Source organism: Pseudomonas sp. HMSC08G10 (assembly GCF_001808425.1).
Taxonomy (GTDB): domain Bacteria; phylum Pseudomonadota; class Gammaproteobacteria; order Pseudomonadales; family Pseudomonadaceae; genus Aquipseudomonas; species Aquipseudomonas guariconensis.
In genome coordinates this window covers 16318-71518 of the sequence record NZ_KV793328.1, presented here as the reverse complement: position 1 = coordinate 71518, position 55201 = coordinate 16318, and the positions used below count along the sequence as shown (strand labels likewise).

Below are 55201 nucleotides of genomic sequence, written 5' to 3'. Positions count from 1 at the left end.
CCCTCCAGGCCGGCATCCTTGGCTTGCCGGGCCATCAGGTCGCGCAAGCGCTGGGGCACCCCTTGCAGGCGCGCCTCATCCTCGATCTGAATGCTCGATCGTTCACTCGTTTCATCGAGCGTCTGATAGAAGCCCCCGATCTGTTCGTTAATGTCATCTTCCAGCTGCGCCAACGTGGCGTTTTGCTGCGCATCCAGATGTACACCGGCCAAGCGGTACTCCAGAAGGATCCGGCGCAGCGTGGCCTTTTCATAGACATCCAGGCTGGACTCATCCGTGGCCAGGCGTTGATAGAGGGCGTGCAGGGGCTTGTTTCTGCGGTTTTCCATGAACAGGCGCTGCGCTCGACGATAGCCTTCGCCAAACGCCGCATGCCAGGCCTCACCTTTGTTGGCCAGGGGCAAGGTCGCAAAGACGGTCGCCTGCAGATCGGCTATGACGTTGTCCATCGCCAACACCAACCCATACCAGCTGGGCTGTTTTTGCTGACCTTCCAGCACTTGCGACAGACCGTTTTCATAGGCTCCGGCCACGGTGTCGAGGGCCGACTTAACGTGCTCGAGCGTCACACTGTCGTAATCGATGGGCGCACGATTGTCGTTCAGTAGGGGATTGCGGGCTTGCATGGGAGGTTCCTGCTCGGTTGATGATCAACGCGAGCATGGAACGCAAGTCCCTGCGCAGGTGGCTGCATAACTACCACCTGTGGACAGGCACGCACCACCGGGCCTTGGCCCAGTGGTGCGACGGCCTCATTCGGCCGGTTTCTTCAGCTTAGGATTGGGGAAGAACTGCACGGTCTGCACCTTGGCCGGCGCGGCCTTGGGCGCCAAGTGGTTGACCCGGGTGCCCAGCTCGGTCGGCACCGACAGGCCCTGTTCGTTCAGGGTGTCGGTGAAACCGCAGGCCACGCACTCGCGGTGCGGCACACCGTCTTCATTCCACATCATCAGCTTGTCGGGTTCGCTGCACGCCGGGCAGACCGCCCCGGCGATGAAGCGCTTCTTGGTTTTGCTCACAGGAACCTCGCTCATGCCGCCGCATCCTCGGTCAGGCCACTATGGCGCAGCAGCGCATCGATGGAGGGCTCGCGGCCACGGAAGTCGACGAACAGCACCATCGGCTCGCGGGAGCCGCCACGGGCCAGGATTGCTTCACGGAAGGCACGGCCGGTCTCGGCATTGAACACGCCTTCTTCCTCGAAGCGCGAGAATGCGTCGGCCGAGAGCACTTCTGCCCACTTGTAGCTGTAGTAACCGGCCGCGTAACCACCCGCGAAGATGTGGGCGAAGCTGTTCGGGAAGCGGTTGTACGCCGGCGGGCGCATCACCGACACCTCGTCGCGCACACCTTCGAGCACCTGCAGCACGCTGCGCCCATCGCCATGGTTGGCGTGCAGTTCGAAGTCGAACAGCGAAAACTCCAGCTGACGCACCATCATCATGCCCGACTGGAAGTTTTTGGCCGCCAGCATCTTGTCCAGCAGGTCCTGAGGCAGGGGCTCGCCGGTCTCGTAGTGGCCGGAGATCAGCGCCAGGCCTTCAGGCTCCCAGCACCAGTTCTCCATGAACTGGCTCGGCAGCTCCACGGCATCCCAGGCCACACCATTGATGCCGGAGACGCCCGCATGCTCGATGCGGGTGAGCAGGTGGTGCAGGCCATGGCCGAACTCATGGAACAGGGTGGTGACTTCGTCGTGGGTCAACAGCGCAGGCTTGCCGGGCGCGGCCGGGGTGAAGTTGCACACCAGGTTCGCCACCGGGCTCTGCAGGCTGCCGGCGGCAGTACGGCGACGGTCGCGAGCGCCGTCCATCCAGGCACCGCCACGCTTGTTGGCGCGGGCGTACAGGTCGAAGAAGAAGCGGCCCACGTGCTGGCCGTTTTCCTTGATCTCGAACAGGCGTACGTCCGGATGCCAGGTGTCGAAGCCCTTGAGCTCGGCAATCTCGATGCCGTACAGGCGCTGCACGATGGTGAACAGGCCCGAAAGCACCCTGTCGATCGGGAAGTAGGCGCGCAGGGCCTCCTGGGAGACACTGTAGCGCTGCTCGCGCAGCTTCTCGCCGTAATAGCCGGCGTCCCAGCTCGAAAGCTCCGGACAGCCCTGCTCGGCGGCATAGGCCTTGAGCTGCTCCAGGTCCTGAGCGGCGAACGGTTTGCTGCGTTTGGCCAGATCGCGCAGGAAGCTCAGCACCTGGTCGCTGGACTCGGCCATCTTGGTGGCCAGGCTCAGCTCGGCGTAGTTCTTGTAGCCCAGAAGCTCAGCGAGCTCCTGGCGCAGGTCGAGGATTTCGCTCATCACCGGGCCATTGTCGAACTGGCCGGCGTTCGGGCCTTGATCGGAGGCGCGGGTGCAGTAGGCGGCGTAGAGTTCTTCGCGCAAGGCGCGGTCATTGGCGTAGGTCATCACCGCGTAGTAGCTGGGGAACTCCAGGGTGATCAACCAACCGTCCAGGCCCTTGGCCTGGGCAGCGGCGGCCATCTGCGCCTTGGCCGAGTCGGTCAGGCCGGCGAGCTGCGCTTCGTCGGTGACGTGTTTGGTCCAGGCCTGGGTGGCGTCCAGCAATTGGTTGGAGAAGCGGCTGCCCAGCTCGCTCAGGCGGCTTTGCACCTCGGCGTAGCGCTGCTGCTTGTCGGCCGGCAGGTCGATACCCGACAGACGGAAGTCCCGCAGGGCGTGGTCGATGATGGTCTTCTGCGCCACATCAAAGCCCGCGGCTTCGGGGCTCTTGGCCAGGGCTTCATAGGCTTCGAACAGGGCGCGGTTCTGCCCCAGCTCGGTGGAATAGGCGCTCAGCGCAGGCAAGCAGGACTCGTAGGCCTCACGCAGTTCCTTGCTGTTGCACACCGCATTGAGGTGGCTGACCGGGCTCCAGGCGGCGCCCAGGCGGTCGTTGAGCTCGTCCATCGCCAGCACCAGGCCAGCCCAGGTCGGGTTCTGGCCTTGCTGTTCAAGGATCTGGGCAATGGCTTTTCGGTTATCGGCCAGGATCTGCTCGATCGCCGGCAGCACGTGTTCGGCACGGATCGCCGAGAAGGGCGGCAGATCGTAGGACTGCAGAAGCGGGTTGTTCGCACTCACGGTTTAGATACCTTGGCAGGAGGAAACACGGGACCATCTTAATTACAATCGACGCCGACCGCAGCAGGCAGCCCGCCTATCGGCATTCAAGAGGGGCGCTATCATGGCCATCCGACGCTTTGCACAACACACTCCGAAAGTTGGACCCAGGGTTTTCATCGATCGTTCGGCGGTGGTGCTGGGCGACGTGGAGATCGGCGAGGACAGCTCGGTCTGGCCGCTGACCGTCATTCGCGGCGACATGCACCGCATCCGCATCGGCGCACGCACCAGCGTGCAGGACGCCAGCGTGCTGCACATTACCCACGCCGGCCCCTTCAACCCTGACGGTTTTCCACTGCTGATCGGCGACGATGTGACGATCGGTCACAAAGTGATGCTGCATGGCTGTACCCTTGGCAACCGCATCCTGGTCGGCATGGGCTGCACGATCATGGATGGCGCGGTGGTAGAGGACGAAGTGATCATCGGTGCTGGCAGCCTGGTCCCCCCCGGCAAACGCCTGGAGAGCGGCTACCTGTACGTCGGCAGCCCGGCCAAGCAAGCCCGCCCGCTGACCGACAAGGAACGCGCGTTCTTTACCTACAGCGCCGCCAATTACGTCAAGCTCAAGGACCAGCACCTGGCCGAAGGCTACGACCGGCCCGAATGACCGTCTTCGCGACTAACCGCGCCACAAGCCCTGCGATTCAAGTGGAACCCTTTGTACATGCACCAGCAGAACATTCTCTTCGACCTCGACGGCACCCTGACCGACCCACGCCTGGGCATCACCCGTTCGATCCAGTACGCCCTGGCCAAGCTGGGCATCGACGAGCCGGACCTGACCCGCCTCGAACACTTCATCGGCCCACCTTTACTGCAAGCCTTCATGCAGTTCTATGGCTTCGACGAAGCCAAGGCCTGGGAGGCGGTGAACTTCTATCGTGAGCGCTTCCGTGTCACGGGCCTGTACGAGAACCTGGTGTTCGACGGCGTGCCAGAACTGCTCGAAACCCTCAACAGCCAAGGCCGCACGCTGTACATCGCCACCTCCAAACCCTGGGAGTTCGCCCGGGAGATCGCCCGGCACTTTGCCTTCGACCACCACTTCAAGGTGATCTACGGCAGCGAACTGGATGGCACCCGCACCAACAAGGTCGAGCTGATTCGCCACCTGCTGGAAGAAGAAGGGCTGGACCCGGCCCAGACGCTGATGATCGGGGACCGCAAGCACGACCTGATCGGTGCGCGCAGCAACGGCTTGCAGGCGGTGGCGGTGGGGTATGGCTTCGGCAGCCGTGAAGAGCTCACAGCCGAAGCGCCGGCATTTCATTTCGAGACCCTGGCGCAGATGCACCAGGCATTCGTCGGTCATTAAGTGCAGGGGGCTGCTGTTGCAGCCCGTTCGTAGGCTCCCACAGGGCAGCGGTGCCCCCTGTAGAAGCCTGCGAACGGCGCAAGCCGGCCCCACTTACCGACCTGCAGCCAATCGCGCCAACCGCGTCTTGCGCTCTTCGAGCGGCAACCGCCCCAGCGCCTCGACCTGCCGGTAGAACCGGCTCCAGTCTCCGCCCGCTTGCCTAAACAACGCCGCAAACGCCGGCACCCACTGGTCATACAGCCCGAACGGCAACAGCTTGGCGTTGTTCATCGGCCCATACATCCAGGCGTCATAGCGTTTGTCCCCTTGCCACTGCTCATCGCGCATCTGCCGATAGGCCTGGCGCAGCCGTGCGAACTCCGCCTGCTTGGCCGCGCGCTTGGCTGGCTCGTTGCGTGGGCTTGCGTAGATCGCCTCGAGCCGCGCTCGACTGTCCAGCACCAGTTGGATGAACTGCTCGCGCTGGCGCAGCGAATCCTCCCGAATCGCTGCAAGCCCACGGGCTGCGCGCCATTGCCGCGATCCTTCCTGCTCGACGAACGAGGCAAAAGACTCGTTGAACTCTGTGTCGTCCTGCACATAGAAACGCTGGTGCGCCAGCTCGTGGAAGATCACCGCGGCCAGACGCTCGTCGCCCCAGCCGACCATCGAGGAGAGAATCGGATCGTCGAACCAGCCCAGGGTCGAATACGCTTCGACGCCCCCCACATAGGTGTCCAGTCCTTGCTGGCGCATCAGTGCCGCCGCGCCCCGGGCCGCGCCTTGTCGGTAGTAGCCGCGGTAGGCGACACAACCGGCAATCGGGAAGCAATGGGTCACCGGCTGCAACGAAAGCTCCGGCGTGGCGAACACGTTCCAGACCACATAGGGTCGGCCCAGATCGGCGTAGACGCGGTAACTGCGGTTGTCCGGCAGTTTCAGGTGCTCGATGGCGAACGACCGGGCCAGCTCGGCCTGCGCCAGTCGCTGGCGCAAGGGAGCAGGAGTGGTGGGGTCATCAAGCAGGCGCTGCACCGGCTGGCGTGCGCGCAGCAACTGCCATTGCCCTTCGGCCAGTTGTCCGTAATAGCCAAGGCTGCTGCAACCGTTCAGCAGGAGGGCTGCAAGGACGGGAACCAAACGGGTGAAAACGCGGTCGAGAGGCCCAGGGCTTGAGCGCTGCAAAAGAAAAAGTCGGAACATCAAGGCTGTCTATCTCGCTCACGGCCAGTGCGGTCCAAGACTATCTCGCCAGGGGGGCGTTTCGCCATGCGTTCAATGATTGTCATCGCCGGCACGCTCGTGCTGCTGTCCGGGTGCTCCACGTTGCCGGCGCCAGACCCTAATCAGGCCTGGGTCGATCTCGCGCCCTTCGACAACACGTCACTGCACGCAGTGCAGGTGGACGAACGCGACTGGGCCGACACCCGTTATTTCGAAGTCCAGCCTGGCAACCATGAGCTCACTGTGCGCTACCAGTTCGCCGTGGAACCGAGCAACATCGGCCCGGTCGACGAACCCTTGTGGCGTGACTGTCAGCTCAATCTGACCTTCAAGGATTTCAGCGCCGGCCAACGTTACCAACTGCAAGCCGGCAGCATCGGTTTCCGCCCCTGGATCAAGCTGTACGACCAGCAGCGAAAACTCGTCAGCCAAGGCTTGCCAGCAGGCTGCCAGCGCACCTGAAAGACCACGACTTTCGCGACAGTGCGGGCCTGTCGGCGCTATGCTTATAGCTTGTGAATCGCAAGCGGGAGTTTCGCCATGCGCCAGCCCATGATGCTGATCGCCCTCAGTGCGCTGGGGGCCTGCGCCAGCCCCTTGCCGCCCGTCGACCCCAAACAGGCGTGGGTCGATCTCTACACCATCACCCCCGGCAGGACCATCATGGCCGACCGCCTGGACGGCAAACGGCTCGATGATGGCCGCTACTTCCAGGTCACACCTGGCAAGCACGAGCTGGTGGTGCGCTTCGACTATGAGGTGTACGCAGGCGGCTTCTCGACCGACCCGACCGAACGCACCTGCTACCTGACCGTGCGCTACGACGACTTCAAGGCCGGTGAACGCTATCGCCTGGAAGCCCGGGCGCCGGTGATGCAGCCGCAGGTGCTGCTGTACGATGCCCAACGCACGGTAGTGGTGGACGAGCCCAGCAACGTTTTCTGCATTCCGTGACCCGCAAGCGCGGGTCCTTTCTACCGATCGTTTTTCTGGTAGATGATTTTCTTGGTCCCGCCATCACAGCTGCCGACGATCATGTTCTGGTCGCGGACCTCGCTATTGGGCACGATTTCCAAAGTGTAGGACGTCACGCCCGCGGCCTGGATCTTCGCTTCGATTTCGGCCTTGAGTTCTTCGCACGGCTTGGGTGCGGCCAGGGCGGTCGTGGCCAGCAGGGAAACCAGCACGGCGGTTGCAACGCGGATCATGGGACGGCTCCTGAAGAGGCAGACCAGCTGCCAACGCTGGTTAGACTACAGGAAACCGCCCCTGTTGCGCCTAGGCAACCAACCTCGCGTCCAGGCTGATCGTGGCGTTCAGTACCTTCGATACCGGGCAGCCGGCCTTGGCCTTGTTGGCGATTTCCTGAAACTGCGCCTCGCTGGCGCCAGGAACCTTGGCCTTGAGGATCAGGTGCACGGCGGTGATGGCGAAACCGTCCGGCTGCTTGTCCAGGCTCACTTCGGCAATGGTGTCGATGCGCTCTGCGGTCAAGCCCGCCTCGCCCAGCATCATCGACAGGGCCATCGAGAAACACCCCGCATGCGCCGCACCAATCAGCTCCTCCGGGTTGGTCCCGGGCGAGCCTTCGAAGCGGGTGTTGAAGCCATAGGGATTCTGCTTGAGCGCCCCACTCTCGGTGGACAGCGAGCCCTTGCCGTCCTTGAGCCCGCCTTGCCAGATCGCCGATGCTGTCTTTTTCATGCTGCCTCCTGGTCATAGGATGAGTACCTATGGGTTCTGAGGACGGCACCCAATGCAAGTTCAGAACAATCCGACGCTCAACATTGAAACCCCGGAAACTGCCCATACAGAGTCTTCAAGGCCCCTTGGCCAAATTTCTGCGGAGGCTCCAATGACGCACCTGCGTGACCTGAAGATTTCTACCCTCGACCTGGTACCGGTGCGCGCCGACGGCGGCCCGGCCCAGTCCCTGCGCAACTCGCTGGATCTAGCGCAGCACGTCGAACGCTGGGGCTACAACCGCTTCTGGGTGGCCGAACACCACAACATGGATGGCATCGCCAGCTCCGCCACGGCGGTGCTGATCGGCTACTTGGCCGGCGGTACCTCGAGCATCCGCATCGGCTCTGGCGGCGTGATGCTGCCCAACCACGCGCCACTGGTCATCGCCGAGCAGTTCGGCACCTTGGCCAGCCTGTACCCCGGCCGTATCGACCTGGGCCTTGGCCGTGCGCCAGGCTCCGACCAGATGACCGCCCGCGCACTGCGCCGCGAACGCTCCGGCAGCGCCGATGATTTCCCGGATGATGTCGAAGAGCTCTCGCGCTATCTGGGCCCTCGCACGCCGGACCAGAAGGTCATCGCCGTGCCCGGCCATGACACCGACGTGCCGATCTGGCTGTTGGGCTCCAGCCTGTTCAGCGCCCAGCTGGCCGGCATGCGCGGGCTGCCCTACGCCTTCGCCTCGCACTTCGCCCCACGCTACATGCATGAGGCGATCCGCATCTATCGCGACCACTTCAAGCCCTCGACCGTGCTCGACAAGCCCTACGTGATGCTGGGCGTGCCGATGGTCGTGGCCGACACCGATGAACAGGCCGAGTATCTGGCCACCTCCGTGTACCAGCGCATCCTCGCGCTGATCCGTGGCCAAAGCCTGATGCAGCGACCACCGGTGCCGAGCATGGACGGCTTGTGGCTGCCCCACGAACGCGATGCGGTGGGCAGTTTCCTGGGCTTGGCGATGATCGGCAGCCCGCAGAAGGTGCGGGCCAAGGTGGAAGTGCTGTTGGAGCAGACCGGTGCCGATGAGCTGATCTTCACCTGCGACCTGTATGAGCATGCGGATCGGTTGCGCTCTTACGAGCTGCTGGCCCAGGCGCTCAAGACCGAGTAGAGCTTTTCGCGGGTGAACCCGCTTCCACAGGCCTCAACGCGGAGCACGTGGGAGCGGGTTCACCCGCGAAGCGTTCATTCACTCAACCCCGTCGATAGACGATTTCCTTGGTACCGCCTTCGCAGGTACCGACCACTTTGCCCGCCGGCTCGCCCTTGTCCACGATCTCCAGCGTGTAGTCTTTCACGCCCTTGGCGTCCAGCTTCGCCGCAATCTCGGCCTTGAGCTCTTCGCACGGCTTCCCAGCCGCAAATGCCCCGCCTGCCAGCGCCATCAAACCCACCGCCAGAATCAGTTTCTTCATCGATCGCTTTCCTTGTTCAGATCAAAAAAGGACAGGGTGCCATTATCGAAATGGCACCCTGCAACCTTTACCCCATCTGGCAGGGCGAAGCCAGCCTGGGCCTGTTTCAGCTGTTGGCGATGCGGAAACCGACCTTCAGCGTGACCTGGAAGTGCGCGACCTGGTTATCGCGGATATGGCCACGGGTATCGACGACCTCGAACCACTCCAGATGCTTGATGCTCTTGCCGGCCTCAGCCAGGGCATTGTTGATCGCGTCCTCGATGCTGGTGGGCGAGGACCCGACCAGCTCGATCTTCTTGTAGGTGCGATGATCGGACATGAGCGCTCTCCTTGGTTGGCGTGTGAGATTTGAGCCTAGCAGCGCAGGCCCGCTTTACCTGCGAACTTGCATGGCAAACGAAAGTTCGATCGCACTTTCGCTTCGCTGCACAGTCGCAACCCTTACAACCCAACCCACGCGAAGGAGAGTCATCATGGCCTACAACTCGCTGCGTAAAGCGTCGCTGGAAAGCATGGAGGCGGAGATCGAAAGCCTGCTCAAGACCCTCGAACACCTCAAGCACGATGCCTCGGAAGAGTCGCAGAAATCCATGAAAGCGATCCGCAGCAATGCCGAGAACGCGCTCAGGCAGTCGCGAACCCTGATGGGCGAAGCCTACGAAGAAGTCAAAGCCCGCACCCGCCAGACCGGCATCGCCACCCGCGATTACGCCCAGGAACATCCCTGGACCACCGCAGGCGTCGCCATCGGTGCCCTCGGCCTGCTGGCCGCCTGGCTGATGTGCAAGCGCAACTAAGTCGTTTGAAGGTCCAGCTCGTTGCGCAGCCACTGCGCCAACTGCTCGGCGCGCCCGTCCGCGGCGCGTCGCGGCACCCATAGCGCCAAGGCTGCGCGGGTAGGCGAGAAGCCCCAAGGTGCGCTCAGCCGCCCGGCCCGTAGGTCATCCGCCACCAGCGGTTGCGGAGCGATGGCCACCCCCAGACCGGCCACTGCGGCCTCCAGCAGGTAATACAAATGCTCGAAGGCTTGGCCGAACCTCAACGCGGCCGGGTCAAGCCCTTGCTGCTCGGCCCAGGTCGGCCAGGCCTGTGGGCGCGAGGTGGTATCCAGTAGGGCTTCATCGAGCAACGCCTTGGCCGGCGCGCTGCGCAAGCGCTCGAAGCCCGCGAAATGCGGGCTCACCACCGGCCCGATGCGCTCCTGGGCCAACACATGAACCTGCATGTCCGCAGGCCACGGCGGCTCGGCATACACCAGCAAGGCATCCAGTCCGGGGCGCCGGGGGTCCAGGTCGCCTTCACCGGCGGACAAATGCAGCCGCAGCTCCGGCAAGTCAGCCTTAAGCCGTCCCAGACGCGGGATGAACCAGCGCGCCAGCAGACTGCCAGAACAGCCCAGCACGAACGGCGCCTCGCTGACATCACGGCTGAGCTCCGCGCAGACCGTGCGCAGCCGATCGAAGGCATCGAAGCTCGCATCGCGCAGGCGTGACCCGGCATCTGTGAGTTTGATGCCGCGCCCATCCTTGACGAACAAGGCCACACCCAGATGCTCCTCGAGTACCTTGATCTGTCGGCTGACGGCGCCGTGGGTCACGTGCAGCTGCTCGGCAGCCTGGCTGACGCTGTTGAGCCTGGCAGTGGCCTCGAAGGCCCGCAAGGCGTTGAGGGGGGGGAGATCCTGGCGCATTTTATATGTGAGATTTTCTGACAAATTATCGCAATCTTATCGGTTTTCAGCCGGCCATGTCGTGGTTAGAGTAGGCCCATCGACCGAGAGAGGCCTGTTCGCGGGTTCAGCTGCGCACAAGCCCACACGATTTCACTGATCACATCGCCTATGGAGCGCCCCATGACCCAGACCCAATACCGCGCCGGCCCCGACGCCAACGGCCTGTTCGGCTCGTTCGGCGGCCGCTACGTGGCCGAAACCCTGATGCCCCTGGTCCTGGACCTGGCCCGCGAATACGAAGCGGCCAAGGCCGATCCGAAGTTCCTCGAGGAACTGGCCTACTTCCAGCGCGACTACATCGGCCGTCCCAACCCGCTGTACTTCGCTGAGCGCCTGACCGAACACTGCGGCGGCGCGAAAATCTTCTTCAAACGTGAAGAACTCAACCACACCGGCGCGCACAAGGTGAACAACTGCATTGGCCAAGTGCTGCTGGCCAAACGCATGGGCAAGAAACGCCTGATCGCCGAGACCGGCGCCGGCATGCACGGTGTCGCCACCGCCACCGTGGCCGCACGCTTCGGCCTGCCCTGCGTGATCTACATGGGCGCCACCGACATCGAGCGCCAGCAAGCCAACGTGTTCCGCATGAAGCTGCTGGGCGCCGAGATCGTCCCGGTCACCGCCGGCACCGGCACCCTCAAGGACGCCATGAACGAGGCCCTGCGCGACTGGGTCACCAACGTCGACGACACCTTCTACCTGATCGGCACCGTGGCAGGTCCTCACCCGTACCCGGCGATGGTCCGCGATTTCCAATCGATCATCGGCAAGGAAACCCGCGCCCAGTTGCATGAGAAGGAAGGCCGCCTGCCTGACAGCCTGATTGCGTGCGTCGGCGGTGGCTCCAACGCCATGGGCCTGTTCCACGACTTCCTCGATGATGCCAGCGTGCAAATCATCGGCGTCGAAGCCGGTGGCCACGGCGTGAACACCGACAAGCACGCCGCCAGCCTCAACGGCGGCGTCCCGGGCGTGCTGCATGGCAACCGCACGTACTTGCTGCAGGACGCGGACGGCCAGATCACCGATGCCCACTCGATCTCCGCCGGCCTGGACTACCCGGGGATTGGCCCTGAACACGCCTACCTGCACGAAGTGAAACGTGTCGAGTACGTCAGCATCACCGACGATGAAGCCCTCGACGCCTTCCACACCTGCTGCCGCCTGGAAGGCATCATTCCGGCCCTGGAGAGCTCCCATGCTCTGGCCGAAGCGATCAAGCGCGCACCGAACCTGCCCAAGGACCATCTGATGGTCGTGTGCCTGTCCGGACGTGGCGACAAGGACATGCAAACCGTGATGAACCATATGGCCGCCCAGGAGAAACAGCCATGAGCCGTCTTGAACACCGCTTCGCCGAGCTGAAGGCCCAAGGCCGCTCCGCGCTGGTCACCTTCATCACTGCCGGCGACCCTGGCTATGACGCTTCCCTGGCCATCCTCAAGGGCCTGCCCGAAGCAGGCGCCGACGTGATCGAGCTGGGCATGCCGTTCACCGACCCGATGGCCGATGGCGTGGCCATCCAGCTGGCGACCTTGCGCGCCCTGGATGCCGGTCAGACCCTGACGAAAACCTTGCAGATGGTCCGCGAGTTCCGCGTCGGCAACCAGACCACGCCGATCGTGCTGATGGGCTACTACAACCCGATCCATCGCTTTGGCGTGGAGCGCTTCGTGGCAGAGGCCAAGGACGCCGGCGTCGATGGCCTGATCATCGTCGACCTGCCGCCCGAGCACGATGCCGAGCTGGCCACCCCGGCCCAGGCCGCAGGCATCGACTTCATCCGCCTGACCACCCCGACCACCGATGACGCCCGCCTGCCGCGCGTGCTGGAGCGCAGCTCCGGATTCGTCTACTACGTCTCGGTGGCCGGCGTGACCGGTGCGGGCTCGGCCACCACCGAGCACGTGCAGCAGGCCATCGCTCGCCTGCGCCGCCACACCGACCTGCCCATCAGCGTGGGTTTCGGTATCCGCACACCGGAGCAGGCCGCGGCGATCGCCAAGCTGTCCGAAGGCGTGGTGGTCGGTTCGGCGCTGGTCGACAAGATCGCCCAGGCCAAGAGTGCCGACCAGGCAGTGGCTGATGTGCTGAGCCTGTGCTCGGCACTGGCTGAAGGCGTACGCAGCGCCCGCCTGTAACCTAGCGAGCGCTGCGCCGGCCCCGCGGGAGTCACCGCTCGCGGGGGCTGGCGATAGCCTGCGATGGGCCGCAGAGCGGCCCTTTCATTCGAATATCGACAAGTCCAGTGGCCGCACGGCCCCCATCCAGATCGCATGATCCCGGTGATCCGCCAGCTCATCCCCCGTCAGCGGATGCAGGAATACCACCAGCCCCTTGCGATACAGCGCCAACCACGGCAACACCACGCCCACCACTTCCGGCCCGAAGGCCAACTGGCAGCTCCAGTCCGGATGCGGCCCGACCGGCTTCTGGTGCATGCGCCCCATGGTCACGGGAAACAGCCGCGCCGCTTCCTCGCATAGCGCCCGAGCTTGTTCCATCGTCGCTGCGTCGTAATACACGTGGGCGTGATAACCCTTGATCCTTTGCACGATTACTCCCAAATGAGGTCAAAGGATCACTGGCCAGCGAAGGGGAGCGATCCTGTGAAAAATGCCGAGACCCCAGTGTTCAAACTGGTTCTGTTCGGTGCCGAAAGCAGCCTGGGCAGTGCATTGATCGTCGAGCTGCTGTCGCGCCAGCACGAGGTCACCGCGGTGGTCGATGACCTTAACCGTCACGCACCGCGTCCTGGGCTGCATTTCAAGCGAGGCGCGCTAGGTGACAAGCACCAGGCCGAACAGAGCGTGGCCGGAGGCTCGGCGGTGATCGCCTTGCTTTCAGCGCTGGCGCCGGACGATCTGCCTGCGCAGCGGCAAATGGCCGAAGCCCTGGTGGCAGGCCTTTCGCGTACGACTATACGCCGGCTGTTGCTGGTGGGCGATTTCGATGTGCTGGACAAGCCGGCCGGGCACAGCGAAGCGCAACGGGCGTGCGCAGACCAGATCGTCGATCAACTGCAACGCAGCGCGCTGCGCTGGACGCTGATCAACGCCCCTGAAGAGATGCCAGGCCTGGGCATCGAGCATTTCCGCAACCTCGATGGAACCCTGGAGCCCGGACTGGCCGGGCCTTTGCAGCGATTAGCGCGGATTGCGGCAGGGATGGTCGATACCCTTGAGTTGAATCTGCATCAGGGCGAGCACGTGAACTTCGTGCTCTAGAACGCGGGGCTGCCTGCGCTGGGCCGCAAAGCAGCGCCCGTGGCGTCACAGCCCTCGCTCCTGCGCCAGCCAATCCACGAACCGCTGGATCAACGCCCCACGCCGCTTGCGCGGCGGCAATACCACGTAATACCCGCGCCTCGAGCGCAAACTGCCTTCGAGCGGTCGGCACAACAGCCCTTGGTCCACCAGCCCATCCACCAAATGTCGCCAACCGATCGCCACACCTTGGCCGGCAATCGCCGCCTGGATCAACAGCGTGTAATTGTCGAAACGCATCTGCCCAGGCGGGGGTGGACTGTGCAGACCAAACCCTCGAAAGACTCCCGTCCAATCGAACCAGCGACTGGCCTGTTCACCACGCAGATGAAGCAGGGGCAATCGTTGCAAAGCCTCGGCTGACGCGGGTTTGCCACGCATCAGGTTGGGGCTGCAGACAGGGAAGACCTCTTCGTCGAACAGCCAGCGGCTCTCGCCCTGATGGAAACGCCCATCGCCAAACAGCACCGCCACGTCGATGTCCGGGCGCAGCATGGCCTGGCTGCGCTCACCGGTCACCAGGCTGACGTCCACCTGTGGATAAGCCTCATGGAAGCGCGGCAACCGTGGCATCAGCCAGAAGGCCGCAAAGGCGAAGTCGGTGGCCACCTGCAACACTTCGCGCTGGCCGCGCCCACTGGCCTGGGCGATGCCGTCGTCCATCGCCAGCAACGCTTGGTGGATCTGCTCGAACAGTGCCTGACCCGTCTCGGTCAGTTCAATCCCCCGGTAGATCCGATCGAACAGGCGCGTGCCCAACTGGGCCTCCAGGCGCTTGACCTGCTGGCTCACCGCCGGCTGCGTAGTGCCCAACTCCAATGCCGCAGCGGTAAAGCCCCGCAACCGGGCGGCAGCCTCGAAGACCCGCAAGGTATCCAGGGAAACGTCAGCAAGGTGCTCAAACATAAGCGCGGCTAATCCCAGTCATTGCCCGGCATGGGCTTTACCCATGTTATCCACAGTCGCATCCTCGATCGCAAGCGGTTCCCATAACCTCCAACGATGGAAGGCCCCCATGAAGCGACCCAACATCCTGTTCATCATGGCCGACCAGATGGCCGCGCCCTTGCTGCCGATCTACAGCTCATCGCCCATCAAGATGCCGCACTTGAGCCGCCTGGCCGAACAGGCGGTGGTGTTCGACGCCGCGTACTGCAATAGCCCGCTGTGTGCACCCTCGCGCTTCACCCTGGTCAGCGGGCAATTGCCCAGCCGCATTGGTGCCTACGACAACGCTGCGGATTTCCCTGCCGACGTACCCACTTACGCCCACTACCTGCGTCGCCTGGGCTATCGCACCGCGCTCTCTGGCAAGATGCATTTCTGTGGGCCGGACCAACTGCACGGCTACGAGGAGCGCCTGACCAGCGACATCTACCCGGCCGACTACGGTTGGGCCGTGAACTGGGACGCACCCGACGTGCGCCCGAGCTGGTACCACAACATGTCCTCGGTACTGCAGGCCGGGCCCTGCGTGCGCACCAACCAACTGGATTTCGATGAAGAGGTGGTGTTCAAGGCCCGCCAGTATCTCTACGACCATGTTCGCGAGGGCGACGGCCGGCCGTTCTGCCTGACCGTCTCCATGACGCACCCCCATGACCCCTACACGATTCCCAAGCACTACTGGGATCTGTACGACGGTGTGGATATCCCCATGCCGCTTGAAAGCATTGCCCAAGACGAGCAGGACCCGCACTCCCAACGCCTGCTCAAGGTCTATGACCTGTGGGACAAACCCCTACCGCCGCACAAGGTCCGCGATGCCCGCCGAGCCTATTTCGGCGCCTGCAGCTATATCGACGACAACATCGGCAAGCTCCTGCAGACCCTGGAGGAATGCGACCTGGCCGAGGACACCCTGATCGTGTTTTCCGGTGACCACGGCGACATGCTTGGCGAGCGCGGGCTCTGGTACAAGATGCACTGGTTCGAGATGTCGGCCCGGGTGCCACTTCTGGTGCACGCGCCCAAACGCTTCGCCCCGGCTCGGGTCAGCGCCAACGTCTCCACTTGCGACCTGTTGCCAACCCTGGTGGAGCTGGCCGGTGGCGCAGTCGAACCGGCCCTGCACCTGGATGGCCGCTCTCTGGTCGGGCACCTGCAAGGGCAGGGTGGGCATGACGAGGTGATCGGCGAATACATGGCCGAGGGCACCGTCGGCCCGCTGATGATGATCCGCCGAGGCCCATACAAGTTCGTGTACAGCGAGGACGACCCATGTCTACTCTATGACCTGAGTCGCGACCCGCACGAGCGGGAGAACCTCACCGGCAGCCCGGATCATCAGGCGCTGCTGCAGGCATTTGTCGATCAAGCCCGCCAACGCTGGGACATTCCCGTCCTACGCCAGCAAGTGCTGGCCAGCCAGCGCCGTCGTCGTCTGGTGGCAGAGGCGCTTTCCATCGGCAAGCTCAAAAGCTGGGACCACCAACCCTGGGTGGACGCCAGCCAACAGTACATGCGCAACCACATCGATCTCGACGACCTCGAGCGCAAGGCACGTTATCCACAGCCCGCACCCCTGGATTGAGCAGAGAGACCGCCATGAAGAAGTTCTCCACCGCCCTGATCGCCCTGGCCCTGGGCCTGACCGCCATCCCGGCCCACGCCGACAGCGATAGCCAATGCACCACCGTCAAAATGGCCGACCCCGGCTGGAGCGACATCGCCTCCACCAACGCCGTGGCCCGCCTGCTCCTGGAGAGCCTCGGCTACCAGGTGAAGATCGACAACCTGGCCGTACCGATCATCTTCGGCGGCCTCAAGGACGGCCAGGTGGATGCCTTCCTGGGCAACTGGATGCCCGCGCAGCAGGGCTTTCACGACAAGTTCGTCGCCAACGGCGACGTGCAGCGTCTGGCGCGCAACCTTGAAGGTACGCAATTCACCCTCGCGGTGCCGGATTACGTCTGGGAGGCCGGCGTGAAAGACTTCGCTGACCTGCAAAAACATGCCGACGCGTTCGGCAACAAGCTCTACGGCATCGGCTCCGGGGCACCGGCCAATCTGTCGCTCAAAGAAATCATCGGCAAGAACGCCTTCGGCCTGGGGCAGTGGAAGCTGGTCGAATCCAGCGAGCAGGCGATGCTGGCTCAGGTCCAGCGTGCGGTGCAGAAAAAACAGTTCATCACCTTCCTCGGCTGGACACCGCACCCGATGAACGTGAAGCTCAAGATGCATTATTTGACCGGCGGCGAGCAGTGGTTCGGCGATAAGGGGGAGGTGTACACCCTGGTGCGCAAGGGTTATCCACAGGCGTGCCCGAACGCAGCGAAACTGCTGGGCAACCTGAGCTTCAGTCTGGAGATGGAAAACAGCATCATGGCCGAGGTTGTGGACAAGAAGGTGAGTTTCGATGAAGCGGCCAAGGCCTGGGTGAAGGCGCATCCAGAATCGCTGAACACTTGGCTGGCCGGGGTGACCACCAAAGAGGGTGGGGATGCCCAAGAGGCCGTAAACGCTAGACTTTGATCCGCTGAGCGACACATAACCCCTGTGGGCGCGGGTAAATGCGCGCCCACAGGGCTGGTGAAAAATCTCCAGGAATCTGTACTCCCCATGCCCCACCTGAGCCACCTGCTGCCCTTCCTCACTTGGCTCCCCCGTCAATCGGGCCGTAGCCTGCGCCAGGACCTGCTGGTGGGCCTCAGTGGCGCGATCCTCGCGCTGCCGCAATCGATCGCCTACGCCCTGATCGCCGGCCTGCCCGCCGAATATGGCCTGTACGCCGCCATCGTGCCGGTGCTGGTGGCCTGCCTGTGGGGCTCGTCCTGGCACCTGATCTGCGGCCCGACCGCAGCCATCTCCATCGTGCTCTACGCCAGCATCAGCCCGCTTGCCGTGGCTGGTAGCGACGACTACATCACCTTGGTGCTGCTGCTGACCTTCCTGGGCGGCATGTTCCAGCTATTGCTGGGGATGCTGCGTTTCGGCGCGCTGGTCAATTTCGTCTCCCACTCCGTGGTGCTCGGGTTCACCTTGGGCGCTGCGGTGGTGATCGCCCTCGGTCAGTTGCCCAACCTCATGGGCATGGACCTGCCCAGCCAGGCCACGGCGCTGCGCACATTGCAGGACTTGCTCAACCATGCCGGCGAGGTCGACCTGCCGTCGCTGGTCCTGGGCCTGGCGACCCTGCTGATCGGTGTGTTGCTCAAGCTCTGGCGCCCACGCTGGCCCAGCCTGTTGATCAGCCTGGTGGTGGTCAGCGTCATTGCCTGGCTGCTGCCGAGCGTCTTTGGTCATGTGCCCAGAGTGCCTGCCTTCGTTGGCCAGTTGCCGCCCTTGAGCCCGTTGCCGCTGCTGGACCTGGAACTGATCCTGCGCCTGTTGCCCAGCGCCGTGGCGGTGGGCATGCTCGGGCTGGTGACCAGCCTGTCGATTGCCCGGTCGTTGTCGGCGCGCTCCGAGCAGTTGATCGACGCCAATCAGGAGATCCGTGCCCAGGGCCTATCGAACATGGTCGGCGCGCTGTTCTCCGGTTACCTGTCATCGGGCTCGTTCACCCGCTCAGGCTTGAGCTACGACGCAGGCGCCCGTTCGCCATTGGCCGGGGTGTTCTCGGCATTGTGGGTGGCCCTGTTCGCCGTCGCCGGCGCCGGGCTGATCGCACACCTGCCGATTCCAGCCATGGCCGGCAGCATCCTGCTGATCTGTTGGGGGTTGGTGGATCACCGGGCCATCCGTTCGCTGTTTCGGGTCAGCCGCTCGGAGTTCCTGGTCATGGCGTTGACTGCCGCCGCCACCTTGCTGCTGGAATTGCAGACCGCGATCTATGCGGGCGTGCTGGCATCGCTGTTCTTCTATCTCAAGCGCACCTCGCGGCCACGGGTGCAACAGAGCCGGGAAGGGGAGATCGATGTGCTGCGAGTGGGCGGGTCGATTTTCTTCGGCGCCGCTCATTATCTGCAGGTGCGCCTGCAACGCTGCCAAGGGCCGCAGGTCGTGATCGACGCACGGCAGATCAATTTCATCGACTACTCAGGGGTGGACATGCTGCACCGCGAAGCGCGGCGACTGAAGCGTAATGGCGGGAGCCTCACCTTGCATCGTGCCCGGCCGCAGGTGATCGAAGAGTTGCAAAAGCTTGAAGGCGCCGCGCTGTGCCCGATCCGCTTCGAAGAGTGATGAGGGCCGCTGTGCGGCCCAACACTGTCAGCCTCGCGCCAATTGCCGCCGGAGCTCATCCAGCACAGGTGCCGTATCCGGCCGCACCCCACGCCAGGTGAAGAACGCCTCAGCCGCCTGCTCGGCCAGCATCCCCAGCCCATCGAGCACCTTGGCCGCGCCCAACCGGGTGGCCCACTGGCAGAACGGCGTCGGCTCCTTGCCATACATCATGTCGTAGCAGACCGTGCGCCCCGGCTCGACCAGGCTGTCGGCAATCGGCGGCAACTCACCCGCCAGGCTCGCCGAGGTGGCATTGATGATCAGGTCCACCGGCTCCTGCAACCAGGCAAAACCACTGGCCACCACCGGCCCCAGGTCATCGAACTCCCGGGCCAGTTGCTCGGCCTTTTCCACCGTGCGGTTGGCGATCACCAGCGACTGCGGGTGATGCGCCAGGATCGGCTGCAACACGCCGCGCACCGCACCACCGGCACCAAGAATCAGGATGCGCTTGCCGGCAAGCTCCACGCCGGCATTGACCGTCAGGTCCCGCACCAGGCCGGCGCCATCGGTGTTGTCGCCCTGCAGCGTGCCGTCGGCCAGTTTGCTCAAGGTGTTCACGGCACCTGCACGCTGGGCCCGTGGCGTGAGGCTGTCGCACAGGCGGAAGGCTTCTTCCTTGAACGGCACAGTGACGTTGGCCCCCGCGCCTTGCTTGAAGAAGCCGCGGGCGCAATCGCTGAAATCATCCAGCGGCGCCAGCAGGGTGCTGTATTCCAAGTCCTGGCCGGTCTGGTCGGCGAACAGGCGGTGGATCAACGGCGACTTGCTGTGGCCGATGGGGTTACCGAAAACGACGTATTGGTCCATGGGAACTCCTCGTTATCCACAGGCTTACTGATTGAGCCAGTCACGGTCCTGCAGGAAGTACTCGGTCAGGCGCGCTTCCTCGCTGCCCGGCGCGGGTTTCCAGTCGTAGCCCCAGCGGACCTGCGGCGGCAGCGACATGAGGATCGACTCGGTGCGACCGCCCGATTGCAGGCCGAACAAGGTGCCGCGGTCGTAGACCAGGTTGAACTCCACATAGCGCCCACGGCGGAACTCCTGGAACTCGCGCTGCTCGGGCGTGTAAGGCGTGGCCTTGCGGCGCTGGACGATTGGCAGGTAAGCCTCGATGTAGGCCTCGCCGATGGCACGCAGGAAGGCGAAGCAGGTGTCGAAATCCCACTCGTTCAGGTCATCGAAGAACAGCCCGCCAATGCCCCGTGGCTCCCCCCGGTGCTTGAGGTGGAAGTACCGGTCGCACCAGGCCTTGTAGCGCGGGTACACATCGGCGCCGAACGGCGCGCAAGCCTGCTCGGCGACCCGGTGCCAGTGGATGCAGTCTTCTTCGTTGCCGTAGTAAGGCGTCAGGTCGAAACCACCGCCGAACCACCACACCGGCTCCTCGCCTTCCTTCTCGGCGATGAAGAACCGTACGTTGGCGTGGGAGGTAGGCACATGTGGGTTGTGCGGGTGGATCACCAGCGACACGCCCAACGCCTCGAAACCACGGCCGGCGAGCTCCGGGCGGTGGGCACTGGCCGACGGCGGCAGGCCGGCACCGAACACATGCGAGAAGTTCACGCCGCCCTTTTCGATTACCTTGCCTTCGCCGATCACCCGGGTGCGACCGCCGCCGCCGGCTTCACGCACCCAGGCGTCCTCGACGAAACGGGCACCGCCGTCTTCGGTTTCGAGGGCAGAGCAGATGCGGTCTTGCAGGTCGAGCAGGTAGGCTTTCACGGCCTCGGTGCGGCTGGTCATCGGGTCACCTGGAAGGAGCGGAAAAATGTGCCGGCTAGCATACCATCGGCGCAAGCTACGCCGCAGTTGACGGCGATCAAGCAAAGGCGTCCGATAGAAGGTCTTCCCGATCCCCAGACAACGGAGTGTGAGATGGCCAAGCGTATCCAGTTCAACCAGCACGGCGGCCCGGAAGTCCTGCAACTGGTCGAGTTCGAACCCGCTCCTCCGGGCCCGCAACAAGTCCGCGTGCGCAACCACGCGATCGGGCTGAACTTCATCGACACCTATTTTCGCAGCGGCCTGTACCCGCCGCCCGCGCTGCCCTCAGGCCTGGGCACCGAAGCTGCCGGCGTGATCGACGCGGTCGGCGAAGGCGTCAGCCGGCTGAAAGTGGGCGATCGCGTGGCCTATGCCGGTGGCCCACTGGGTGCCTATAGCGAAGTGCACACCCTGCCAGAGGCCAACGTGGTCAAGTTGCCGGAGGCCATCAGCTTCGAACAGGCCGCCGCAGTGATGCTCAAGGGCCTGACCACCCAATACCTGCTCAAGCAGACCTACGCCGTGCAACCGGGCGATTTCATCCTGTTCCATGCCGCTGCCGGTGGCGTGGGCTCATTGGCCTGCCAGTGGGCGAAAGCCCTGGGTGCCAAGCTGATCGGCACGGTCAGTTCCGCCGAAAAAGCCGAACGCGCCAAGGCTCTGGGCGCCTGGGCGACCATCGATTACAGCCATGAGGACGTGGCCAAGCGCGTGCTGGAGCTGACCGACGGCCAGAAGTGCGCGGTGGTCTATGACGGTGTGGGCGCCGACACCTGGCTCACTTCGCTGGACTGCCTGCGTCCACGCGGCTTGATGGTGAGCTTCGGCAACGCGTCGGGCGCAGTGACCGGGGTGAACCTTGGGATCCTCTCGCAGAAGGGCTCGTTGTACGTGACCCGCCCGACCTTGGGCAGCTATGCCAACAATGCCGAAAACACCCAGGCCATGGCCGACGATTTGTTCGGCATGATCAGCAGCGGCAAGTTGGTTGTGGATATCCAGCAGCGGTATCCGCTGAGCGAAGCGGCCAAGGCCCAGACGGAGCTGTCGGCACGCAGAACCGTTGGCTCGACTGTGCTGCTGCCCTGATCCGAGGCCGTTACGCGGTGGGTTGATTCAGAACGCCACCGGTGAGGAGCGGTTTTACCCGCTCCCACAGCGCCCACCGCTTAGCCGGCGGTCCTGATGGTTGCCGGCGCCGACTCGATGCCATCGAGCATCGCCTCCACCAAGCCCTCTGCCATTTCAATCGCGTGCAGGTTCGACCAGTACATGCCGCGGCCTGACTCGTGCAGGTGTTCGAGTGCCTGCAGGCCAGTCTCGTAGGCGCAGCGCAGGTAAAGCGCTACGTGGACGAGGGCGTCGTGGGCAGAGATGTCAGGGTTTGTGGAGAAGAGGGGAGGATGGCCGGCATCGCAGCGGCCGAAGGGGCGAGATGTGGTGTTGGGTAGAGGTGGATCAGGGACAAGCTTTTTCATCGTTTGCTCCAGAGTTGGAGCTGACACCCATCCGTTACCACACGGTTTGGGTGGCAGCTGTACGCGGAGTGGTAAACCGGACTGGAGGCACTCCCGGCAGGCAAAAGCCTCCCGCGCACAGCCGCCATAGGCTGCAAATGCTCCAGAATTGGCGGGTTACCACACCCGATCACCAAGTTATTGGCGACGGTCTGGAGCCTAGAGACATGGGTTCCCTGCCGGAAGGTGCCGGCAGCTGACGGATAGGTAGGGTATTTCCCTAAATTCCAGCTGGACAGCCGGGCGGAGGAAATCAGAAAAGTCCTGCAATACCTGGGGCCGCGTGGCGGTCCATCGCCGGGCCCTCCCTGGGTCAGCCGGCCCGAACGACCTCGCCTGTCACCAGGTCGCGAATCACGCTCGGATTCTTCCGCCCACCCAGCGCTCCGCCGAGCACGAGGTCCAATTGGCCATGAAAATACTGCTCCACCCGCAACCGGCTCTTGGCCGCCGGGCGCCCGCCTGGGTTGCACGAGGTGGAAATCAGCGGCCCTACCAGCGCGCACAGCTCGCGCACCAAGGGATGATCGCTGACCCGCAGGGCCACGGTGTCGTGCATCCCGGTCACCCATTCAGGCAACAGGTCCTGGTGCGGTACCAGCCAGGTGTTCGGCCCAGGCCAGGTGCTGCCCATGCGGTCGATCCAGTCCTGTGGAAAATCCTCGAACAGGAAATCGAACTGTCGAATGTTGTCAGCGACCAGAATCAGCCCTTTATCCACAGGCCGCGACTTGAGCGCCAGCAGGCGATACACCGCGTCCTCGTTCCATGGGTCGCAGCCCAAGCCCCAGACCGCTTCTGTCGGATAGGCGATGACCGCACCTGCCCGAATCTCACGTGCGGCTTGTTGCACACGCCAACTGCTCACCATTTTGTCTCTCCGCATTTAAGCCTGATGCGCAGTGTACTTAGCTGTTTCGGGCAAACCAACGCCCAGCTTCGTTGCTCACCCGCCCACCCAGCTCCAGTTCCGTGAGGCTGGCCAGCACCTGGGCCAGGGGCTGCCCGCTGCTGAAGGCCAGGGCTTCGCTGGTCTGGGGCGCGGCATGCAGCAGGGCGAGCAATGGGTGGTCCGAGTTTTCCACAGGTGCAGGGGGCAGGATTTGCCAGCCTTTGAGGCTGTCGAGGATCTGCTCAACGCTTTCAACCAGCAACGCACCATCGCGGATCAGCTGGTGGCAGCCCTTGGAGCCGGGGTGGTGGATCGAGCCGGGAATGGCGTACACCTCCCGGCCTTGCTCGGCCGCCAGTCGCGCGGTGATCAGCGAACCACTGGCCAGACTCGCCTCGACCACTAGCACCCCTAGCGACAGACCGCTGATGATCCGGTTGCGTCGGGGAAAATTCGCGGCATGCGGATTGGCATCCAGGGGAAACTCCGACACCAGCGCACTGCCACCCTCGATCATGTCCCGGGCCAGCTCGCGATGGCGCTGTGGATAAAGTTTTTGCAGACCCGTGCCGAGCACGCCGATGGTGTGCCCACCGGCCTGCAATGCCGCCCGATGAGCGGCACCATCGACCCCCAGAGCCAACCCGCTGGTGATGGTGAAACCGGCCTGGGCAAGACACCGGGAAAACGCCTTGGCGGTGTCCAGCGCGGGGGGCGTTGCGCGGCGACTGCCGACGATGGCCAGTTGCGGACGCTCGAGCAAGCCAGGGTCGCCGGCCACGAAGAGCAGCGGCGGGGCTGTGTCCGTTTCAGCCAGCAGCGCGGGATACGAAGGCGCGTCCCACATCAGCAAATGCTGGCCCGGACGCTCTAGCCAGGCCATTGCGACGGCAGCGCCGTCACGAACTTCGGCGCTGCGACGGGCCTCGGCACAGGCCGCCGGCAAGCCCAGCGCACGCCAAGCGCTGGCGGGAGCTGTGAGGGCCGAAGCGGCATCGCCGAAGGCATCGATCAGGGCGTGGAAACGTCGCGGGCCCACCTCGGGCAGCTGATGCAAACGCAGACGCGCCTCGAGTTCGGCGGGTGGACAGGCGGGCACAACAGGCATGTTCATGGCGGATCGTCCTTGATCGGCGAGGGGTCATCCACGTGGTACAACCTGTGGATAACTTTGTTGATAATACTTTGACAAGCTGTCCATGGAATGGACCTGATGCAGTCCTTTCACACCCTAGCCGAGCTTTGCCAGGTGCCGAATGCCCCGATTCCCTTTATTATGTGTGCTCAGTTTTCAACCGAACGCACAGTGACTGCCTGACCTTATGGCCATCTTGAACATTCTCGAATTCCCGGACCCGCGCCTGCGCACCATCGCCAAACCGGTGACGGAGTTCGACGACGCCCTGCGTCAGCTGATCGACGACATGTTTGAAACCATGTACGAAGCCCCTGGCATCGGCCTGGCCGCCACCCAGGTCAACGTGCACAAGCAGGTCGTGGTCATGGACCTCAGCGAAGACCGCAGCGAGCCGCGCGTCTTCATCAACCCCAGCGTCGAAGAGCTGACCCACGACATGGGCCAGTACCAGGAAGGCTGCCTGTCGGTGCCGGGCTTCTACGAGAACGTCGACCGCCCCCTGCGTGTGCGGGTCAAGGCCCAGGACCGCGACGGCAAACCGTTCGAACTGGAATGCGAAGGCCTGCTGGCAGTGTGCGTGCAACACGAGTTCGACCACCTCAACGGCAAGCTGTTCGTCGACTACCTGTCACAGCTCAAGCGCGACCGGATCAAGAAGAAGCTGGAAAAGCAGCACCGCCAGCAAGCCTGATCCCCACCTTCCAGAAGGCTTGCTTCGGCAAGCCTTTTTCTTTTTCAAAGCGAGAACTCCATGCGCATCGTCTTCGCAGGCACCCCAGAGTTTGCCGCCGAACACCTCAAAGCCCTGCTCGACAGCCCCTACGAAGTGGTGGCCGTCTACACCCAGCCCGACCGTCCGGCTGGCCGTGGCCAGAAACTCATGCCCTCAGCGGTCAAGCAGCTGGCCGTTGAAAACGCCATCCCGGTGTACCAACCGCAGAGCCTGCGCAACGCCGAGGCCCAGGCGGAGCTTGCCGCGCTCAAGCCAGACCTGATGGTGGTGGTCGCCTACGGCTTGATCCTGCCTCAGGTGGTGCTGGATATCCCGCGCCTGGGCTGCATCAACAGCCACGCCTCTCTGCTGCCGCGCTGGCGCGGCGCCGCGCCTATCCAGCGGGCAGTCGAAGCCGGCGATGCCGAAAGCGGCGTGACCGTGATGCGCATGGAGGCCGGCCTGGACACCGGCCCCATGCTGCTCAAGGTCGTGACCCCGATCAGCGCCGAGGACACCGGCGGCACCCTGCACGACCGCCTCGCCCAGATGGGCCCGGGCGCCGTGGTGCAGGCCATTGCAGGCCTGGCAGACGGCAGCCTGCAAGGTGAGGTTCAGGATGACGCCCTGGCCACCTATGCCCACAAGCTGAACAAGGACGAAGCACGTATCGACTGGAAACGCCCAGCCATCGAGTTGGAGCGTCTGATCCGCGCTTTCAACCCGTGGCCGGTGTGCCACAGCACCCTGGACGGCGAGAGCGTCAAGGTCCTGGCTGCGCAGTTGTCCACAGGCAAGGGCAACCCTGGCGAGATCCTTTCCGCCAGCAAGGATGGCCTGGTGGTCGCCTGCGGCGAAGGTGCCCTGAGCCTGACCCGCCTGCAACTGCCGGGCGGCAAGCCACTGGCCTTCAGCGACCTGTTCAACAGCCGCCGCGAGAAGTTCGCAAGCGGCAAGGTGCTCGGCCAATGAATCCTCGCCTGGCCGCCGCCCGTGCCCTGGCCGCCGTACTCAGCGGCAAGGCCTCGCTCAACAGCTCATTACCCGCGCAACTGGACAAGGTCGAGGAGCGTGATCGCGGCCTGGTCCAGGACCTGGCCTTCGGCACCGCCCGCTGGCAGCCACGCCTGGATCTACTGGCCGCCCAGCTGCTGCAAAAGCCCTTCAAGGCCGCCGATGCTGATGTTCAGGCCTTGCTGCTGGTCGGCCTGTACCAGCTGTTCTACACCCGCATTCCGGCCCACGCCGCCATTGGCGAAACCGTCGGTTGCGCCGACAAGCTCAAGAAGCCGTGGGCCAAGGGCTTGCTCAATGCCGTGCTGCGCCGCGCCCAGCGTGAAGGCGAGGCACTGCTCGCCGACATGGAGCGCGACCCAGTGGTGCGCACCGCTCACCCACGTTGGCTGCAAAAGGCGCTCAAGGCATTCTGGCCGCAGCAGTGGGAAGCGATTTGCGCTGCCAACAACGCCCATCCGCCGATGATCCTTCGGGTCAACCGCCGCCACCACAGCCGTGACGCCTACCTGGCGCTACTGACCGAGGCCGGTATCAGCGCCAGCCCTTGCCAGTACAGCCGCGATGGCATCCTGTTGGCCGAAGCCTGTGACGTGCGCGGCCTGCCAGGCTTCGCCGAGGGCTGGGTCAGCGTGCAGGACGAGGCCGCGCAACTGGCCGCCGACCTCATGGAACTGGCGCCCGGCCAGCGCGTGCTGGACGCCTGCTGCGCCCCGGGCGGCAAGACCTGCCACCTGCTCGAAGCCGAAGCCGGGTTGGCCGAAGTGGTCGCCATCGACCTAGAAGCCAAGCGCCTGGCGCGGGTGCGCGAGAACCTCGACCGCCTGCAGCTGGACGCCCAGCTGATCGCCTGCGATGCCCGCGACACCGCCAGCTGGTGGGACGGCAAACCGTTCCAGCGCATCCTGCTCGACGCGCCCTGCTCGGCCACCGGTGTCATCCGCCGTCACCCGGACATCAAGCTGACCCGCCAGGCTGACGACATCCCGGCCCTGGCCGCGCTGCAAGGCGAGCTGCTCGATGCCCTGTGGCCGACCCTCGAAGTCGGCGGCATGCTGGTCTACGCCACCTGTTCGAGCCTGCCGACCGAAAACACCGAAGTGATCGACGCCTTCCTCGCCCGCACCCCCGGTGCCCGCGAGCTGGACCTGGCACTCGAGGCCGGCCTGCGCCAGCCCCACGGCCGACAGCTGCTGGCCCAAGAAGGCGGCCACGACGGTTTCTACTATGCCAAGCTGATCAAGATCGCCGCCTCGCGCGGATAAGCACAAGGACTAGGAGTAGCGGATGAAGATCATCATCCTCGGCGCAGGGCAGGTGGGCGGCACGCTGGCAGAGCACCTGGCCAGCGAAGCCAACGACATCACCGTGGTCGACACCGACGGCGACCGCCTGCGCGACCTCGGCGACCGCCTGGATATCCGTACCGTGCAGGGCCGCGGCTCGCTGCCCACGGTGCTGCGCCAGGCCGGCGCCGACGACGCCGACATGCTGGTGGCGGTGACCAACAGCGACGAGACCAACATGGTGGCCTGCCAGGTCGCCTATTCGCTGTTCCACACCCCCACCAAGATCGCCCGGGTGCGCGAGTCAGCCTACCTGACTCGTGAAGAGCTGTTCGACAACGACCACATCCCGGTGGATGTGCTGATCAGCCCGGAACAGGTGGTGACCAACTACATCAAGCGCCTGATCGAGCACCCCGGCTCCCTGCAGGTGATCGACTTCGCCGACGGCAAGGCGCAACTGGTGGCGGTCAAGGCCTACTACGGCGGCCCACTGGTGGGCCAGCAGCTGCGCCAGATCCGCGCCCACATGCCCAACGTCGATACCCGTGTGGCGGCCATCTTCCGTCGCGACCGCCCCATCACGCCGCGAGGCGATACGGTGATCGAAGCCGACGACGAAGTCTTCTTCATTGCCGCGCGCAAGGACATCCGCGCGGTAATGGGCGAACTGCGCCGCATCGACGAGACCAACAAGCGCGTGGTCATCGCCGGGGGCGGGCAGATCGGCGAACGCTTGGCCGAGGCCATCGAAAGCCGTTACCAGGTGAAGATCATCGAGATGAGCCCGACCCGCTGCCGCCATCTCTCCGACACCCTGGAAAGCACCGTGGTGCTGCAGGGCAGCGCCTCGGACAAGGACCTGATGCTCGAGGAGAACATCGCCGACGCCGACATCTTCCTGGCCCTGACCAACGACGACGAGGCCAACATCATGTCCTCGTTGCTGGCCAAGCGCCTGGGTGCACGCAAGGTGATGACCATCATCAACAACCCGGCCTATGTGGACCTGGTCCAGGGCGGCGATATCGACATCGCCATCAGCCCGCAGCTGGCTACCATCGGCACGCTGTTGGCCCACGTGCGCCGAGGCGACATCGTCAGCGTGCACTCGCTGCGCAGGGGCGCGGCGGAGGCCATCGAGGCGGTCGCGCATGGCGATGCCAAGTCGAGCAAAGTGATCGGCAAGGCCATCGAAGACATCGCCCTACCGCCAGGCACGACCATCGGCGCGATCATCCGCGACGAGCAAGTGCTGATCGCCCACGACGATACAGTGATCGAAGCGGGTGATCATGTGATCCTGTTCGTTGTGGATAAAAAGCACATCCGTGACGTGGAAAAGCTGTTCCACGTGGGCCTGAGTTTCTTCTAAGGAGAAAACGGCATGCGCGAATCGCTGGAAAAGATGCTGGCCAAGGGTGTGGATAACGCCCTGCTGCGCTTTGGCCTGGGCAAGGCGTGGCTCGATGAAGGCAACGGTGCCGAGGCGGCGGTGCACCTGGCTCGGTGTGTGGAGCACGATCCGAAGTACTCGGCGGCGTGGAAGCTGCTGGGCAAGGCCTACCAGCTACAGGGCGACCTGGCGGCGGCACGCAAGGCCTGGGAGGAGGGGATCGCGGCGGCGCAGTCCCATGGGGACAAGCAGGCCGAGAAGGAGATGGCGGTGTTCCTGAAGAAACTCGACAAGGCGGCAGGTTGACGCGGTCCCTATGGGGGCGGGTAAACCCGCTCCCACAGGGGCCCTGCTGAAACAGGCAGAGTTGTATTGAGCCTGTTCCAGCGGCGGTGGATAACTCAATACCAGCGCGCTTCGCCCGCCGGACGCTTCTTGAAGCGCTTCATGCTCCACATGTACTGGCTTGGATACTCGCGTACGTAACGCTCGACGACCTTGCTCATGGCGGCGGCCGCCACGGTCACATCCTCGCTGTACATCTCCTCGGGCGCAGCTTCCAGGAACACCTTGAAGCCAGAGCCATCCGGCAGACGCAGCGCATGCAGGAACACGCCTACCGCCTTGCCGCCCGCCAGCATGTTGGGCACGAACTTGCTGGTCAACGCCTGGGTGCCGAGAAATGGCACGAACACTCCAGCGGACTCGGCCGGCTCCGGGTCGGCCGGAATTCCCACCTGACCGCCCCGACGCACTTCCTTGATCACGCTGAGGATGCCTTCCTTGGTCGAAGGCGCCACGCGGTTACCCATCTGCACCCGCTGCTCGCGCAGCAGATCATCCACAGCTTTGAGCTTGGGTGGGCGGTAGAAGATGATCGGTTTGCACTGGCTGCAATAGAAGTGGTTCAACACTTCCCAATTGCCCAAGTGACTGGTGATACCCACAACGCCCTTGCCCGAGGCCAGGGCCTGCTCCAGGACCTCCAGGCCATGCACTTCCTTGATCAGCTCCAGCGAGCGCTGGGGAGGCCAGATCCAGGCGCAGGCGCTTTCGACGAAGGACTTGCCGATGTCCTTCAGTGCACGGCCCACGAGTTGCTCGCGCTCGGCCGGGTTCATTTCCGGGAAGCACTTGGCCAGGTTGATGCGCACCACATTGCGCGAACCGTTGGGGATCTTCCACATGAGCCAGCCGATACCCGCGCCGACCCGCTGCACTGCGCCCCAGGGCAGCTTGGCGAACAGTCGCAGCACCCCGACCATCAGGGCGCCTTTGAATTTTTCCACAGCCGGATTCCTTATTTCTGCAAGGCGGGCATTGTAACGCTTCAGCGCAGCAACGCGGCGTAGCGATCACAGTCGGTGGTGTGGTCCATGACCATGCCGGTGGCCTGCATGAAGGCATAGCAGATGGTCGGCCCGACGAACGTGAAGCCGGCCTTCTGCAGGGCCTTGCTCATGGCCCGGGCCTCGTCGGTAACCGCTGGCACCTCGCCGCGCGTTTTGAAGTGGTTGATCCTGGGCGCGCCACCGACGAACGACCACAACCACTCGGCCGGGTTATCCACAGCCAGCCAGGCCTGGGCATTGCGCCGCGCGGCCTTGAGCTTGAGGCGATTGCGGATGATCCCCGCGTCGAGCATCAGCTCTTCGATCCGCTCGTCGCTCATCTGCGACAGCTTCACCGGGTCGAAGCCATGCAGTACCTCGCGGTAGCGCTCGCGTTTCTTCAATACCGTGATCCACGAAAGCCCGGCCTGGAACCCTTCGAGCAAAAGCATCTCGAAGAGCAACGCCGGGTCACGCTGAGGCGTTCCCCACTCCTGGTCGTGATAGGCCTGGTACAAAGGATCGTCGGTACACCAGAAGCAGCGTGGCATAAGGCTCCATTCCATGGGTAGAGGGCGAGGCGAATCGGGTTATACTCCCGCTCTTTACATCCGCATCCCCAGATACAGGTGAATTTCGTGAGCCAGCCTACGCCAGCCGTGCGTACCTTCCAAGACCTCATCCTCGCCCTGCAGCAATACTGGGCGGAGCAAGGTTGTGTGGTGCTTCAGCCCTACGATATGGAAGTAGGCGCCGGCACTTTCCATACCGCCACTTTCCTGCGCGCCGTCGGCCCGGAAACCTGGAACGCCGCCTATGTGCAGCCTAGCCGTCGCCCAACCGACGGACGGTATGGCGAAAACCCCAACCGCCTGCAGCACTACTACCAGTTCCAGGTGGTGCTCAAGCCGAACCCGGCCAACTTCCAGGAGCTGTACCTCGGCTCGCTGAAGGCGATCGGCCTGGACCCGCTGGTCCACGACATCCGTTTCGTCGAAGACAACTGGGAATCGCCGACCCTCGGCGCCTGGGGCCTGGGTTGGGAAATCTGGCTCAACGGCATGGAAGTGACCCAGTTCACCTACTTCCAGCAGGTCGGTGGCATCGAGTGCTTCCCCGTTACCGGTGAAATCACCTATGGCCTGGAGCGTCTGGCCATGTACATCCAGGGTGTGGACTCGGTCTATGACCTGGTCTGGGCCGACGGCCCGTTCGGCAAGGTCACCTATGGCGACGTGTTCCACCAGAACGAAGTGGAGCAGTCGACCTACAACTTCGAGCACGCCAACGTCGAGAAACTGTTCGAGCTGTTCGACTTCTACGAAAGCGAAGCCAACCGCCTGATCAAGCTGGACCTGCCGCTGCCGACCTACGAAATGGTCCTGAAGGCGTCCCACACCTTCAACCTGCTCGACGCCCGCCGCGCCATCTCGGTGACCGAGCGTCAGCGCTACATCCTGCGCGTACGTACCCTGGCCCGGGACGTGGCGCAAAGCTATCTGCAAGCCCGCGCACGCCTGGGCTTCCCGATGGCGACCCCTGAACTGCGTGACGAAGTGTTGGCTAAGCTGGAGGCTGCACAATGAGTGCTCAAGATTTTCTGGTCGAACTGGGCACCGAAGAGCTGCCACCGAAGGCCCTCGCCAGCCTCGGCGACGCCTTCCTGGCCGGCATCGAGAAAGGCCTGCAGGCCGCCGGCCTGAACTACACCGACAAGCAGGTCTATGCCGCCCCGCGCCGTCTGGCCGTGCTGATCCGCCAGCTGGACGTGCAGCAGCCTGACCGCAGCATCAACATCGACGGCCCGCCCCGCCAGGCCGCCTTCGACGCAGAGGGCAACCCGACCCAGGCCGCCCTGGGCTTCGCCAAGAAATGCGGCGTCGACCTGGCCGAGATCGACCAGAGCGGTGCCAAGCTGCGCTTCTCGCAGCACATTCCAGGCAAGGCTACCGCCAGCCTGCTGCCAACCATTGTCGAAGACTCGCTCAACGACCTGCCGATCCCCAAGCGCATGCACTGGGGCGCCAGCCGTGAAGAGTTCGTGCGTCCGACCCAGTGGCTGGTGATGCTGCTCGGCGACCAGGTCGTCGAATGCACCCTCCTGGCCCAGCAGGCCGGTCGCGAATCCCGTGGCCACCGCTTCCACCACCCGGAAAACGTGGTCATCACCACCCCGGCCAACTACGTCGAGGACCTGCGCAAGGCCTACGTGCTGGCCGACTTCGCCGAGCGTCGCGAGCTGATCGCCAAGCGCACCGCGGAGCTGGCCATGCAGCAGGAAGGCACCGCTGTCGTGCCGCCGGCACTGCTGGACGAAGTGACCGCTCTGGTCGAATGGCCTGTGCCGCTGGTGTGCTCCTTCGAGGAGCGTTTCCTGGAGGTGCCGCAGGAAGCCTTGATCACCACCATGCAGGACAACCAGAAGTACTTCTGCCTGTTGGACAGCGAAGGCAAGCTGCTGCCGCGCTTCATCACCGTGGCCAACGTCGAGAGCCGTGATCCGAAGCAGATCGTGCTGGGCAACGAGAAGGTCGTGCGTCCGCGCCTGACCGACGCCGAGTTCTTCTTCAAGCAGGACAAGAAACAGCCGCTGGAAACCTTCAACGAGCGCCTGAAGAACGTGGTCTTCCAGGCTCAGCTGGGCACTGTCTACGACAAAGCCGAGCGCGTTTCCAAGCTGGCTGCGTTCATCGCTCCGCTGATTGGCGGCAATGCCCAGCGCGCAGGCCGCGCAGGCCTGCTGTCCAAGTGCGACCTGGCCACCGAGATGGTCGGCGAATTCCCTGAGATGCAAGGCGTTGCCGGCTACTACTACGCCCAGAACGATGGCGAGCCGGAAGACGTGGCCCTGGCGCTGAACGAGCAGTACATGCCGCGCGGTGCTGGCGCCGAGCTGCCGCAGACCCTGACCGGTGCCGCCGTGGCCATCGCCGACAAGCTCGACACCCTGGTCGGCATCTTCGGCATCGGCATGCTGCCGACCGGCAGCAAGGACCCCTACGCGCTGCGCCGCGCCGCCCTGGGCGTGCTGCGTATCCTGATCGAGAAGCAGCTGGACCTGGACTTGACCACCGCGGTCGAGTTCGCCGTCAAGCAGTACGGTGCCAAGGTCAAGGCCGCCGGCCTGTCCGAGCAGGTGCTGGAGTTCATCTTCGACCGCCTGCGCGCGCGCTACGAAGACGAAGGCATCGACGTCGCCACCTACCTCTCGGTGCGTGCCCTTAAGCCGGGCTCTGCCCTGGACTTCGATCAGCGCGTACAGGCCGTGCAGGCCTTCCGCAAGCTGCCTGAAGCCGAAGCCCTGGCCGCGGTGAACAAGCGCGTGTCGAACCTGCTGAGCAAAGCCGAAGGCGCCATCGCCGAGCACGTCGAGCCCAAGTACTTCGACAATGCCAACGAGTTCTCCCTGTATTCGGCCATCCAGCAGGCCGACCAAGCCGTGCAACCGATGGCTGCCGCGCGTCAGTACAGCGAGTCGCTGGCCCGCCTGGCCGCCCTGCGTGATCCGGTCGACGCCTTCTTCGAGGCGGTGATGGTCAACGCCGAAGATGCCAAGGTCCGCGCCAACCGTTATGCCCTGCTCAGCCGCCTGCGCGGCCTGTTCCTGGGCGTGGCCGACATCTCGCTGCTGGGGTAAGCCTTGAAACTGCTGATTCTTGATCGAGACGGAGTGATCAACCACGACTCCGACGCCTACATCAAGTCGCTGGATGAATGGATTCCCATTCCGGGCTCGATCGAGGCCATCGCGCAGTTGAGCAAGGCGGGCTGGACGGTGGCCGTGGCCACCAACCAGTCCGGCATCGCCCGCGGCTATTATCCGCTGGCGACCCTGGAGGCCATGCATGCGCGCCTGCGCGCGCTAGTGGCCGAGCAAGGGGGGGAGGTGGGTTACATCGTGCATTGCCCGCACGGCCCGGACGACGGTTGCGATTGCCGCAAACCCAAGCCTGGCATGCTGCGGGCGATTGCCGAGCATTATCAGGTCGATCTGGCTGGCGTCTGGTTTGTCGGCGACAGCAAAGGTGACCTGGAGGCCGCCCTGGCCGTCGATGCACAACCTGTGCTGGTGAAGACCGGCAAAGGACAAAGGACGCTGGAAAAAGGCGTTCCGCAAAACACTTTGATTTTCGACGATCTGGCAGCCATCGCCAGAGAACTAATTTAAGTAGTGCGCCCGCTGTGGCGCACTTTTCCTTAGGCGGGCAGGCCCCGCAACGGTACATGCCACTATGTCGATCCTGCAGGCGATCAGAATCTTTCTTTTTTACCTGCTGTTGGGCACCAGTTCGCTGCTGTGGTGCTCGCTGAGTTTCTTCGTCGCACCGTTTCTGCCGTTCCACAAGCGCTACCGGTTCATCAACGTTTACTGGTGCCGCTGCGCCGTATTCCTGGCACGGGTGATCTTGGGCATTCGCTACAAGGTCACCGGCGCCGAGAATGTGCCCAAGGAGCCCTGCGTGATTCTGTCCAACCACCAGAGCACCTGGGAGACGTTCTTCCTGTCCGCCTATTTTTCGCCGCTGAGCCAGGTGCTCAAGCGTGAGCTGCTGTACGTACCGTTCTTTGGTTGGGCAATGGCGATGCTTCGCCCGATCGCCATCGACCGGAAAAACCCGAAGGAGGCCCTGCGCCAAGTCGCCAGCAAGGGCGACGAGCTGCTCAAGCAGGGCGTGTGGGTACTGATCTTCCCCGAGGGCACCCGGGTCCCCCACGGACAGATCGGAAAGTTTTCCCGAGGCGGCACCGCCCTGGCGGTGAATGCCGGGCTGCCGGTGCTGCCGATCGCGCACAATGCAGGCAAGTTCTGGCCACGTGAAGGTTGGGGCAAGCGCCCGGGGACCATCGAAGTGGTGATCGGCGAGCCGATGTACCCGGTGGGCACTGGCCCGCGGGCGATCGCAGAGCTCAACGACCGCGCCCAGGCCTGGAACGAGGCGGCCCAGCGGGCCATGGGATCGCTGCCGCCGGTAGCGGAAAGCCAGGCGGAACACAATGTTTGACGATCTGTGGATAACTTGTGAGCAAGTTTTGGATCATTACCTCGAAATGCTACTTAAGTTATTGATTTAAAAGATTATTTCTTTGTATGACCTTTTCTTGAAAATCGTGCATAAGTTTTTTCGCAGCATAAAAAAACCGGCTTTTACGCCGGTTTTTTTTGTCCGCAGCACCGCTGATAGCGTGAAGACTTGCGGGAGCGGATACACCCGCTCCCGCAAACTACCCTGCGCGCGACCAAGGCCAGGCACTAGACCTTGTCGATATCCACATCCTTGGTTTCTTTCAGGCAGAACAACCCCACCACCAGACTCACCCCGGTAATCAGCACCGGGTACCACAGCCCATAGAAGATATCCCCGGTGTACACCACCAAGGCGAACGACACGGTCGGCAGGAAGCCACCGAACCAGCCATTGCCAATGTGATACGGCAGGGACATGGAGGTGTAGCGGATGCGGGTCGGGAACAGTTCGACCATCACTGCCGCCAAAGGCCCATAGGTCATGGTGGCAATCAGGATCATGGCGACGATGAGCACCACCACCATCACCTGGTTTACGCTCGCGGGATCCGCCTTGGCCGGGTAGCCAGCCTGCTCGATGGCCGAGCGCATGGCCGCCTCGTCAAACCCATCGATGCGCTGCTCGCCGATGGTGACCTGCACCGCAGATCCCGCTGGCGCATCCACCGAGCTGTACGGCAGGCCTTGCTTGACCAGGAACGTCTTGACCTTGTCGCAAGGGCTGTCGAAACGAGCCTTGCCCACCGGGTCGAACTGGAAGGTGCAGCCTTGTGGATCGGCCGTAACGACGATCGGCGCCTGCCGGCTGGCCGCATCGATTTGTGGGTTGGCGTAGTGGCTCAGCGCCTTGAACATCGGGAAGTACAGCACCGTGGCCAGTAGCAGGCCGATCATCAGGATCGGCTTGCGCCCCACTCTGTCGGACAACCAGCCGAAAAACACGAAGAACGGCGCACCAATCACCACGCTGATGATCAGCAGGGTATTGGCCTGGGCCGGGTCCATCTTGAGCATCTGGGTCAGGAAGAACAGCACATAGAACTGCGCCGTGTAGAAGGTTACGGCCTGGCCGGCGTTGATACTGAACAGCGCGGTCAACACGACCTTGAGGTTCGGCCAGGAGGTGAAAGATTCGCGGATCGGCGATTTACTGACCTTGCCTTGGGCCTTCATCTTCACGAAGGCGGGCGACTCTTCCATGCTCATGCGGATCCAAGTGGAGATCGCCAGCAGGAAGATCGACAACAGGAACGGCAACCGCCAGCCCCAAGCCTCGAATTGGTCACCACTGATGTAGCGGCTGCCCAGCACGACGACCAGCGAAAGCAGCAAACCAAGCGTTGCGGTGGACTGGATGAACCCGGTATGAAAACCACGCTTGCCAGGCGGTGCGTGCTCGGCGACGTAGGTTGCCGCGCCGCCATACTCACCGCCCAGAGCCAGGCCCTGAAGCATGCGCAGCACCACCAAGATGATGGGTGCGGCGATGCCGATGCTGGCATAGGTGGGCAATAGACCAACGGCGAAGGTCGACAGGCCCATCAGCACGATGGTCACCAGGAAGGTGTACTTGCGCCCGATCATGTCACCCAGGCGGCCGAAGACCAGCGCGCCGAACGGGCGGACCAGAAAGCCGGCTGCAAAGGCCATAAGCGCGAAGATGAACGCCGTGGTGTCGTTGACCCCTGCAAAAAACTGCTTGCTGATCACCGCCGCCAATGCGCCATAGAGAAAAAAGTCATACCACTCGAACACCGTCCCGAGGGATGACGCGAAAATGATCTTACGTTCCTCACGTCGGCTGACCGTACTGGCAGCCGTACCTTGCTCTTGGATGTAATCCGACATCGTTGCTGTCCTCGGCCCGCAGGCCACAGTGATTATTGTTGTTTTCCACTGTCGGCGGCCTCTGACCGCAAGCCGCCGGTGTTGCACGCACCCGGGTCAGGGCGTCGGTATCGCGGTGTCGCTGAGGTTGGTCTGGGTGAGAGCCCCCTTGAGGATCAGTTGCGCCGCCTTCTCGGCGATCATCAACGTGGGTGAGCAGGTATTGCCCGAAACGATCTGCGGCATGATCGAGGCATCGGCTACCCGAAGGCCCGGCACGCCATGAACGCGCAGCTGGTTATCCACAACATCCAGTGGGCCGCTGCCCATGCGGCAGGTGCCCACGGGATGGAAGATAGTGGTGCCGATCTTGCCGGCGGCCTCGTGCAGTTGTTCCTCAGTCTGCAGGGCCGGGCCGGGCAAGTATTCACGCGGATCGAACGCTGCCAGGGCAGGGGCCTGCACGATGCGCCGAGTGACGCGAATGGCATCGGCGGCGACTTTGAGGTCTTGCGGATCACTCAGGTAATTGGGATCGATCAATGGCGCAGCAAGCATGTCCGCGCTGCGGATATCGATGCGGCCGCGGCTGACCGGGCGCAGGTTGCACACCGAGGCGGTGAACGCCGGGAAGCGGTGCAACGGCTCGCCGAAGCGCTCCAGCGACAAGGGTTGTACGTGGTACTGCAGGTTGGCGGTGGCCTGCTCGGGACCCGACCGCACAAAGGCACCCAACTGGCTAGGCGCCATGGCCAACGGGCCACTGCGGTCATAGAGGTAGCGCAGGCCCATGCCCATCTTGCCCCATAGACTGTTGGCCATCTGATTGAGCGTGCGGGTGTTGCGGATCTGGTAGATCAGGCGCAGTTGCAGGTGGTCCTGCAGGTTGCCGCCCACACCCGGCAGCTCATGACGAACCCCGATGCCCAACCCCTCGAGCAACTTGCGCGGCCCGATGCCAGAGCGCTGCAGGATGCCAGGCGAGCCGACCGAACCGGCGCACAGAATGATCTCCCGTCGCGCCTTGAATGCCTGCCAGGCCCCTTGCCAGCGGGCTTTGACCGCTGAGGCCCGGGCATTCTCGAGGATGATCTGGTCGACCTGCACACCGGTGAGCACCGTGAGGTTTGGACGCCCTTGCACCGGCCGAAGGAAGGCCTTGGAAGCATTCCAACGCACACCGCTGCGTTGATTGACCTGAAAGTATCCACAACCTGCGTTGTCGCCGGTGTTGAAATCCGCCACCTTGGCGATGCCGCTCTGCTCGGCAGCATCGCGGAAGGCATCGAGGATCGGCCAGCTGTAGCGCTGCTGTTCGACACGCCATTCGCCCTCGGCGCCATGGCTGTCGCTGGCACCGGCGAAGTGGCGCTCGCTGGCTTTGAACAACGGCAACACATCCTTCCACGCCCAGCCGTCATTGCCTTGTTCGGCCCAGCGGTCGTAATCGGCCGCCTGGCCGCGCATGTAGATCATGCCGTTGATCGAGGAGCACCCACCCAGCACCTTACCCCTTGGATAACCCAGGCTGCGTCCACCCAAGCCTGGCTGCGCCTCGGTCTTGAAGCACCAGTCGGTGCGTGGGTTGCCGATGCAGTAGAGGTAACCGACGGGAATGTGAATCCAGGGATAGTTGTCGCGGCCACCCGCCTCGAGCAGCAGAACGCGGCAGGAAGGGTCGGCGGACAAGCGGTTGGCCAGCAGGCAACCGGCTGGACCGGCACCGACGACCACATAGTCGAAGACTGAATCGGCTGATGGCATGTGAAACCTCGCGCCTGATTTTTATTCTTGTCCCTGACCATCTTATTGATTAATTTCGAGGACGAAACACGAGATTTCGCGCAGCCGCTGTGCGTTTTAGCACAGCGCTATACCTGAGCCGGCCCCTTCGCGGGTAAACCCGCTCCCATAGGTTATCGCCGAACTCAGGATCGGCGGAGAACCTATGGGAGCGGGTTTACCCGCGAAAGGGCCAGCGCGAACAGCCAAAAGGATCAGCATGTTCGACTGGAACGATCTGCGGTTTTTCCTCGAGTTGCAGCGCAGCGGCCGTCTGCTCAGCGCCGCCAAACGCCTCAACACCACCCACAGCACCGTGGCTCGGCATATCGAGAGCATCGAGCAGAGCCTGGGCACTGCGCTGTTCGTCCAGCACGCTCAGGGTTATGAACTCACGCCGTCCGGACAGGCCCTGCTCAAGCATGCCGAAGCCATGGAAAATGTGGCCTTGCTCGCTCAGGAGGAGATCACCCAGGCCATCACGCCGTTGGGCAAGATCCGACTGGGGGTCACCGAGGGCATCGGCATCATGTTCTTCACCCCACGTATGAACGCCCTGTTCGAGCGCTACCCGGGGCTGGAAGTGGAACTGGTGGCGGTGCCGCGGTTCGTCAGCATCCTCAACCGGGAAGCAGAGATCAGCATCCACCTGGAGCGACCCAGCGCAGACCTGCTGATTACCCGCAAACTCACCGACTACCGCCTGGCGCTGTACGCCAGCCAGGCGTACCTGGATCGGGCACCGCCGCTGCGCAACCGTGAGGACCTGGCCCGGCATAGCTGGATCGGCTATGTCGACGATCTGCTGTTCAGCCAAGAGCTGCTGTTTCTCAACAGCTTCTGCCGGGCGCCCAACGTGGTGTTCCGAAGCACCAGCGTGATCGCCCAGCAGCATGCCGCACGCGCTGGGCTGGGCATTGCCGTGCTGCCCAATTACATGGCCCGCCATGACCCCTCGCTGGTGCGGGTGCTGCCCAGTGAAACCATCCAGCGCAGCTACTGGATCTGCACCCGACGGGAGCTACACAAGTCGGTGCGCCTGCGGGTGGTCTGGGACTACCTGCTGGCCTTGTGCAACGCGGAGCAGGACGAACTGCTAGCCGAGTAGCGCCTTGCCCGCCAACAGCAATGCAGCGCCGATCCCCGTCACGGCAAATAACTGCTGCAGGCGTGGCCCGGCCAGCTTACTTGCCAGGGGCCTGGCCAGGAGCAGACCCAACACAGCCCCGACGGCAAACGGCGCGCCTACTGCCCAGTGCATGACACCGGCCAGGCTGGCGCTGACCACGCTGCCTGTGGATACCAGGGCGATCACCGCCAGGGAAGTGGCGACAATGCTCTTCATGTCCAGGTTTGTGTAGCGGTTCAAGGCCGGAATGATGACGAAGCCGCCACCGACGCCCAGCAGGCCGGACAGTAGCCCAGACAGCACACCGGTAAACGCCAACGCGCGGGCACAAGGCAAGGTCCAGCGTAAGCGCCCCTGCAACGGGTTGAGCACGCAGGGCATGATCTGGCGCTCACCGCAGGCCGGTTCGCCGCGCAATTCACGGCTGGCCTTGCGCCAAATGCGCTGGCAGGCATAGACCAATACGCCAGCGAACACCAACGCCAATGGCGTATTGGGCAGACGGTGCGCCAGCATCAGGCCGAGCGGTGCCGCGATGACCCCAAGGGCCGCGATGAACAACGCCGCACGGTAGCGCACCACCCCCTTGCGCAAACCCAGCACGGCGCCGACCCCGGCCGCCAACCCCACGGCGAGCAAGCCGATGGGCGCCGCTTCGACCATCGACAAACCGAGGCCGAACACCAACAGGGGTACGGCAAGAATGCCCCCGCCGGCACCAGTGAGCGCCAGCACGGCCCCAATGATCGCGCCGAGCCCAGCTCCGATCAGTTGATGTTCGATCACTGCCCGACCTCAGCCACCAGCGGTTGGGGTCGCGCCAGCCATTCACGACCTTTGAGCATGCCTTTCCAGTACAGCGGCGGGAGTATCTGCGCCTTGAGCAGCCAGGCCAGGCGAGTGGGCTGGCGGCCGTCGAGTAACCAACGCGGAAAACTCGGCGTCACCTTGCCGCCGTAGGTGAACTCGGCAAGCACGATCTTCCCGCGCTCGACGGTAAGCGGGCAGGAACCATACCCATCGTATTGGGCGAGGGTGGGCAGACGCCCCAGCGCTACCAGCACATTGTTAGCCACCACCGGCGCTTGCTTGCGCGCCGCTGCGGCGGTCTTGGCATTGCTGGTGTTGGTGACATCTCCCAGCGCATGGATGTTGGCGAACTGGCGGTGACGCAGCGTGGCAGGGTCCACATCGACCCAGCCGGCAGCATCGACCAGTGGGCTCTGGCGAATGAAGTCCGGCGCAACTTGTGGAGGCACTACATGCAGCATCTCGAAGCCCTCGACGCGGGTCTCGCTGCTGCCATCGGGCAATGTGCGCACGAAAGTCGCACGCTTGTTCGGGCCATCCACCGCCACCAGGCGATGGTTGTAGTTGAGGTCCACTGCGTACTTGTCGATGTAAGCCATCAGGGCCGGAACATAGTCAGGCACGCCGAACAGCACCGCGCCGGCATTGAAGAAACGGGCCTTGATCGCGCCCAGGTGGCCTTGGCGCAACCAATGGTCACAGGACAGGTACAACGCTTTCTGGGGCGCACCGGCGCACTTGATTGGCATTGGCGGCTGGGTGAAGAGGGCAGTGCCTTTTTTCAGGTTCTGCACCAACTGCCAGGTGTAGGGTGCCAGGTCATAGCGGTAGTTGGAGGTGACGCCGTTGCGGCCCAAGGTGTCGCTTAGACCTTCGATGGCGTTCCAGTCGAGCTTGAGGCCCGGGCAAACCACCAATTGCTCGTAGCTGACGGCGCGACCGTCCTCGAGCATGACCAGTTGCGCCTGAGGATCGAAGCGCTCAACCCGCGCCTTGATCCAGCGTACGCCACGGGGAATGGTCGAGGCCATGGTCCGGGCTGTGCTCGGGGCATCGAACACGCCCGCCCCGACCATGGTCCAGCCAGGCTGGTAGTAATGCACGTCGGCCGGATCGATCACGGCGATGTCCAGGGACGGGTCGCGGCTGATCAGGCTGGAGGCGGTAGCGATACCGGCGGCGCCGGCACCGACAATGACCACCTTGTGGTGGTCAGCGCATGAAGAATCGGCAGGGGACTGCAAGGCAGGCATGGCGGTGTTTCCTTGGAATAGTCGTTATGTGTTCAGAGCACGTTCAGCGGAATCTTCAGATAGCTCACGCCATTGCCCTCAGGCTCGGGGAACTGGCCGCTGCGCATGTTGACCTGCACCGAGGGCAGGATTAGCACGGGCATCTCGAGGGTGGCGTCACGGGCTTCGCGCATGGCCACGAAGTCGTCCTCGCTGATGCCTTGGTGGATGTGGATGTTGCTGGCGCGCTGTTCGGCAACGGTCGTGACGAAGCGCATTTCCCGGCCACCCGGCAGGTAGTCGTGACACATGAACAGCTGAGTCGTGTCTGGGAAGGCCAGCAGGCGGCGGATCGAGCGATACAGCGTGCGCGCATCGGCGCCGGGGAAATCACAGCGCGCGGTGCCATAGTCCGGCATGAATAGCGTATCCCCTACAAACACCGCCATCTCGCCACAGTCCTCCACCACGTAGCTCATGCACGCCGGTGTATGCCCTGGCGTATGCAGGGCACGGGCGCGCAGGTTGCCGATCAGGAAGATCTCCTCGTCTTCGAGCAGTACATCGAACTGGCTGCCATCCCGGGCAAAGTCTGGCGCTTCATTGAACAGTTCGCCGAAGGTCTTTTGCACTTGGGTGATGAGGGCGCCGATCGCTACATGTCCGCCCAGCTTTTCCTTCAGATAGGCCGCTGCGGAGAGGTGGTCGGCGTGGACATGGGTTTCCAAGATCCATTGGACCTGGGCACCCAACGCCTGCACCCGGGCGATCAAGGCATCGGCCGATTCGGTGCTGGTACGACCTGATTTGGGATCGTAATCCAATACGCTGTCGACCAGCGCGCACTGGCCAGAGCTTCGGTCCAGGACGAGGTAACTGATGGTCGAGGTCACCTTGTCGTACAAGGCTTCCACATGAAGGTTGTTGCCGATGATCATTGCACGTCTCCAGATTTATCCACCGCGCCTTCTAGAGGCGTAGGCAGTATTTGGAGGTTTATCAAGATGCATGCCAGTCGGGATCCATGGGGAGCGCTGGCTGTTACGCAGACAAGGTGGTGTCGGGAAGGCCAGTAAAAACAGGGAAATCTCCGTGCCCCCATTGCAGCCGGAGCATGGATGACGCGAGCCAGGGCTCCATCTGAACCACCTGGATCTGCCATGCCTGTCAGCCCCCTTGGCAGTCGACTGTCAGCCAATGGCAGTGTTTGGCAGTCCCTGTTAACCTCGCCGGGTACTTGCCATCGGTCACCGTCATGTCCGCGTTCAGTGTGTCAGCCCAGCATCCCGCCATCCTCGCCCTGGTGTCTTACCTGGAACACGATGTGCTGCCCAGCATCATTCTGGACACCGACTACAACATTCTCGCGGCCAATGCGGCCTATCGCCGTCAGTTCGGCAAGGATGATCACGCCCCCGTGGGAGAGAAATGCCACCGGGTTTCCCACCACTATGCGGTGCCGTGTGACCAGGCGGGCGAGCATTGCCCCTTGCGCAAGGCGTGGGACAGCAAGGTGCCGGAGCGGGTTTTGCACATCCATCACACGCCTCGCGGGCCTGAGCATGTGGACGTGGAACTGCGACCGATCTTGGATGAACAGGGCGGTGTGGTGGCCTTCGTCGAACGGCTCACCAGCGTGACGCTTGCCTCGGCTCAACCTCAGGAGCAAGGGCTGGTTGGGCGATCCGCAGCATTCAAGACGGCCCTGGCGAGCCTGCAGCGAGCAGCGCCAGCGCAGATCCCAGTGTTGCTGCAAGGCGAGTCCGGTACCGGCAAGGAGCTCTTCGCCCGTGCCTTGCATCTGGGCAGCCCTCGGGCCACCGGCCCCTTGGTGGTGGTCGATTGCACGGGCCTCACCGAATCGCTGTTCGAAAGCGAGTTGTTCGGGTACGAGAAGGGCGCCTTCACCGGCGCCACCCAACGCAAGATCGGCCTGGCTGAAGCAGCCCATGGAGGCACCCTGTTCCTCGACGAGATTGGCGAAGTCCCCCTGGCGATGCAGGTGAAACTACTGCGCCTGATCGAATCCGGCAGCTTCCGACCCGTGGGCAGTACCCGCACGGTCCATTCCGATTTTCGCCTGGTCTCAGCGACCCATAAGCCTCTAAAGGAAATGGCCGCCGCTGGTACCTTCCGCGAAGACCTGTACTATCGCATCAGCGGCTTCCCCATCCGTTTGCCCTCCCTACGAGAGCGCGTGGAAGACCTGCCATTACTGGCCGAGAGCCTGCTGCAGCGCATGGGTAAGCAATCACCGAAGTTGCTACCCGAAGCCCTCCAACGGCTGAGCATGCACCCCTTCCCGGGGAACATCCGCGAATTACGCAACATCCTCGAGCGGGCACGCCTGTTTGCCGATGAGGGTCTGATTCGACCTGAGCATCTACCGGAGGACATCGGCCCGTCGGCAGCTCAAGGTTCACGTCATCGCAGTCGCAATGAGCTGGGCGACTTGGCTCAGGCCTTGGAAAACTTCCGCGGATCACGCAGTGAACTGGCCCGTCATTTGGGTATGAGTGAGCGGACGTTGTATCGACGCCTGCGTGAACTGGGGCTGTAGTTTCTGCGAGCCCATAACAAAAAGCCCCGGCAATGCCGGGGCTTTTTGTTTGTGCGGTGGGTGTAGGTTCACAAAATAGGTGATAGGCCAGACCCCGTGAAATTGGAATCTTCGCCATTTTTTTTGTGAAATGAAGGGGTGCTTTTCACAGAAAAGCCGAGAAATCCCTACTCACCAATCACAAAAGTTGATTGGCCTGGAAAGGGCCGTTTACGACCGACGCGTGACTTTTCGGTAAGGGATGAGGAGTAGTCGCAGCGATCCTTTAGCTCCTAGTCTGGCGACCTTGGGTTCAGAATCCGACTGGCAATGCCCGCCGTCACTACTTCAGAGGAACCAGCTTCCTCTGCTGCCAAAATTGCGGGGGGCTCATGCTGGTACCCAGGCCCGACAAATGCGCAGTTGCAGCCCTCAATTGCAAGGCTATCCAAAGCGGCACGCGTGTCAATCAAGATCTGATGCATGACGATGGCCGGCCTCACGGAGGTGAAACCGGAGATTCAGATTGACTAAACCGACCCCGTAGACACCAACCTCCACGAAGGCCGCTATCGACCCAAAGCTGTCCTTCAAGAAAGGCAGCTAACGGCGAGAAGCGGTCATTTTGTATCTACAGGTTTCGGGGCGATTCACTCGTCTGATGCTCAGGAGCACCAGGATGGGCGTCAAGGAGGTGGTCATCTTGAGGTGGACTATGCTGACCAGTTGCTCTCAAATCTAATCGTGAGGTCCTCCATGGCAAACCCCAATCTGCTGGCTCTATTCAGAGATGAAGTCCTTCTGACCGGGCCTGAAAGCTCCCTTCCAAGCAACCTATCTCAGTTCTGGCTTGAGGAGCTCCAGAGTCATCTGGAGAGGTATTTCGACGGTTTGAACTCGGATTCAGATGCAGAAGAGAAGGATCTCGACATCTCTCTCCCACTCGCAGCGATCATCCACATCTTGTTCGCGAAGAATGGTGGGGAGGAGATATCCGAGAGCTCTGAAAAGCTGTACGAGTATTTCCAAGACTACCGGCTCGAACTGGCCCTTGAAGAGATCACGCGAAAGACTCATGTGGCTGCCGAGGCTGCAACCATTGAGACCATCTTCACCAACCGAGATGTCCTGGTGGAACAAGGCCCCCTTCTTCAATAGGTACCTCCACCGATGCCATCGCCGGCGGGCACGCTCCGAGGCATTGATGGAATGCATTTTGACGGCTGCCGAGATCAGCGAATGAAAGAAATTGCTGCGCCGATGTTCGATCTAATCGCTTTGTCGCTTCCACGAGGGTTGGGGTTTGGGGACAGCCCGCCAGTAGGGGCATGGCTTAGTGAGGACGGAATTTCTTGTGCCGCTCTAACCCGAAATATCCATTCCGGCAGCTTCGGAATTGTCACCTTGCGGCGTCGTGTCGATAGCGTGTGGGTGCTCCTCAGCCATAGTGAGCGCACCACTGGCGAGTCTGAAGCCCGCGCCTCAATCAGCCATTTTCTCTATACCCAAGCCCATCCGCTTCCACTCCCTTCAGGTGAACGACGACGTGCTCCTCTAAGCAGAATGGGTAAGCGCACACCAAGCGTGGTGTTCAAATCACTATTTGATCCAAGCCGCCGTATTGGGGCGTGGGCGCTGAATCAACTGTATCTCGCACTGCCATCCCCAGACAGAAATTGGGTTCCCGATTGCCAGACTGAGAATTTTCACACCCGCCTCTGGGAAGCCCACCTATTAGCGATTTTTCGTGAACAGGGACTCTTGGTCACCCAGCCTAAAGAATCACCCGATTTTCACATCGAGAATAGGCTGGGAGATGAGGCCTGGGTTGAAGCAGTGACAGCCAACCCGGAAGAGCGGTATGAGCATTTTGGCGCCTCGCCGGTCCCCCCACCCGCTGACCGACATGAGCGTTTCTTAGGAGCGGCTGCAGAAAGGTTTGCGAGGACCATCCAAAACAAATTGGACAAGCGTTACGAATCCCTACCGCACGTGGAGGGTAAGCCGCTCATTCTGGCCTTAGCCGATTTCCATGCGCCCAGTTCAATGCTGTGGAGCAGGGAGTCGCTCATCAGCTATCTCTATGGCTTTGCAGTTCACTCATCTGCGCATCGTGGTACGCACCTGATAACTGTGGAGGAAGAGACATCTCTGCTATCAGGGCGCCCCAACGGCCTATTTACGCTAATGGAAAATGCCCATCTTTCAGCGGTCATTTTCACCAATGCCTGCACAGTGCCAAAGCTCAGCCGAGTGCCGATCTCAGGTGGAGCTCATCTAGACGGGTACCGATACTTGCGGTTTGGTGAGTTTTTCGACCGTTCTCCGGGAGCATCACGAGGTATCCCATTTCTGTTGGATGTAGCGTCCAGCGACTACGGTCAGCTCTGGCCGCAATATGGCTACGAGCCGTGGTCTGCTGAAGTGGAGGTATTCCATAACCCTATGGCACTATACCCGGTGCCTAATGAGTTGATACCAGAAGTCACCCACTGGAGAGAAGTAAACGGAAGAGTCGAGTGCGAATCTTTCTTTGATGTATCCATACTCCGATCCAGAACACTCGTCCTCAGTGCAAACGCTAAGGTTCCGTCACTCGATGAGTTGCTGACAGCAGCCAGTCCTCCAGAGCTCTGACGGCGGCGGGGTGGCCGCATCGTTGCCACGCAGGTAGATGAGAATTTCTCAGCAAGCTACCCAGCCAGGGGAAGGACATGAGATCCCCTGCGCAATTCAGGACCGTTGAAGCGTCACCTCTCTTCGGGTAAAAGCATGACCGTCATACAACGCTACAACAGCGTCATACCCGAGAGCATAGGAAGAAAAATGTCGATCCAAGGACTAAAACGATACTTTGGAAACAAGATTCACGCAGTGATAATGATGGCCCCGCTTAAGCGGGAAATGATACGCCTCGGCATATGCACCCTTATGGCGATTATTCTGAATATCATCTTGTATACCGGCGTTGAAGTAGACGGCACCATCAAGCCGTGGGCAGAAACCCCGATAAAACTGTTTGCATCGTCGATGTTATTCGCCTTCATGATCAAGGCTTTTCTGCCAGTTCTCGGCTGGACGATACTGAAAGCAATGCTGTTGAGTGCGAACAATGCCTTCAGCGGCATACTGAGTTTTTTGGGCAATCAGTTCACAGGCGTCATGTACTGTACCGGAATTATTATGGGTTCTATCACGATTAAATTGTATATGGTTTCCGGGGTTTTAGACTCTGAGTTTGCTTATCTGTCCGCAATCGTATTTGCTTCCGGGGTTTTATATTTCTATGTGCTGCAATGCGCCATTCAAAAAACAATGAGTCCGGCCCTGCGTACACCAGCAGTACCGCGTTAAACCACTAGGCTGTGACTATTCATCTCTGGTGCTCAGTAGGCGCTCGCTCTGCTGAACCCTCACCCATACACAACCATTAATGGACTGGCCCGCCTTCGACTTTATGAAGAAGGCGAGCGAGCACGTGACTGATTGCGCATGTATTCCGAGATGAGACTTTCGAAATTGATGTCCGCCTCCTCAACGAGAATATTGACGTGACAGTACAGCTCTTCAGGACCTCTGAGATAATTGAAAATCCTTGATCTAACGATGCCGCAAACCCCTTCTTTGACCGCCGTAGAGGGGAGGTTGATAACATCGCCAACGCACGGGATAAGAGCTAGGCCATGGTCGCTGTTGAAGACAATGTCAGCTGGACAGGCATCAATGCTGGCATCGGATTGTCCTTGCGAAACCTGCTGATAATCAATGCTATACCTCATGTACAGCCTACCTCATTTGTTGAGTGAGGAATCAGCGCCGCGGATCGTAAACAGAAACCTCAAGTTCGCAAGCGACGGGAGCATGTAGCGGATTTTCGGTACTAGAGAGCTTGGCAACTATCGTTTTTCAAGCACATACCCTACGCCCCGAAGCGTATGTATCAGTTTGGTCTCGAAAGGGTCATCTATCTTGGCTCTGAGTCTTCGAATCGACACCTCTACAACGTTTGTGTCGCAGTCAAAATTCATATCCCAAACCTGCGAAATAATTTGGGTGCGGCTCAGCACCACACCGGTATTACGCATCAGGTAATGCAGTAACGCGAATTCTTTCGTGGTCAGGTCAATGCGCTGACCGTCCCTGAATGCCCTGTGCCGGCTCTGATCAAGCTCCAGGTCAGCGACGCGAATGACCTCTACGGATGCAGGGTGATCTGACCTGCGCATCAAGGCGCGAACCCGGGCCAGCAGCTCAGGGAACTCAAATGGCTTGATCAGGTAGTCATCTGCTCCGTTCTCCAGCCCCCGGACCTTATCCGCCAGCCGGCTTCTCGCCGTCAGCATCATGATACGGGAAGGGCAGTTTTTACGACGCAACAACTCAAGGACCTGCCAACCGTCCATCTCTGGCAGATTTATATCCAGGATAATCAGCTCATATTCGTGCTGCTTAGCCAAGAATAATCCATCTGACCCGGTGTGGACGCAATCTACGACATAGCCACATTCCGTCAGACCTTGACGCACATACTCCGCAGTTTTTACTTCATCCTCAATTACCAGAATTCGCATGGGATTTTGTCTCGATATCACTGAGCAATTAACCGCGCACGCGCGCCGGCATTATTGAAAGGGATGGTAAATCAAAATGAGCGTGCCGGGGCTCAAATGACGGATTTGTAATTTCTAGGTAATACAGTTGATAGTCTGGCGGTATATCTTGTCGCGGTTTGGGTTTGACAGTTGCGGGCCCTCTCTCCAGCAGGTGATTTGACCTTATGAAGTATTGGGTTATTTTCTTCTTTGTGCTGGCTTCGTTCCGCTCAGATGACGGCGAGGTCGCTCACATTGAAGAGACTGGTCATTGGTGTAGTCATGAACTTCACCGGCATGCGATGCGTACAATCGAACGCCTACTTGAATTTTAGGCAAAAAAAGGCGCCCAATGGGCGCCAAATATCCACCTTTTACCAAAGGAGCACTTAAGCCACTCAAGGTGAATTCGTAATGCTCGTTTTACTAATAGGACCAGTTAATGAATAACTGGTCCAGTTAGCGAATTACAGAATCGAAAGCGGGTACTCAATGATCACACGGGTTTCATCCAGATCCGATTCGAATGCAGTGGCACGTGTGGTTGCCTGGCGCAACCGGAAGGACAGATCTTTTGCTGGACCGGTTTGGACAACGTATTTGACTTCGACGTCACGCTCCCAACGCTTCTGATTGTCGAGCGGGTTGCCGTTGTCATCAGTGCGCATGTAGAACTGGTTAGCGTTCGAGTAATCCGCGCCCGAGCCTCTGGCGTAGCGGGTCATGAACGTCAGGCCTGGAATGCCGTAGCTGGTGAAGTTCAGGTCATAGCGCAGCATCCAGGAACGCTCTTTCGGCGAGTTGAAGTCGCTGTACTGGATGGAGTTGTCGACGAAAATCGAGTCCGACTGACGCAGGTAGTCAAAATCGTCGTCGCCGTTGTTGCGCTGGTGCGACAGGGCTAGGGTATGGGCACCGTAACGCACGCCGACCTTGGCACTCCAGATGTTGTTGTCGAATTCACCCAGGCGCTTCTTACCTTCATCTACGGCTTTGTAGTAGTTGAAGCCACCGATCAGCGCCAGATCGTCGCTCAGCGGGTAAACCACGCTGGTGCCGGCGTAGTACTGATTCCAGACGTCTTTCAGCTGGCTGGCGTAGACGCTCACAGTCCAGTTGTCGTTGATCGAGTAGTCACCGCCACCGTAACCGATCCATGGCGAGTTGACCGGGCCGCCGTAGAACGTCACGAAGTTGTCGTTCAGGTTGCTTGAGACCGGCTGGCTCATCGCATGCAGACGACCACCCTGCAGGGTGAGGCCTTGGATGCTGGTGTTCTCAACGGTCACGCCGCGGAAGCTTTCTGGCAGCAGGCGAGAGTCGCCGGATGCAACGACCGGAGTCGATGGGAAAACATCACCTACTTTCACGATGGTATCGAACAAGCGGACTTTGGCTGCGCCGCCGACCTTGGTGTATTCGTCGCGAGCTTCGCCCTTGTTATCAACGGGTAGCACGTCGAAGGAGCTACGGCCGCCGTTGCGCCCATCACCGGTGTCGAGCTTGAGGCCGATCATGGCGAAGGCATCAACGCCAAAGCCAACGGTTCCCTGGGTAAACCCAGAGTTGAATTTGCTGATGATCGCGTGCGCCCAGGCTTCGGAGTAGCCGTTGGTGTTGCCCTTGCCACTGTTATAAGTGGGGGCAGTGCTGTCGCGGTTATCACGGTTGAAGTAGAAGTTACGGTTCAGCACTGTAAGGCTGCTGCCTTCAATGAAGCCTTCTGGCTTGTCTTCTGCCTGTGCCGAAATAGCATAGCTTCCAGACAGCGCAGAAACTGCCGCCAAATACAGTGGTACTTTGATTTTCATCCGATGCTCCTTTGATTCACGGCAGTTTTTATTATGTTTACCGGCGCGGGTGTCGTTAATTGTTCTGACCAGGCGGCGCGCCTAGCGTAGCGCGAGCTCATATTTGCAGGCCGAAGATAACGGGGGGGTGATAGGAAAATTACAATTTCGTCATCTACCTGTTGTTCGGGCCTTCGCACCGCGTGTTTGCCATCTCCGTTGCTTGTAACGAAATCATCGTGTCGGGTTTGGTTTCCCAGTATTTTCGGGCATTACAGGACATTCTTACGGAATTGTAATTTTCTAGCCACCCCTCTGATAGCTACCGCTCATTAGAGTGCCATCACCTAATCAAGTGGGGCTTGGCAGCTGTTTCGGCGTTCTCGCCAAGCTTTATCGAAGTTTGTGCACGAGGACCATCAAAGTGCCCCGGTATAACCGCAATGTCTTACCCAAGACCCCCGTCTCGCCCTGGAAGATCGCTGCACTCTGTGCAGTCATCTCTGGGTTGATGGCGCCTGCAGCCCTTGCCCAAAGCATCAGCTTGCCCCAGGCGCTTTCGACGGCCATGGATGCCAACCCAGACCTGGCCGCGGCCAGGCAAGAAATTGGGATCGCTGATGGTGCTCGCAAGCAGGCCGGGCTTATCCCCAACCCCACAATCTCGTATGACGTGGAAGACACCCGTCGTAACACCAGCCAGACGACTGTCTCTCTCAGCCAGACCCTTGAGCTGGGCGGTAAGCGGGGGGCTCGTGTTGACGTCGCCACATACGGGCAGACCGCCGCACAGCTTGAGTTAGACCGTCGCGTTAACGGCCTGCGTGCAGATGTCGTCCAAGCCTTTTACGCCGCGTTGCGGGCCCAGACAGGTCTCGACCTGGCCAAGCAATCTCTCGAACTGACTGAGCGCGGTCTTCGCATCGTCGATGGCCGTGTTCGCGCAGGTAAGTCGTCCCCAGTGGAGGCGACCCGCGCTCAAGTGCAACTGGCCGAAGCCCAGCTGCAAGTTCGACGTGCAGAAACGGAAAAAGCGACCGCTTACCAACAGCTCGCTCAAATTACCGGGAGCTCAGTCACCGTGTTTGATCGACTCGAATCGCCAACCCTCTCCCCGGGCTTGCCACCTCGCACTGAAGATCTGCTGGCTAAGCTCGACCAAACAGCAGAAATGCGTCAGGCCGTGGTGCAGATAGACAAGAGCGATGCCTCGCTCGGCTCAGAGAAAGCTCAGCGTATCCCGAACCTTACTGTCAGTGTAGGTAGCCAGTACGACCGCTCTGTGCGCGAGCGGGTCAACACTGTGGGCCTGTCTATGCCTTTGCCGCTGTTCGATCGTAACCAGGGCAACATTCTTTCCGCTTCTCGTCGTGCAGATCAGGCCCGGGACCAGCGCAATGCTGTTGAGCTGCGCCTGCGCACCGAAACCCAAACCGCGTTGAACCAATGGTCCACCGCCATGCAGGAGGTCGAGTCCTACGACAAGACCATTCTGCCTTCAGCCCAACAAGCCGTAGAGACCGCAACCCGCGGCTTCGAGATGGGCAAATTCGGTTTCATCGAAGTGCTGGATGCCCAGCGCACCTTGATCGTCGCTCGTGGCCAATACCTCGAATCGTTGGCAGCGGCGACCAATGCGCGTGCGCAGGTGGAAAGGGTTTATGGCGAAGTCGGCTCAACCGCCGGCACTCGCTGAACGGGCCAAACATTTTCTTCGGCACACAGCCTTGAACAAGCCGGTGCCTACGATCAGCAGGAGTAGCAATGGATAACAAACGCAAGATCGCCCTCGCGGTAGCCGCTGTGGCAGCCCTCGGATTTGGCAGCCTTGCCTGGAACAACAGTTCCGGACAGCAGGCCGCCAGTACTGCCGAGCATGGCGCTAACGATGGCCATGGCGACGAAAAGAAAGCCGCATCTGCCGCCAAAGAGGAAGGTGATGAGGGCCATGGTGAAGAAGGCCACAGCGAAGAGGGCGGTGAAGAAGAGGGCAAGCTGACGCTCAGCGCTGAACAGATCAAGGCCGCTGGTGTTGCCCTGGAAGCTGCAGCGCCTCGTGACCTCGGTACCGTCGTGAGCTTCCCTGGCGAAATTCGCTTCGACGAAGATCGTACTGCCCACGTGGTTCCTCGTGTTCCTGGCGTTGTTGAGGCTGTCCAGGCCAACCTGGGCGAGACGGTCAAGAAAGGGCAAGTCCTCGCGGTAATCGCCAGCCAGCAGATCTCTGACCTGCGCAGCGAACAACAGGCCGCACAGCGTCGCGTCGAACTGGCGCGTGTGACCTTCGAACGTGAGAAGCAACTGTGGCAGGACAAGATCTCTGCAGAGCAAGACTACCTCCAAGCACGCCAAGCGCTGCAAGAAGCGGAGATCTCCTTGGCCAACGCCAAGCAGAAGGTCGGCGCAATCGGTGCCTCGGTTAACTCCGTTGGCGGTAATCGTTACGAGCTCCGCGCTCCCTTCGACGCCGTGGTAGTGGAGAAACACCTGACCGTCGGCGAAGTCGTCAGCGAGGCGACCAACGCCTTCATCCTTTCCGACCTGAATCAGGTCTGGGCGACCTTCGCAGTTCCGCCGACAGATCTGGGCAAGGTCACGACTGGCCGTGCAGTGAAAGTCTCTTCGCCTGACATGAACGTCGAGGTCGAAGGGAAGGTGGGTTATGTCGGCAGCCTGCTGGGCGAGCAAAACCGTGCAGCTACTGTCCGCGTCACCTTGACCAACCCCAACGGCGCCTGGCGTCCAGGCCTGTTCGTAAACATTGCGGTCACCTCCCAGACCGATCGAGTTGCCGTAGCGGTCCCTGAGCACGCTGTGCAGACCGTTGAAGACAAACCTTCGGTATTCGTACGCACCCCAGATGGCTTTGACACCCGCCCGGTAAAACTGGGTCGCCGCGACAATGGGTACGTGGAAATCATCGACGGTATTGAAGCCGGCGCCCAGGTAGCAACCAGTGGCAGCTTCACACTCAAGTCCGAGCTCGGCAAAGCTTCTGCCGAACACGGTCACTGATGCGAACTGACAGGATGATTTCTCATGTTTGAACGTATCATCAGATTCGCCATCGAGCAGCGCATCGTAGTAATGATCGCCGTTCTGATCATGGCGGGTATCGGGATCTACAGCTATCAAAAGCTGCCCATCGATGCGGTACCCGATATCACCAACGTCCAGGTGCAGATCAACACTGCAGCGCCTGGTTACTCGCCCTTGGAAACCGAACAACGGATCACGTTTCCAGTTGAAACGGCCATGGCCGGTCTCCCGGGCCTTCAGCAGACCCGTTCCCTGTCTCGCTCTGGCCTGTCTCAGGTCACCGTGATCTTCAAGGATGGCACTGACATCTTCTTTGCCCGCCAGTTGATCAACGAGCGGCTGCAGGTTGCGAAGGAACAGCTGCCAGAAGGTGTAGAGGCCGTCATGGGTCCGGTATCTACCGGCCTCGGCGAGATCTTCCTGTGGACTGTTGAAGCCGAAGATGGCGCGGTCAAAGAGGACGGTACGCCGTACACCCCGACCGACCTGCGCGTGATCCAGGACTGGATCATCAAGCCTCAGCTGCGTAACGTCCCGGGTGTGGCCGAGATCAATACCATCGGCGGTTATGCCAAGCAGTTCCTGGTTGCGCCGGATCCAAAGCGCCTGGCTACCTACAAGCTGACACTCAATGACCTGGTCGCAGCGTTGGAAAGTAACAACGCCAACGTCGGTGCCGGCTACATCGAGCGTAATGGTGAACAGTTGCTCATCCGTGCACCGGGTCAGGTAGGCAATATCGAAGACATCGCCAACATCGTGATCACCAGTGTGGATGGTGCACCGATTCGCATCAGCAGCGTTGCTGACGTCAGCATCGGTAAAGAGCTCCGTACAGGTGCTGCTACTGAGAACGGCCGCGAAGTCGTGCTCGGTACCGTGTTCATGCTGATTGGTGAAAACAGCCGCACCGTATCTCAAGCTGTCGCCGCCAAATTGGCGGACATCAACCGCACCCTGCCAAAGGGCGTGGTGGCTGTGACTGTTTACGACCGTACCAACCTGGTTGAAAAAGCCATCGCGACGGTGAAGAAGAACCTGGTGGAAGGCGCGATCCTGGTTATCGCCATTCTGTTCCTGTTCCTCGGCAACATCCGTGCGGCTCTGATCACCGCGATGGTGATTCCGCTGTCCATGCTGTTCACCTTCACAGGCATGTTCAACAACAAGGTCAGTGCCAACTTAATGAGTTTGGGGGCACTCGACTTCGGCATCATCGTCGACGGTGCCGTGGTTATTGTAGAAAACGCGATCCGTCGACTGGCTCATGCGCAACATAAGCATGGCCGCATGCTCACCAAAACCGAACGCTTCCACGAGGTCTTTGCCGCGGCGCGAGAAGCTCGCCGGCCGCTGATCTTCGGTCAGCTGATCATCATGGTGGTGTACCTGCCGAT

General features: G+C 61.8%; 56 protein-coding genes (1 of these 56 cut by a window edge). 30 read left to right on the top strand and 26 right to left on the bottom strand.

Features of this window, described 5'->3' with window-relative positions; genetic code table 11:
* The 3 genes from HMPREF3173_RS19300 to prlC form a co-directional block, all read right to left on the bottom strand.
* Nucleotides 1–626 carry the start of a M3 family metallopeptidase gene (locus HMPREF3173_RS19300; protein ID WP_070575691.1) on the bottom strand. The gene continues 1375 nt to the left of window position 1, outside the view, so only the first 626 of its 2001 coding nucleotides appear in the window; its start codon is at nucleotides 624–626; the stop codon falls past the left edge of the window.
* 126 nt (nucleotides 627–752) lie between these two features.
* The gene (locus HMPREF3173_RS19295) at nucleotides 753–1034 is read right to left on the bottom strand and encodes a YheV family putative zinc ribbon protein (protein ID WP_043207663.1); all 282 of its coding nucleotides are present in this window, start codon (nucleotides 1032–1034) and stop codon (nucleotides 753–755) included.
* The gene (gene prlC / locus HMPREF3173_RS19290; RefSeq protein ID WP_043207661.1) at nucleotides 1031–3082 is read right to left on the bottom strand and encodes an oligopeptidase A; all 2052 of its coding nucleotides are present in this window, start codon (nucleotides 3080–3082) and stop codon (nucleotides 1031–1033) included. Before prlC ends, HMPREF3173_RS19295 begins: the two co-directional genes overlap by 4 nt.
* Nucleotides 3083–3185: 103 nt before the next feature.
* Between prlC and HMPREF3173_RS19285 the strand changes: the two genes are divergently transcribed.
* Nucleotides 3186–3734, top strand: coding sequence for a gamma carbonic anhydrase family protein (locus tag HMPREF3173_RS19285; protein WP_043207659.1), 549 nt, complete (start codon nucleotides 3186–3188; stop codon nucleotides 3732–3734).
* Between the two features lie 57 nt (nucleotides 3735–3791).
* Complete coding sequence (locus HMPREF3173_RS19280; protein WP_070575688.1) at nucleotides 3792–4442, top strand: HAD family hydrolase; 651 nt, start codon at nucleotides 3792–3794, stop codon at nucleotides 4440–4442.
* Nucleotides 4443–4535: 93 nt separating this feature from the next.
* On the opposite strand, the gene HMPREF3173_RS19275 is transcribed toward HMPREF3173_RS19280, so the two are convergent.
* A complete protein-coding gene (locus tag HMPREF3173_RS19275) occupies nucleotides 4536–5609 on the bottom strand; it encodes an aminopeptidase (RefSeq protein ID WP_070575827.1) in 1074 nt (357 codons plus the stop codon).
* Between the two features lie 84 nt (nucleotides 5610–5693).
* Between HMPREF3173_RS19275 and HMPREF3173_RS19270 the strand changes: the two genes are divergently transcribed.
* Nucleotides 5694–6110 carry a PA0061/PA0062 family lipoprotein gene (locus HMPREF3173_RS19270; protein WP_043207649.1) on the top strand — a complete coding sequence of 139 codons (417 nt, stop codon included), beginning with the start codon at nucleotides 5694–5696 and terminating at the stop codon, nucleotides 6108–6110.
* A gap of 78 nt (nucleotides 6111–6188) precedes the next feature.
* A complete protein-coding gene (locus HMPREF3173_RS19265; protein WP_070575684.1) occupies nucleotides 6189–6602 on the top strand; it encodes a PA0061/PA0062 family lipoprotein in 414 nt (137 codons plus the stop codon).
* A 20-nt stretch (nucleotides 6603–6622) separates the two neighbouring features.
* Here the strand turns inward: HMPREF3173_RS19265 and HMPREF3173_RS19260 are convergent, their stop codons facing one another.
* Together HMPREF3173_RS19260 and HMPREF3173_RS19255 are read right to left on the bottom strand one after the other, a co-directional pair.
* On the bottom strand, nucleotides 6623–6856 hold the full coding sequence (locus HMPREF3173_RS19260; RefSeq protein ID WP_043207645.1) for a DUF1161 domain-containing protein: 234 nt from the start codon (nucleotides 6854–6856) through the stop codon (nucleotides 6623–6625).
* 70 nt (nucleotides 6857–6926) lie between these two features.
* Nucleotides 6927–7352 (bottom strand): OsmC family protein, encoded by a 426-nt coding sequence (locus HMPREF3173_RS19255; protein WP_043207643.1) that lies wholly within the window; start codon nucleotides 7350–7352, stop codon nucleotides 6927–6929.
* A 151-nt stretch (nucleotides 7353–7503) separates the two neighbouring features.
* Here HMPREF3173_RS19255 and HMPREF3173_RS19250 point away from each other — a divergent pair, with 151 nt between their 5' ends.
* The gene (locus tag HMPREF3173_RS19250) at nucleotides 7504–8508 is read left to right on the top strand and encodes an LLM class flavin-dependent oxidoreductase (RefSeq protein ID WP_070575681.1); all 1005 of its coding nucleotides are present in this window, start codon (nucleotides 7504–7506) and stop codon (nucleotides 8506–8508) included.
* Between the two features lie 82 nt (nucleotides 8509–8590).
* Here the strand turns inward: HMPREF3173_RS19250 and HMPREF3173_RS19245 are convergent, their stop codons facing one another.
* Together HMPREF3173_RS19245 and HMPREF3173_RS19240 are read right to left on the bottom strand one after the other, a co-directional pair.
* Nucleotides 8591–8812, bottom strand: coding sequence for a DUF1161 domain-containing protein (locus HMPREF3173_RS19245; protein WP_070575678.1), 222 nt, complete (start codon nucleotides 8810–8812; stop codon nucleotides 8591–8593).
* A gap of 106 nt (nucleotides 8813–8918) precedes the next feature.
* A complete protein-coding gene (locus HMPREF3173_RS19240) occupies nucleotides 8919–9134 on the bottom strand; it encodes a dodecin (protein ID WP_043207635.1) in 216 nt (71 codons plus the stop codon).
* Nucleotides 9135–9288: 154 nt separating this feature from the next.
* Here HMPREF3173_RS19240 and HMPREF3173_RS19235 point away from each other — a divergent pair, with 154 nt between their 5' ends.
* A complete protein-coding gene (locus HMPREF3173_RS19235; protein WP_043207633.1) occupies nucleotides 9289–9612 on the top strand; it encodes an ElaB/YgaM/YqjD family protein in 324 nt (107 codons plus the stop codon).
* Here the strand turns inward: HMPREF3173_RS19235 and HMPREF3173_RS19230 are convergent.
* Nucleotides 9609–10505, bottom strand: a complete 897-nt coding sequence (locus tag HMPREF3173_RS19230) for a LysR family transcriptional regulator (protein WP_043207631.1) — start codon at nucleotides 10503–10505, stop codon at nucleotides 9609–9611. The two genes, HMPREF3173_RS19235 and HMPREF3173_RS19230, sit on opposite strands and share 4 nt — an antisense overlap.
* A 162-nt stretch (nucleotides 10506–10667) precedes the next feature.
* Between HMPREF3173_RS19230 and trpB the strand changes: the two genes are divergently transcribed.
* Together trpB and trpA are read left to right on the top strand one after the other, a co-directional pair.
* Entirely contained in the window at nucleotides 10668–11885 is a 1218-nt protein-coding gene (gene trpB, locus HMPREF3173_RS19225) for a tryptophan synthase subunit beta (RefSeq protein WP_043207629.1), read from the top strand.
* Complete coding sequence (gene trpA / locus HMPREF3173_RS19220) at nucleotides 11882–12691, top strand: tryptophan synthase subunit alpha (RefSeq protein ID WP_070575674.1); 810 nt, start codon at nucleotides 11882–11884, stop codon at nucleotides 12689–12691. The genes trpB and trpA overlap by 4 nt, the downstream gene beginning before the upstream one ends.
* An 84-nt stretch (nucleotides 12692–12775) precedes the next feature.
* Here the strand turns inward: trpA and HMPREF3173_RS19215 are convergent, their stop codons facing one another.
* Nucleotides 12776–13105: a DOPA 4,5-dioxygenase family protein gene (locus HMPREF3173_RS19215; RefSeq protein WP_043207625.1), complete on the bottom strand. Its 330-nt coding sequence runs from the start codon at nucleotides 13103–13105 to the stop codon at nucleotides 12776–12778.
* A 54-nt stretch (nucleotides 13106–13159) separates the two neighbouring features.
* Here HMPREF3173_RS19215 and HMPREF3173_RS19210 point away from each other — a divergent pair, with 54 nt between their 5' ends.
* Complete coding sequence (locus HMPREF3173_RS19210; protein WP_070575671.1) at nucleotides 13160–13777, top strand: NAD(P)-dependent oxidoreductase; 618 nt, start codon at nucleotides 13160–13162, stop codon at nucleotides 13775–13777.
* Nucleotides 13778–13822: 45 nt separating this feature from the next.
* Here the strand turns inward: HMPREF3173_RS19210 and HMPREF3173_RS19205 are convergent, their stop codons facing one another.
* Nucleotides 13823–14722, bottom strand: a complete 900-nt coding sequence (locus HMPREF3173_RS19205) for a choline sulfate utilization transcriptional regulator (protein WP_070575668.1) — start codon at nucleotides 14720–14722, stop codon at nucleotides 13823–13825.
* A 109-nt stretch (nucleotides 14723–14831) separates the two neighbouring features.
* Here HMPREF3173_RS19205 and betC point away from each other — a divergent pair, with 109 nt between their 5' ends.
* The 3 genes from betC (at nucleotide 14832) to HMPREF3173_RS19190 (ending at nucleotide 18943) form a co-directional block, all read left to right on the top strand.
* Nucleotides 14832–16349, top strand: a complete 1518-nt coding sequence (betC, locus tag HMPREF3173_RS19200) for a choline-sulfatase (RefSeq protein ID WP_070575665.1) — start codon at nucleotides 14832–14834, stop codon at nucleotides 16347–16349.
* 14 nt (nucleotides 16350–16363) lie between these two features.
* Nucleotides 16364–17290 (top strand): choline ABC transporter substrate-binding protein, encoded by a 927-nt coding sequence (choX, locus tag HMPREF3173_RS19195; protein WP_070575660.1) that lies wholly within the window; start codon nucleotides 16364–16366, stop codon nucleotides 17288–17290.
* Nucleotides 17291–17377: 87 nt separating this feature from the next.
* Nucleotides 17378–18943 (top strand): SulP family inorganic anion transporter, encoded by a 1566-nt coding sequence (locus tag HMPREF3173_RS19190; RefSeq protein ID WP_070575656.1) that lies wholly within the window; start codon nucleotides 17378–17380, stop codon nucleotides 18941–18943.
* A 27-nt stretch (nucleotides 18944–18970) separates the two neighbouring features.
* Here HMPREF3173_RS19190 and aroE read toward each other — a convergent pair whose 3' ends face one another.
* Both aroE and hemF read right to left on the bottom strand, forming a co-directional pair.
* Complete coding sequence (gene aroE, locus HMPREF3173_RS19185) at nucleotides 18971–19795, bottom strand: shikimate dehydrogenase (protein ID WP_070575653.1); 825 nt, start codon at nucleotides 19793–19795, stop codon at nucleotides 18971–18973.
* Nucleotides 19796–19819: 24 nt separating this feature from the next.
* A complete protein-coding gene (hemF, locus tag HMPREF3173_RS19180; RefSeq protein WP_070575650.1) occupies nucleotides 19820–20731 on the bottom strand; it encodes an oxygen-dependent coproporphyrinogen oxidase in 912 nt (303 codons plus the stop codon).
* A gap of 132 nt (nucleotides 20732–20863) precedes the next feature.
* Between hemF and HMPREF3173_RS19175 the strand changes: the two genes are divergently transcribed.
* Nucleotides 20864–21841: an NADPH:quinone reductase gene (locus HMPREF3173_RS19175; RefSeq protein ID WP_070575647.1), complete on the top strand. Its 978-nt coding sequence runs from the start codon at nucleotides 20864–20866 to the stop codon at nucleotides 21839–21841.
* Between the two features lie 80 nt (nucleotides 21842–21921).
* Here HMPREF3173_RS19175 and HMPREF3173_RS19170 read toward each other — a convergent pair whose 3' ends face one another.
* The 3 genes from HMPREF3173_RS19170 to dprA form a co-directional block, all read right to left on the bottom strand.
* The gene (locus HMPREF3173_RS19170; protein ID WP_070575644.1) at nucleotides 21922–22230 is read right to left on the bottom strand and encodes a hypothetical protein; all 309 of its coding nucleotides are present in this window, start codon (nucleotides 22228–22230) and stop codon (nucleotides 21922–21924) included.
* A gap of 352 nt (nucleotides 22231–22582) precedes the next feature.
* Nucleotides 22583–23140 (bottom strand): L-threonylcarbamoyladenylate synthase type 1 TsaC, encoded by a 558-nt coding sequence (locus HMPREF3173_RS19165; protein WP_043207599.1) that lies wholly within the window; start codon nucleotides 23138–23140, stop codon nucleotides 22583–22585.
* A gap of 37 nt (nucleotides 23141–23177) precedes the next feature.
* Entirely contained in the window at nucleotides 23178–24275 is a 1098-nt protein-coding gene (gene dprA / locus HMPREF3173_RS19160) for a DNA-processing protein DprA (protein WP_371906697.1), read from the bottom strand.
* Nucleotides 24276–24483: 208 nt separating this feature from the next.
* Here dprA and def point away from each other — a divergent pair, with 208 nt between their 5' ends.
* Genes def through HMPREF3173_RS19135 form a run of 5 tightly spaced genes read left to right on the top strand, consistent with a single transcriptional unit; the run spans nucleotide 24484 to nucleotide 29013 of the window.
* Nucleotides 24484–24990 (top strand): peptide deformylase, encoded by a 507-nt coding sequence (gene def, locus HMPREF3173_RS19155; RefSeq protein ID WP_016394290.1) that lies wholly within the window; start codon nucleotides 24484–24486, stop codon nucleotides 24988–24990.
* A gap of 60 nt (nucleotides 24991–25050) precedes the next feature.
* A complete protein-coding gene (gene fmt, locus HMPREF3173_RS19150; protein WP_043207598.1) occupies nucleotides 25051–25983 on the top strand; it encodes a methionyl-tRNA formyltransferase in 933 nt (310 codons plus the stop codon).
* Nucleotides 25980–27290 (top strand): 16S rRNA (cytosine(967)-C(5))-methyltransferase RsmB, encoded by a 1311-nt coding sequence (gene rsmB / locus HMPREF3173_RS19145; RefSeq protein ID WP_070575641.1) that lies wholly within the window; start codon nucleotides 25980–25982, stop codon nucleotides 27288–27290. Before fmt ends, rsmB begins: the two co-directional genes overlap by 4 nt.
* Before the next feature lie 22 nt (nucleotides 27291–27312).
* A complete protein-coding gene (gene trkA, locus HMPREF3173_RS19140) occupies nucleotides 27313–28686 on the top strand; it encodes a Trk system potassium transporter TrkA (protein WP_070575638.1) in 1374 nt (457 codons plus the stop codon).
* A 12-nt stretch (nucleotides 28687–28698) separates the two neighbouring features.
* Nucleotides 28699–29013: a tetratricopeptide repeat protein gene (locus HMPREF3173_RS19135; protein WP_070575633.1), complete on the top strand. Its 315-nt coding sequence runs from the start codon at nucleotides 28699–28701 to the stop codon at nucleotides 29011–29013.
* A gap of 95 nt (nucleotides 29014–29108) precedes the next feature.
* Here the strand turns inward: HMPREF3173_RS19135 and HMPREF3173_RS19130 are convergent, their stop codons facing one another.
* Together HMPREF3173_RS19130 and HMPREF3173_RS19125 are read right to left on the bottom strand one after the other, a co-directional pair.
* Nucleotides 29109–29996 carry a lysophospholipid acyltransferase gene (locus HMPREF3173_RS19130; RefSeq protein ID WP_043207587.1) on the bottom strand — a complete coding sequence of 296 codons (888 nt, stop codon included), beginning with the start codon at nucleotides 29994–29996 and terminating at the stop codon, nucleotides 29109–29111.
* Nucleotides 29997–30037: 41 nt separating this feature from the next.
* On the bottom strand, nucleotides 30038–30589 hold the full coding sequence (locus tag HMPREF3173_RS19125) for a DNA-3-methyladenine glycosylase I (RefSeq protein WP_043207586.1): 552 nt from the start codon (nucleotides 30587–30589) through the stop codon (nucleotides 30038–30040).
* 87 nt (nucleotides 30590–30676) lie between these two features.
* On the opposite strand from HMPREF3173_RS19125, the gene glyQ reads away from it, so the two are divergent.
* The 4 genes from glyQ (at nucleotide 30677) to HMPREF3173_RS19105 (ending at nucleotide 35041) form a co-directional block, all read left to right on the top strand.
* Entirely contained in the window at nucleotides 30677–31624 is a 948-nt protein-coding gene (gene glyQ / locus HMPREF3173_RS19120; RefSeq protein WP_043207584.1) for a glycine--tRNA ligase subunit alpha, read from the top strand.
* Nucleotides 31621–33675 (top strand): glycine--tRNA ligase subunit beta, encoded by a 2055-nt coding sequence (glyS, locus tag HMPREF3173_RS19115; RefSeq protein ID WP_070575630.1) that lies wholly within the window; start codon nucleotides 31621–31623, stop codon nucleotides 33673–33675. The genes glyQ and glyS overlap by 4 nt, the downstream gene beginning before the upstream one ends.
* Before the next feature lie 3 nt (nucleotides 33676–33678).
* Nucleotides 33679–34206 (top strand): D-glycero-beta-D-manno-heptose 1,7-bisphosphate 7-phosphatase, encoded by a 528-nt coding sequence (gmhB, locus tag HMPREF3173_RS19110; protein ID WP_043207580.1) that lies wholly within the window; start codon nucleotides 33679–33681, stop codon nucleotides 34204–34206.
* Between the two features lie 64 nt (nucleotides 34207–34270).
* Nucleotides 34271–35041 carry a lysophospholipid acyltransferase family protein gene (locus HMPREF3173_RS19105; RefSeq protein ID WP_070575627.1) on the top strand — a complete coding sequence of 257 codons (771 nt, stop codon included), beginning with the start codon at nucleotides 34271–34273 and terminating at the stop codon, nucleotides 35039–35041.
* Nucleotides 35042–35289: 248 nt separating this feature from the next.
* Here HMPREF3173_RS19105 and HMPREF3173_RS19100 read toward each other — a convergent pair whose 3' ends face one another.
* Nucleotides 35290–36912, bottom strand: a complete 1623-nt coding sequence (locus HMPREF3173_RS19100) for an MFS transporter (RefSeq protein WP_070575624.1) — start codon at nucleotides 36910–36912, stop codon at nucleotides 35290–35292.
* Between the two features lie 96 nt (nucleotides 36913–37008).
* Nucleotides 37009–38655, bottom strand: a complete 1647-nt coding sequence (locus tag HMPREF3173_RS19095) for a GMC family oxidoreductase (RefSeq protein ID WP_070575620.1) — start codon at nucleotides 38653–38655, stop codon at nucleotides 37009–37011.
* Nucleotides 38656–38893: 238 nt separating this feature from the next.
* Here HMPREF3173_RS19095 and HMPREF3173_RS19090 point away from each other — a divergent pair, with 238 nt between their 5' ends.
* Entirely contained in the window at nucleotides 38894–39781 is an 888-nt protein-coding gene (locus tag HMPREF3173_RS19090) for a LysR family transcriptional regulator (protein WP_070575617.1), read from the top strand.
* On the opposite strand, the gene HMPREF3173_RS19085 is transcribed toward HMPREF3173_RS19090, so the two are convergent.
* Genes HMPREF3173_RS19085 through HMPREF3173_RS19075 form a run of 3 tightly spaced genes read right to left on the bottom strand, consistent with a single transcriptional unit; the run spans nucleotide 39770 to nucleotide 42782 of the window.
* Nucleotides 39770–40588, bottom strand: coding sequence for a sulfite exporter TauE/SafE family protein (locus HMPREF3173_RS19085; RefSeq protein ID WP_070575615.1), 819 nt, complete (start codon nucleotides 40586–40588; stop codon nucleotides 39770–39772). The two genes, HMPREF3173_RS19090 and HMPREF3173_RS19085, sit on opposite strands and share 12 nt — an antisense overlap.
* A complete protein-coding gene (locus tag HMPREF3173_RS19080) occupies nucleotides 40585–41865 on the bottom strand; it encodes an NAD(P)/FAD-dependent oxidoreductase (RefSeq protein ID WP_070575612.1) in 1281 nt (426 codons plus the stop codon). The genes HMPREF3173_RS19085 and HMPREF3173_RS19080 overlap by 4 nt, the downstream gene beginning before the upstream one ends.
* A 32-nt stretch (nucleotides 41866–41897) precedes the next feature.
* The gene (locus tag HMPREF3173_RS19075; protein ID WP_070575609.1) at nucleotides 41898–42782 is read right to left on the bottom strand and encodes an MBL fold metallo-hydrolase; all 885 of its coding nucleotides are present in this window, start codon (nucleotides 42780–42782) and stop codon (nucleotides 41898–41900) included.
* Between the two features lie 317 nt (nucleotides 42783–43099).
* Here HMPREF3173_RS19075 and HMPREF3173_RS19070 point away from each other — a divergent pair, with 317 nt between their 5' ends.
* The 4 genes from HMPREF3173_RS19070 to HMPREF3173_RS19060 all read left to right on the top strand — a co-directional run bounded on the left by HMPREF3173_RS19070 (nucleotide 43100) and on the right by HMPREF3173_RS19060 (nucleotide 47737).
* Entirely contained in the window at nucleotides 43100–44404 is a 1305-nt protein-coding gene (locus tag HMPREF3173_RS19070) for a sigma-54 interaction domain-containing protein (RefSeq protein WP_070575606.1), read from the top strand.
* Nucleotides 44405–45139: 735 nt separating this feature from the next.
* Nucleotides 45140–45541: a hypothetical protein gene (locus HMPREF3173_RS19065; protein WP_012269857.1), complete on the top strand. Its 402-nt coding sequence runs from the start codon at nucleotides 45140–45142 to the stop codon at nucleotides 45539–45541.
* An 81-nt stretch (nucleotides 45542–45622) separates the two neighbouring features.
* A complete protein-coding gene (locus HMPREF3173_RS24135; RefSeq protein WP_224765890.1) occupies nucleotides 45623–47020 on the top strand; it encodes a hypothetical protein in 1398 nt (465 codons plus the stop codon).
* Between the two features lie 189 nt (nucleotides 47021–47209).
* Nucleotides 47210–47737: a hypothetical protein gene (locus tag HMPREF3173_RS19060; protein WP_012269855.1), complete on the top strand. Its 528-nt coding sequence runs from the start codon at nucleotides 47210–47212 to the stop codon at nucleotides 47735–47737.
* 101 nt (nucleotides 47738–47838) lie between these two features.
* Here the strand turns inward: HMPREF3173_RS19060 and HMPREF3173_RS19055 are convergent, their stop codons facing one another.
* The 3 genes from HMPREF3173_RS19055 to HMPREF3173_RS19045 form a co-directional block, all read right to left on the bottom strand.
* The gene (locus tag HMPREF3173_RS19055; protein ID WP_010951457.1) at nucleotides 47839–48162 is read right to left on the bottom strand and encodes a hypothetical protein; all 324 of its coding nucleotides are present in this window, start codon (nucleotides 48160–48162) and stop codon (nucleotides 47839–47841) included.
* Nucleotides 48163–48279: 117 nt separating this feature from the next.
* On the bottom strand, nucleotides 48280–48954 hold the full coding sequence (locus tag HMPREF3173_RS19050; protein ID WP_003253420.1) for a heavy metal response regulator transcription factor: 675 nt from the start codon (nucleotides 48952–48954) through the stop codon (nucleotides 48280–48282).
* Between the two features lie 488 nt (nucleotides 48955–49442).
* Nucleotides 49443–50786 (bottom strand): OprD family porin, encoded by a 1344-nt coding sequence (locus HMPREF3173_RS19045; protein ID WP_003253422.1) that lies wholly within the window; start codon nucleotides 50784–50786, stop codon nucleotides 49443–49445.
* A gap of 403 nt (nucleotides 50787–51189) precedes the next feature.
* On the opposite strand from HMPREF3173_RS19045, the gene HMPREF3173_RS19040 reads away from it, so the two are divergent.
* The 3 genes from HMPREF3173_RS19040 to HMPREF3173_RS25150 form a co-directional block, all read left to right on the top strand.
* Nucleotides 51190–52461, top strand: a complete 1272-nt coding sequence (locus HMPREF3173_RS19040) for a TolC family protein (RefSeq protein WP_010951456.1) — start codon at nucleotides 51190–51192, stop codon at nucleotides 52459–52461.
* 68 nt (nucleotides 52462–52529) lie between these two features.
* Nucleotides 52530–53780, top strand: coding sequence for an efflux RND transporter periplasmic adaptor subunit (locus tag HMPREF3173_RS19035; protein WP_010951455.1), 1251 nt, complete (start codon nucleotides 52530–52532; stop codon nucleotides 53778–53780).
* A gap of 24 nt (nucleotides 53781–53804) precedes the next feature.
* Nucleotides 53805–55201, top strand: a 1397-nt coding sequence (locus HMPREF3173_RS25150; protein ID WP_256544535.1) for a CusA/CzcA family heavy metal efflux RND transporter, incomplete at its 3' end; no start/stop codon positions are given.

Excerpts from the sequence above, each read along its gene's own strand:
- HMPREF3173_RS19295 (WP_043207663.1), bottom strand. The coding sequence starts at position 1,034 with ATGAGCGAGGTTCCTGTGAGCAAAACCAAGAAGCGCTTCATCGCCGGG.
- HMPREF3173_RS19285 (WP_043207659.1), top strand. The coding sequence starts at position 3,186 with ATGGCCATCCGACGCTTTGCACAACACACTCCGAAAGTTGGACCCAGG.
- HMPREF3173_RS19280 (WP_070575688.1), top strand. The coding sequence starts at position 3,792 with ATGCACCAGCAGAACATTCTCTTCGACCTCGACGGCACCCTGACCGAC.
- HMPREF3173_RS19270 (WP_043207649.1), top strand. The coding sequence starts at position 5,694 with ATGCGTTCAATGATTGTCATCGCCGGCACGCTCGTGCTGCTGTCCGGG.
- HMPREF3173_RS19265 (WP_070575684.1), top strand. The coding sequence starts at position 6,189 with ATGCGCCAGCCCATGATGCTGATCGCCCTCAGTGCGCTGGGGGCCTGC.
- HMPREF3173_RS19260 (WP_043207645.1), bottom strand. The coding sequence starts at position 6,856 with ATGATCCGCGTTGCAACCGCCGTGCTGGTTTCCCTGCTGGCCACGACC.
- HMPREF3173_RS19255 (WP_043207643.1), bottom strand. The coding sequence starts at position 7,352 with ATGAAAAAGACAGCATCGGCGATCTGGCAAGGCGGGCTCAAGGACGGC.
- HMPREF3173_RS19250 (WP_070575681.1), top strand. The coding sequence starts at position 7,504 with ATGACGCACCTGCGTGACCTGAAGATTTCTACCCTCGACCTGGTACCG.
- HMPREF3173_RS19245 (WP_070575678.1), bottom strand. The coding sequence starts at position 8,812 with ATGAAGAAACTGATTCTGGCGGTGGGTTTGATGGCGCTGGCAGGCGGG.
- HMPREF3173_RS19240 (WP_043207635.1), bottom strand. The coding sequence starts at position 9,134 with ATGTCCGATCATCGCACCTACAAGAAGATCGAGCTGGTCGGGTCCTCG.
- HMPREF3173_RS19235 (WP_043207633.1), top strand. The coding sequence starts at position 9,289 with ATGGCCTACAACTCGCTGCGTAAAGCGTCGCTGGAAAGCATGGAGGCG.
- HMPREF3173_RS19230 (WP_043207631.1), bottom strand. The coding sequence starts at position 10,505 with ATGCGCCAGGATCTCCCCCCCCTCAACGCCTTGCGGGCCTTCGAGGCC.
- trpB (WP_043207629.1), top strand. The coding sequence starts at position 10,668 with ATGACCCAGACCCAATACCGCGCCGGCCCCGACGCCAACGGCCTGTTC.
- trpA (WP_070575674.1), top strand. The coding sequence starts at position 11,882 with ATGAGCCGTCTTGAACACCGCTTCGCCGAGCTGAAGGCCCAAGGCCGC.
- HMPREF3173_RS19205 (WP_070575668.1), bottom strand. The coding sequence starts at position 14,722 with ATGTTTGAGCACCTTGCTGACGTTTCCCTGGATACCTTGCGGGTCTTC.
- betC (WP_070575665.1), top strand. The coding sequence starts at position 14,832 with ATGAAGCGACCCAACATCCTGTTCATCATGGCCGACCAGATGGCCGCG.
- choX (WP_070575660.1), top strand. The coding sequence starts at position 16,364 with ATGAAGAAGTTCTCCACCGCCCTGATCGCCCTGGCCCTGGGCCTGACC.
- HMPREF3173_RS19190 (WP_070575656.1), top strand. The coding sequence starts at position 17,378 with ATGCCCCACCTGAGCCACCTGCTGCCCTTCCTCACTTGGCTCCCCCGT.
- aroE (WP_070575653.1), bottom strand. The coding sequence starts at position 19,795 with ATGGACCAATACGTCGTTTTCGGTAACCCCATCGGCCACAGCAAGTCG.
- hemF (WP_070575650.1), bottom strand. The coding sequence starts at position 20,731 with ATGACCAGCCGCACCGAGGCCGTGAAAGCCTACCTGCTCGACCTGCAA.
- HMPREF3173_RS19175 (WP_070575647.1), top strand. The coding sequence starts at position 20,864 with ATGGCCAAGCGTATCCAGTTCAACCAGCACGGCGGCCCGGAAGTCCTG.
- HMPREF3173_RS19170 (WP_070575644.1), bottom strand. The coding sequence starts at position 22,230 with ATGAAAAAGCTTGTCCCTGATCCACCTCTACCCAACACCACATCTCGC.
- HMPREF3173_RS19165 (WP_043207599.1), bottom strand. The coding sequence starts at position 23,140 with ATGGTGAGCAGTTGGCGTGTGCAACAAGCCGCACGTGAGATTCGGGCA.
- dprA (WP_371906697.1), bottom strand. The coding sequence starts at position 24,275 with ATGAACATGCCTGTTGTGCCCGCCTGTCCACCCGCCGAACTCGAGGCG.
- def (WP_016394290.1), top strand. The coding sequence starts at position 24,484 with ATGGCCATCTTGAACATTCTCGAATTCCCGGACCCGCGCCTGCGCACC.
- fmt (WP_043207598.1), top strand. The coding sequence starts at position 25,051 with ATGCGCATCGTCTTCGCAGGCACCCCAGAGTTTGCCGCCGAACACCTC.
- rsmB (WP_070575641.1), top strand. The coding sequence starts at position 25,980 with ATGAATCCTCGCCTGGCCGCCGCCCGTGCCCTGGCCGCCGTACTCAGC.
- trkA (WP_070575638.1), top strand. The coding sequence starts at position 27,313 with ATGAAGATCATCATCCTCGGCGCAGGGCAGGTGGGCGGCACGCTGGCA.
- HMPREF3173_RS19135 (WP_070575633.1), top strand. The coding sequence starts at position 28,699 with ATGCGCGAATCGCTGGAAAAGATGCTGGCCAAGGGTGTGGATAACGCC.
- HMPREF3173_RS19125 (WP_043207586.1), bottom strand. The coding sequence starts at position 30,589 with ATGCCACGCTGCTTCTGGTGTACCGACGATCCTTTGTACCAGGCCTAT.
- glyS (WP_070575630.1), top strand. The coding sequence starts at position 31,621 with ATGAGTGCTCAAGATTTTCTGGTCGAACTGGGCACCGAAGAGCTGCCA.
- HMPREF3173_RS19105 (WP_070575627.1), top strand. The coding sequence starts at position 34,271 with ATGTCGATCCTGCAGGCGATCAGAATCTTTCTTTTTTACCTGCTGTTG.
- HMPREF3173_RS19100 (WP_070575624.1), bottom strand. The coding sequence starts at position 36,912 with ATGTCGGATTACATCCAAGAGCAAGGTACGGCTGCCAGTACGGTCAGC.
- HMPREF3173_RS19095 (WP_070575620.1), bottom strand. The coding sequence starts at position 38,655 with ATGCCATCAGCCGATTCAGTCTTCGACTATGTGGTCGTCGGTGCCGGT.
- HMPREF3173_RS19090 (WP_070575617.1), top strand. The coding sequence starts at position 38,894 with ATGTTCGACTGGAACGATCTGCGGTTTTTCCTCGAGTTGCAGCGCAGC.
- HMPREF3173_RS19080 (WP_070575612.1), bottom strand. The coding sequence starts at position 41,865 with ATGCCTGCCTTGCAGTCCCCTGCCGATTCTTCATGCGCTGACCACCAC.
- HMPREF3173_RS19075 (WP_070575609.1), bottom strand. The coding sequence starts at position 42,782 with ATGATCATCGGCAACAACCTTCATGTGGAAGCCTTGTACGACAAGGTG.
- HMPREF3173_RS19070 (WP_070575606.1), top strand. The coding sequence starts at position 43,100 with ATGTCCGCGTTCAGTGTGTCAGCCCAGCATCCCGCCATCCTCGCCCTG.
- HMPREF3173_RS19065 (WP_012269857.1), top strand. The coding sequence starts at position 45,140 with ATGGCAAACCCCAATCTGCTGGCTCTATTCAGAGATGAAGTCCTTCTG.
- HMPREF3173_RS24135 (WP_224765890.1), top strand. The coding sequence starts at position 45,623 with ATGAAAGAAATTGCTGCGCCGATGTTCGATCTAATCGCTTTGTCGCTT.
- HMPREF3173_RS19060 (WP_012269855.1), top strand. The coding sequence starts at position 47,210 with ATGTCGATCCAAGGACTAAAACGATACTTTGGAAACAAGATTCACGCA.
- HMPREF3173_RS19055 (WP_010951457.1), bottom strand. The coding sequence starts at position 48,162 with ATGAGGTATAGCATTGATTATCAGCAGGTTTCGCAAGGACAATCCGAT.
- HMPREF3173_RS19050 (WP_003253420.1), bottom strand. The coding sequence starts at position 48,954 with ATGCGAATTCTGGTAATTGAGGATGAAGTAAAAACTGCGGAGTATGTG.
- HMPREF3173_RS19045 (WP_003253422.1), bottom strand. The coding sequence starts at position 50,786 with ATGAAAATCAAAGTACCACTGTATTTGGCGGCAGTTTCTGCGCTGTCT.
- HMPREF3173_RS19035 (WP_010951455.1), top strand. The coding sequence starts at position 52,530 with ATGGATAACAAACGCAAGATCGCCCTCGCGGTAGCCGCTGTGGCAGCC.